The sequence below is a fragment of the Streptomyces sp. NPDC056224 genome (genome assembly GCF_042267665.1).
In the GTDB taxonomy this organism is placed as follows: domain Bacteria; phylum Actinomycetota; class Actinomycetes; order Streptomycetales; family Streptomycetaceae; genus Streptomyces.
The window spans coordinates 56,782-114,452 of sequence record NZ_JBHJTK010000012.1 but is presented as its reverse complement, the minus strand read 5'-3'; the positions used below and the strand labels follow the sequence as shown (position 1 = coordinate 114,452).

Below are 57,671 nucleotides of genomic sequence, written 5' to 3'. Positions count from 1 at the left end.
TCGGCATGGTCAACGCCGCGAAGCTGGTCAACATGCGGCGCGACCCCCGCCTCGCGGCGGCGGTCGCGGGCTGCGACCTGGTCCTGGCCGACGGCCAGGCGGTCGTCTGGGCCGGGCGCCTGCTCGGCGTGCGGCTGCCGGAACGCGTCGCGGGCATCGACCTGTTCATGCGCCTGCTCGCCGCGGCCGAGACCGCGGACATTCCCGTGTACCTGCTCGGCGCCGAACAGCGCGTCCTGGAGCTGATGCTCCGCCAGATCTCCGCACGCTTCCCGGAACTGCGGGTGGCGGGCAGCCGGAACGGCTACTTCGACGACTCCGACCAGGAGGCGGTCGCCGACGCCGTCGCGGCCAGCGGCGCCCGGCTGCTGTTCCTCGGCATGACCTCACCCAAGAAGGAGATCTTCACCGCCGGCTACGGCAAACAGACCGGCGCCCACGTCGTGCACGGCGTCGGCGGCTCCTTCGACATCCTCGCCGGCATCACCAAGCGGGCCCCGCTGGTCTGGCAGCGGATGGGACTCGAATGGTTCTACCGCACCCTCCAGGAGCCGCGCCGCCTCGGCAAGCGCTACCTCACCACCAATGCCGCCTTCCTCCTCATGACGGTCCGGGAACTCATCCGTCGCACACCGTCACCCGCCCTTTCCGCGAACAGGAGTCACTGATGCGCGTCGTCGTCGTGGGACAGGGATACGTCGGCCTGCCGCTGGCCATCAGGGCCGCCGAGGTCGGACACCAGGTGATCGGGTACGACGTGGACGCGCGGCGGGTCAAGAGCCTCGCCGCCGGCGAGTCGTACGTGGAGGACGTCTCCTCCGAGCGGCTGACCCGGGCACTGGCGCTCGGCACCTACCGGCCCAGTGAACTCGCCCGGGACTGCGGCGGTTTCGACGTCGCCGTCGTCACCGTCCCGACCCCGCTGCAGGACGGGGCGCCCGACCTGCGGTACATCGAGGAGTCGGCGCACACCCTGGCCCGCTTCCTGCGCCCGGGCGCGACCGTGGTCCTGGAGTCCACCACCTACCCGGGCACCACCGAGGAGCTGTTCGCGCCGATCCTGGAGGACGGCTCCGGGCTCACCGCGGGCGAGGACTTCCACCTCGGTTACAGCCCCGAGCGCATCGACCCCGGCAACACCGTCTGGGGCTTCCAGCAGACCCCCAAGGTGGTCTCCGGCGTCGACGCCCGCTCCCTGAAGGCCGTCGAGGCCTTCTACGGGCAACTCGTCGACACCACCGTGCCGGTGCGCTCGCCCAAGGAGGCCGAGCTGGCCAAGCTGCTGGAGAACACCTTCCGGCACGTGAACATCGCGCTCGTCAACGAGATCGCCATGTTCGCCCGCCACCTCGACATCGACGTCTGGCAGTCCATCGAGGCCGCCTCCAGCAAGCCCTTCGGCTTCATGAAGTTCACCCCGGGCCCGGGCGTCGGCGGCCACTGCCTGCCGATCGACCCCTCGTACCTGAACTGGCGGGTGCAGCGCGAACTCGGCCAGAACTTCCGCTTCGTCGAACTCGCCAACGACATCAACAACCACATGCCCGAGTACGTGACGCGCCGCGTGATCGACGCGCTCAACGCCAAACGCCGCTCGGTCAACGGCTCCAAGGTCCTGCTCCTCGGGCTGGCGTACAAGAAGAACACCGGCGACGCCCGGGAGTCGCCCGCCGTGCGCGTCTCCCAGCTGCTCCTCGACATGGGGGCCAAGGTGCGCGCGGCCGACCCCCACGTGGTGGAGAGCGTCAAGGTCGACGCCCGCCTCGTGCGGGTCGAGCCGACCCGCAAGGAACTCGCGGCGGCCGACGTGGTCGTCCTGCTCACCGACCACGACTCCTTCGACTACGGGATGATCACCGAGCACGCCTCCTTCGTCCTCGACTGCCGCAACCGGGTGTCCGGACCGACCGTGGAGGTGCTCTGAACCATGACCGTGGCGAAGATCGTGTGCGTCGCCGGAGCGCGGCCCAACTACATGAAGATCAAACCGGTGATGGACGCACTGGAGCGCCGCGGCGCCGAGGTGGTCCTCGTCCACACCGGCCAGCACTACGACGAGTCCATGAACGACGTGTTCTTCCGCGATCTGGGCATCCGCACCCCCGACCGCTACCTGGGCGCCGGTTCCGGCACCCACGCCCAGCAGACCGGGCGGGTGATGGCCGCCTTCGAGCCGCTGCTCGACGAGGTGGCCCCGGACGCGGTGGTGGTGGTCGGCGACATCAACTCCACGCTCGCCTGCGCCCTGGTGACCGCGAAGGCCGGCCCGCTGCTGGCCCACGTGGAGGCGGGCCTGCGCAGCCGTGACTGGAGCATGCCCGAGGAGGTCAACCGCGTCGCCACCGACCGGGTCAGCGACTACCTGCTGGCCCCTTCGTCCGACGCCGCCGCGAACCTGCGGGCGGAGGGCTACCGGGACGACCAGATCCACGTCGTCGGCAACGTCATGATCGACACCCTCCTCGCCAACCTGGACCGGGCCCGGCAGTCCGACGTCCTGGACCGGTACGGGCTGACCCGGGGCGGATACGGCCTGGTCACCCTGCACCGCCCGGCCAACGTGGACGACCCCGCGGCCCTCGGCGGCCTGCTGAAGGCGCTGGGCGAGATCGCGGCCCGCTGCCCGTTGCTGCTGCCCGTGCACCCGCGGGCCGCCGGGCGACTGGCCGAACTCGGCGTGCCGGGCGGCATCCAGCTGGTTCCGGCCGCCGGATACCTCGACTTCATCGCCCTGCAGGACTCCGCCCGCCTGGTGCTCACCGACTCGGGCGGGATCCAGGAGGAGACCACCGCGCTGGGCGTGCCCTGCGTGACGCTGCGGGAGAACACCGAGCGGCCCGTCACCGTGTCGCAGGGCACGAACGTACTGGCGGGCACTGATCCGGAGCGCATCGTGGCCACGGTGAACCGGGTGCTCGACGATCCGCCCGCCGCCCGCTGCCCCGAGCTCTGGGACGGCCGGGCGAGCGAGCGCATCGCCGCGGTCCTGCTGGACGGCGGGACCGCGCGGACCCGGCCCAGACCCACCGACCTCGTCCCGCAGTAACCGTAGTGACAAGAGGGGGAAGACCATGGACCTCGCCGAGATCTGGCGGGTCATGCGCAGGCGCTGGTACGTGCTGCTGCCCGGACTGCTGCTCACGGCGGCACTCAACGCCGCCGTGTACCTGCTGGTCCCGGTGGAGTACGTGTCGCAGAGCACCGTGACGCTGCTGAACTCGAAGAAGGCCACGGTGGCCTTCGACGGCAACCCCTTCCTGAGCACCCAGGCCTCGCTCACCGGAATGGCCGACGGCCTGGCCCGCAACCTCAACTCCGACGATTCCGTCGCCGACCTCAAGTCCCTGGGCATCACCGGCAAGCACGAGGCCAAGATCGCCGACAACGCCCAGGGGCCCTTCATGTGGCTGAGCGTGACCGGGACCGACCCGGCCGCCGTACTGAAGTCGGACGAGATCTTCACCGCCTACGCGGAGAAGCGGCTGACCGAGTTCCAGACCCAGCAGTCGGTGACACCGGAGGCCATGATCCGGATGGCGACGATCGTGCCGCCGCAGAAGCCGGAGGCGCAGACCAAGACCAGGCTCCAGTACCTCGTCATGGCAGGCGTCCTGGGCTTCGTCCTCAGCCTGGTGGCCGCCTTCTTCGTGGAGGCCCGGCGCCGGACGCCCGGCAGGCACCGGCCCGCGGGCGAGGCCGCCGAACCGGCTGCTCAACCGGCTGCCGAACCGGCTGCCCACCCGGAGGCCCACCCGGCCGGCGAGCCGGCCGCGGCGGCCGTCGCAGGGTCACCGTGAGCGGCTCCGCGGCCGCCGGCCCGCAGACCGCCCAGGCACCGTCGTCGCTGGGCCGCAAGGTCGGTTCCGCCGCCCGGTGGAGTCTGGTCAACACGGTCGTGATGCGCCTCGGCAACTTCGCGACCGGCATCGTCCTGGCCCGCTTCTTCCTCGGACCCGAGGCCTGGGGCGTGTACGGGATCGCCCAGACGGTGCTCCTGGTGCTGCTCTCCGCGAACGAACTCGGCGTCTCGCTGGCGATCGTCCGCTGGGAGGGCGACCCTCGCCGCTTCGCCCCGACCGTCCTCACCCTCAGCGCGGCCTCCAGCTGCCTGCTCTACGCGGCCCTGTTCGCGGCGGCCCCCACGGTGGCCGAGGTGCTCGGCTCGCCCGAGGCCTCCGGCGTACTGCGCGTGATGTGCCTGTGCGTGGTCCTCGACGGCCTGTCCCAAGTGCCCGCCGGCTTCCTCACCCGGGAGTTCGCACAGGGCCGGCGGATGGCCGTCGACGCGCTCAATTTCGTCCTCAGCACCGCGGTGACCCTGCTGCTGGCCGTTCAGGGCTGGGGCGCGATGAGCTTCGCCTGGGGCTCCGTGGCGGGCAACGTGGCCGCGCTCATCGGCTGCTGCCTCGCGGCGCCCGGCACCCTGAGGTTCGGCTGGGACCGGGAGCAGGCCCGGGCACTGCTCCGGTTCGGGCTGCCCCTCGCCGGGGCCAGCATGCTCGCCCTCGGCGTCGTCAACGTGGACACCATGGTGGTCGGCTCGGCCCTGGACCCGCTGGCCCTGGGCTTCTACGTGCTCGCCTTCAACATCTCCGGCTGGCCCGTACGGATCATCTCCGAGGCGGCCCGCCGCGTCTCCTTCGCCGGGTTCTCCCGGCTGGCCGGGACACCGGGGGCGCTGGCCGCCGGATTCGGCCGTGCCCTCGGGGTCGTGATGACGGCCACCGTCCCGCTCTGCGTCCTGCTGGCCGCCCTCGCCGGACCGGTCGTGGCACTGGTCTACGGCGAGCGCTGGCTGCCCGCGGCCAGCGCGCTGCCCTGGCTGATGGCCCTCGGCCTCGTCCGCATCGGCTGCGAACTCGCCTACGACTGCCTGGTGGCCGTCGGACGGCGCCGCTCGCTCATCGGGGTCCAGGGACTCTGGCTCCTCGTCCTGATCCCGGCCCTGGTCGTCGGCGCCCGCACCGGCGGGATCGTGGGGGTGGCCCAGGGCCACGTCCTGGTCGCCGGAGCCGTGGTGGTGCCGGTGTTCCTCCTCGCACTGCACCGGGGCGGCATCGGCCTGGGCACGGTTGCACGGGCCTGCGCCTGGCCCCTGCTCGGCGGCGCGGTGATGACCGTGGTGGTCCTCGGCCTGGAGCGGTACCTCGGCGACGGGGTACTCGCGCTCCTGGCGACCGGAGCCGCCGGCACCCTGTGCTACGCCGTGTGCGTCCTGCCCAGCCGCGCGTCACTCCGAGGGTAGGCATCCGTGACACACCGCCGAAGGCGCCTGCGGGCGTGGCTGCTCGCCGGAGTGGTACTGGCCGTCGCACTGGCCCTGTACCGGGCCGACCGCACCGGCGTGAGCGAACCCCCGGCCGCGCCGCCGCTCCCGCCGTCCGCCGCACCGTCCGCCGCTCCGTCCGCCACGCCCTCCGGGACGCCCTCCGCCACGGGCACGCCCGGTCCGCCGACCGCCTCGGGCACCGCCGATCCTCCGGCCACCACCGGCGCACCTTCCCCGGCGGCATGCGCCTCGCCGGGCGCCTGCGGGTACCCCGACGCACGGACCACCGGCCCGCGGATCGCGCTCAAGCGGCACGACACGGGGAACATGTCGGTCAAGACCGACGGCATGGTCATCAGCGGCTGGGACATCAACGGTTCGCTCGACGTCTACGCCAACGACGTCACCGTCGTCGACAGCAGGATCACCTCGACCAACTGGTGGGGGATCAACCTGCGCCCCGGTTTCAGCGGACTGAAGGTCCTGCACACCACGATCACCGCCGTACCGGGCAAGGGCCCCGACAACGGCGGCGTGAACTACGCGGTCTCGAACATGGGCGGCAGCTCCATCGAGGTCGGCTGGTGCGACATCTCGGTCTTCGGCAACGCCCTCTCCATGGGCCAGGGGAACCTGCACGACAACTACGTCCACGACCTCGTCGCCTTCCGCAACCAGGGCGGCGAATGGCAGCACACCGACGCCGTCATCAGCGGAGGCGGCAACAAGGGCCGGCTGACCGTCCGCCACAACACCCTGCTGAACGCCACCCCGGTGGACAAGGGGGCCACCGCGGCCGTCGGCCTGTTCGCCGACACCGGGGTCGTCTCCTCGGTCGTGGTCGACGGCAACTGGCTGGCCGGGGGAGCGTACGCCCTCTACGGCGGCGGGCCGGGCGCCACCGGCATCCAGGTCACGGACAACGTCTTCTCCACCGAGTACCACCCGGGCAGCGGCGCCTACGGCCCGGTCACCGCCTGGAACGAGGGCGGCGCCGGGAACGTGTGGCGGGGCAACCGCATGACCGACGGCAGACCCGTCACCCCTGGCCCCGCTTCCTGACGACAGCGACGACCGGGACGACCGGGACGACGAGAGGACGAGAGGACACGATGCGACGCCGTATCGCGCGCGCCCCCTGGGAACTGCTCAAGCGGACCTTCGGCTGGCTGGTGCTCTTCGAGGCCCGGAACAAGTTCCTCCGCGCCCCCTCCGCCGTACGGCTGCGCCGCTTCGAGGACGCCGAGACCACCCGGCTCGCGGCCCTCCTCGGCCCGCCGCCCACCGCCCTCGTCGCCACCGTGATCGCCACCCACCGGCGCCCCGAGGCGCTGCGCGCGGCGGTCCGCTCCGCGCTGGACCAGACCGTGACCGACCAGGTGGTCGTCGTCGTCGACGACGGCGCCGGTCTGCCCGAACTCCCCGACGACCCCCGCCTCTTCGCCGTGTCCCTGGCCCGCAACACGGCCACCGCCGGAGTCGTGCGCAACGTGGGGATCCGGCTGACCCGGTCGCGGTACGTGGCCTTCCTGGACGACGACAACCTCTGGGAGCCCGACCACCTGCAACAGGCCCTGGCGGCCCTGGAGCCGTCCGGCGGACCCGACGCCGTGTACACCGCACTGCGCAGGGTGCTGCCCGACGGCACCGAACGGGACGTCCTGTCGGTGCCCTTCGACCGCCGCCGCGCCGCCCACGAGGCCTTCCTGGACACCAACGCCTTCGTCGCGCGCCGCAACCGGTCCCTGTACTTCAGCCGGCTGCGGCGCACTCCCGAGGTGCTGCCCCGCGAGGACTGGGAACTGGTCCGCCGCTACAGCCGCCACCACGAGGTCCGCCACCTGCCCCGCCCGACCGTCCGCTACCTGGTCAACCCGGACAGCTTCTGGACCCGTTGGGACAGCCCTTAGGGCGCCGTTTCCTCGTACGAGATGCCGTGCCGCCCGGCGATCCGGTTCAGCCGGGCCGGATCCAGCCGGCCGTCGAGGGTGAGCCTCGGCCCGGCCTCGATCATGTCCTCGACGAAGCACTCCCAGCCACCCGGCGAGGAGATCTGCAGCACCCGCGGCGGCCGCCCGGCGCCGGGACGCAGCGCGTGCGGTACACCGCGGGGGAGCAGCACGAACTGTCCGGCGGTCAGCGCGTGGGAGTGGTCCCCGGCGTCGACGAGGAGCTCGCCGTCGAGCACGTACACGCTCTCGTCCGCGACATGGTGGGTGTGGCGCGGGATCTCCCGCGCCAGCACCACTTCGAGGAGGGAGAAGCGCCCTTCGGTGTCCCCCGTGGTCGCCTTCACCGAGAAGGCGGGCGGCAGCGGGATTCGGCCCGGCCGGGCCTCTCCCTGATCGAGGAGGACGAAGCGGTCGTGGGGCATGGGTGTGGTCCTTTCCCGGAACGGTGAGCGAAGGTGGCGGCCGGGGGCCCGGGCTCAGCGGGTCTGCCGGACCCCGCGCCGCCAGACGGCGGCGATCGCGCCGAGGGCCGAGAGCTCGTGCGTGGGGTCGCCCTCCACGAGCAGCAGGTCCGCGCGCAGGCCCGGGGCGATCCGGCCCCGGTCGGCCAAGCCGAAGTGGCGGGCCGGCAGGGCGGTCGCGGCGGTCAGTGCCTCCTGAGGGCGCAGGCCGCCGTCCTGCGTGAGCAGCGCCAGTTCACGGTGGAGACCCGCGCCGTGGGCGGGCGTGAACGGGGTGGCGTCGGTTCCGGCGAGGAGCGGGACGCCGGCCTCGCGCAGCGCGCGGAGCGCGCCGACGGCGGCCGGGTACCGGCCGGGGGGCAGGCAGGCCGCCGTGCCGGCCCCCTGGGCATCGACCGCCTCGAAGTACGCGAGCGTGGACACGACGAACACGCCCTGTTCGCGGACGCGCCGGGCGAGGCGCCCGGAAGCCGGGTCCTCCGGGGCGAGGTCGGCCCACACATGGGCGAGCCCGTCCACCCCCGCGTCGAGGGCGGTGACCACGTCGGCGGCGGTGACCGCGTGTGCGACGACCCGCACGCCCGGGTCACCGAGCGCTTCGCCGTGGCCGCGCTCGGCGGGGACCTGCGGACGCTCCTCGAACTCCTCGCACCCGACGTGACGCTCTGGACCGACGGAGGCGGCAAGGGGCCCGCGGTCAGTCTCCACCCCGTCCACGGCCGCGACAGCGTCGCTGCCGTGTTCATGGCCGTTGCGCGCGCCCTGCCGGCGGCGGGCGTCGACCTCCGCTACCGCCGGGTGGCCGGCGACCCCGGGGTGCTCGTCTTCGCCGACGGCAGTCCGCTCGCCATCGTCGTGGTGGGCCTGTCCCCCGAAGGGGACCGGATCAGCGGCGTCTTCTCGGTCACCAACCCCGACAAACTCACCGGAATCCGTCCGCCCACCCCTTGAGGCGCCCAGGGGGTGTCACGGCCCCGGCGTGGCGCGGAGCGCTGAAGGGGTGGCCAGGGCGCGGGCGGCCGCGCGGTTCGCCGGGCGGCCGAGGGCCGCCCGCGAGGTCTCGCGCAGCAGGACGGCCGCGCGGAAGGCGGCGGTGGCGGCGGGTCCGTGGCGGCGCCCGTAGAGCCGGACCCGGTTGAGCGTCAGCAGGGTCCACAGGTGCGGCGACACCTGCGAGTCCCCGCCGAGATGGGTGGCCGACGCCGCGGGCTCCAGGCGGGTGACGAAGCCGTGGTCGCGGGCCCGCAGGCAGTACTCGGTCTCCTCCGAGTACAAGAAGAACGATTCGTCCCAGGCCCCGCAAGCGTCCAGGCAGTCGCGGGAGAGGGCCATCAGTGCGCCGGTCGCCCAGTCCGCGACCGTCGCCCGCTCGTACGCGGAAGGGTCGGTGACCAGCTCGCTCCAGCGCGGGAAGCGCCCGGCCCGGCGATTGCCCAGCACCGCCTCGCCGAGCGCGCGCGTGACCTGCGACTCGCGGCGCAGCGAGTGCAGGAGCGTTCGGCCGTCTTCCTCGTACAGCAGCGGGACGCTGATCCCGACCCGGCCGTCCCGGCCGTCCCCGCCCTCCGGCGCGGCGCCGAGCCCGTCCACGAGTACCTTGGCGCAGCCCCGGCGCATCCGGACGTCCGGATTGCACACCAGGGCCGCCCGGAAGCCGCCCTCCCACGCGGCCGCGGCCGCGAGGGCGGCGTTCACCCCGGCCGCGTAGCCGGCGTTGCGGCCGGTCTGGACGAGCGTCGTGTCCGGGGCCAGGGAGCGGACCAGGTCCACGGTGCCGTCCGACGAGTCGTTGTCGGCGACGACCAGACGCCAGTCGAGCCCGGCCATCCCGTCGGGCAGCGAGGCCAGGAACTCCGGGAGCACCCCGGCGCTGTTCCAGGTGACGACGAGGACGGCTACGGGACCGGAATCCGGGCGGTCTGGGTTTGGGGAGGGCATGGGGACTCCACGGTTGGGGGCTGCGGCGCCGCGCGCCGGATGAAGCCGAGGTAACTGCCTCCGGCGGCGATCGTCAGGAAGAACATCCCGGCGAACATCGGGAAGCTGAGGGCGTCGAAGGTGGCGCTGATGACCAGGGAGACGAGCGCCGACGCGAAGAACGCCTGCCCGAGCTCCCGGTCGGACTCGCTGCGGGCCAGCCTGCGGATGGCGCCGCCCTGGTGGATCCCGGTGAGGAAGAGGAGCAGGAGCGCGAGCAGCCCCAGGAGCCCCATCTCCGCCAGCGTCAGCATGTACTGGTTGTCGGTGAAGAAGTAGAGCTCGGGGATGAAGGTCCCGAAACCCCTTCCGGCCAGGGGGCGTTCACCGAGGTAGGGCAGGATCGCGCTGTATTTGACGGTACGGGCCTGGGTGCTGCTGTCGGAGTTCGTCAGGAACGAGCCGAACAGGGTGGTGATGGTGCCGATCAGGCCCGGTACCACCACCTTGAAACAGGCCACCGAGCCCAGCAGCAGGCCGATCGCCGTCCACCGCCGCTGCGGCTTCCAGCGCGGCACCATCACCAGGATGACGATGAGCGCCCCGATGATGGACGTCCGCGACACCGTCAGCGGCAGGGCGCCGCCCATCAGAGCGACGGGTCCCCAGCGGCGCCACCGGCTCAGGTGCCGCCGTACCGGATCGAAGGCCTGCTGCACGGCGAAGGGCAGCAGGATGGCGAGCATCCCGCCGAACTCCAGGGGCTGCGCCGTGGTGGACCGGGGCCGGGTGAAGGACCCGCGGTCCAGGGTGGTGATCTGCGCGACGCTCGACTTGAGTCCCGGAACGCTGATGTGGTCGGCGATGTTCGTCGCGGTGAAGAAGTCGTAGTAGCCGATGGCGGCCACCACCGATCCCATCACGACGGCCCGGCGCAGCAGCACGTCGAGGCGGCCACGGTCATGGATCCCCGCGGAGACCAGCACCACCAGGGACACCCAGACGAGCAGCCCGATCAGACCCCGGTCCGCCCCCAGGAGCTCCTTGTGCGAGCTGGCGCGGGTCGCGTTCGCGAGGTACGAGGCCAGCACCGCGAGGGCCAGCAGGCACATCACCACCCTGGGCAGCCGGGTGCCGGCGGCCGGCCGGATCCGCCCGGTGAGCCAGGCCGCGAGGTACCAGAACAGGCCCAGCAGCGCGAACACGTTGGCCGGGGTGCCCACACCGCCCATGCCCGGCAGGGTCAGGTTCGAGGGGATGAAGAAGGCCAGGGCCAGGTATCCCGTGAGCAGCCGGCTGCTGTCCAGATTCAGTGCCCGCAGCCCCCGGTGGATGCGCCGCTTCGGCGCCGCGGCGGGCGCGGCGGGCTCGGTGGCGGCCGCCGCCCGCCTGCGCCGCCGGGCCACCATCACGCTCTCCGTCACGAAGGACAGCGTGAATCCGGCGGCAGTGCCGAGGATGACGACGCCCAGCACTTGCTGGTAGCGGCTCTTGAGCTGCGGCACCGGAGTCTGCGGCAGTACCACCGGGGCGGTCTGCACGAAGTACGCGGGCTGTACCTTCGCCGCCGCCTGGAGCGCGTGCAGCTGTTCCCCGGCGAAGGCGGTGAGCTTGCTGGTCTCGCTCAGCACCTTCGCACGGTCGGTCCCCGTGACCGTCAGCGTGATCAGCGGGCCCGAGGTGTTCGCGGCGAACCCGACCGTATAGGGGTCCGTCACACCGAGGCCGTGCAGGTCCCGCGCCGCGTCCGCCCCCGACAGCGTCCTGATCAGCACGTCCGCGGTCACGACCAGGGAACCCCCGGCGTTCGAGATGGGATTGCCGAAGGAGGGCGGCAGCTGGGAGGCCGCCGTGGAGTCGAGCAGCGCCACCGAACTCTGCGACTGGTAGGCGACCGGCACCGACCGGTAGAGGTGCAGACCGGCCAGCAGACTGAGCAGCGTCAGGGGCAGCATCACGTACCAGCGGCGGCGCAGCACCGCGCCTATCTCCCGAATGCTCACGAACACCCCCACGAGGTACGGGATTCGATGGCGGCCCCCTGCGCGTCCTGCGAGGATCGATCACGACGGAAGGAATCCCTGTGTCGCCTGGTGAGTTGGTCCGCGCGCTGCGCCGGCGCTGGTACGTCCTGCTGGTGGCGGTGGTGCTCGCGGCCGCCGGAGCCCAGCAGCTGCTGCACCCTGCCCGGACGTATCTGAGCACCGCGATCGTCGTGCTCAAGCCGCCGGTGACCGGCAGCCAGCCGAACCAGCTCGCCAACCTGCAGCCGCCGCTCGCCGCGGTCTCCTACGCGGCGGTGCGCCAGCTGGACTCCCCCGCCGGAGCGGCCGAGCTCAGGGCCGCGGGAGTCGGCGGCACGTACCGGCTCATCCCGCGGAACAGCGGCACCAGCGTCACCCCGCGCTACCTGATCCCCTCGCTGCAGGTCCAGGCGGAGCAGTCCGACCCCGCCGCGGCCGACACGGCCGTACGGAAGATCATCGAGGTCTACACGAAGCACCTGTCCGACATGCAGACGCAGCAGGGGATCCCGGCCGCCTCGCTGATGAGCGTGCACCTCCTCGTGCCGCCGACGGCGGTCGCCCAGACCGGCACCAAGAGCCGCGCCCTGGCCGGGGTCGCGCTGCTGGCCGGGGTCGGCGGAACGGCGGCGGCCCTGTGGACCGACCAGGCCCTGCTGCGCCGGGACCGGCGCCGGCGCCGGCGCGAGAGCGCCGACGCCGGTCCCGGGAACCAGGCCCGGGAGGCCGCGCCGATGGCCGCGGCCTCCCGCTGAAGACGACTGGTGGCCCATCAGATCCCTCGGCGCTTCCAGGACCGCCACCACAGCCACTCGCGCCCCCGGTCGGCGACGGCCGAGAGGACCAGCGGCTGGAGGTACGGCATGACGCGCGCCCCGATGCGACGACGCCGCACCAGCGCCCGGTACTCGCCGAGCGAGGTGTAGCCGCCCGGCAGGCACTCGGCGGCGAACTCGACGAGCTCGTCGACCGGCACCACGGCGGTCCGGCCCCGGTCGTAGGCGCGGTAGGCGCGCCGCAGCGCGTAGCGGGCGAGCCGGGTGCGCGCCGCCACCGAAAGCCGGTCGGCCTCCGGGAGCAGTCCGGCGCACTTCTCCAGCACGGAGTCGAAGGCGACGAGGCGCTGGCGCAGGTCGTCGAGCTGCCCACCGAAGTCCGTGGTGGACATGTTGTCGCCGTGGACGCGGTAGAAGGCCTGATCGGCCCCGCGGATGTACCCCACGTCGGCGTGCGCCGCGAGCCGCATCCACATCTCGATGTCGCCGGCGTGCGGGAGCTGCGGATCGTAGCCCCCGACCTTGCGCTGGAGACTCGTGCGGACCACCACCTCGGGTGAGGTGATGCATCCGGTGCCCTCCCGGAAGCGCCGCTCCAGCCACCACCGTCCGGGGTAGACGACCGACCCGGTGCTCCGCGTACGGGCCGCGGGCAGTGGTCCGCCGTGCTGGAAGCGCAGCGGCCGGCCGTAGCAGAAGCCCGCCTCCGGGTGCGCGTCGAGCAGGGCGGCGGCGCGCACCAGGGCGCCGGGGACCAGTCGGTCGTCCGCCGAGAGCAGGGCGACGTAGTCGCCGTCGGCCCATTCCAGGAGGCCCTCGTTGTAGGTGGCGATGTGGCCCTGGTTGCGCTCGTGGACCCGTACCTCGATCCGCGGGTCGGCGGCCGCCAGGGCGCGCGCGACGGTCGCGGAGTCGTCGGGCGAGGCGTCGTCGATGATCAGGACGCGGACGTCGACGCCCTCCTGCTCGTCCAGGACGCTCTTGACGCAGTCGGCCAGGAAGTGGCCGTACTTGTAGCAGGGGATCACCACGCTGACCGTGCTCACTGGCCGGCCACCTCCGTCCCGCCCGCCGCCTGCACGGCCGGGGCGGTGGTGGTGAAGACCGGTCCGACCCAGTAGTTCACCGAGCCGAAGGTGTTCGAGGGGAACGCCGTGGCGGAGCCGTACTTGTAGAGGCCGTTGCCGGCACCGGCGCCGCCGTCGGCCGGGGCGACCAGCGGATAGGAGCGGTGCGCCGCCGTGAAGTAGCCGCCGTCCACCGAGTACTTGCCGTTCGGCGCGTGGTAGGACGCCACGTACGAGGTGCCCGCGGTGATCGGCACGGGGGTGGCGAATTGGAGCTGCTGCCAGCCGGACAGGGTCTCGCTGCCGAAGGTGCCGGTGGCCAGCAGCGTGCCGGTGGCGGACCACAGGCTGCCGGTGTGCGTGCCGGTGTTGCCCGGGCCCTTGTAGAACGTGACGCCGGTGATGTAGCCGTCGACCGCGGACTGGAACCGGGACCCCAGTTCCACGGAGTTGGTGTCGTCACCCACGTTGGCGGTGCTGGGTGTCGCTCCGGCGGTCCACAGGGTGCACGGGCAGTTCACCGTGGGCGGGCTCGCGCTGGTGGTGAAGTTCCAGGCGAACGGCGCGGCCATGGTGTTGCCCCACAGGTCGGCGGCCTGGACGGACGCCGTGTAGGTGGTGCTCAGCGCCAGCTCGGACGACGGGGTGAAGGTGGCGCTGTTCGCCGCGTCGAGGACCTTGGTGCCCGGGACGGCGGCGCCGCCCGGGTCCTTCAGGGTGAACACCAGCGAGTCCGCGTCGATGCCTTCGCTGAAGGTGGCCTTCAGCACCGCCGTGATCGGGGTGGCGGTCGCCGCGGACTGCGGCGAGGTCGAGCTCACCGCGGGCGGGGTCGTACTCGCGGTGGAGGTGTCCAGCACCGCGTCCACCCAGTAGTTGCTGCCGGACGAGGCCGTGGACGGGAATCCGCCGGTGGCGCTGTAGCGGTAGACGCCGTTGCCGCCGTCGGTGCCGCTGCGCAGCGCCGTGAGCGGGGCCAGCCCCGCGTCACCCGCGGCGAAGGTGGTGTCGAAGGAGTAGCCGCCGTGAGGGGCGAAGTAGGAGGCGATGTAGGTGGTGTTCGGTTTGACCGGCACGGGGGAGGAGAAGTTCAGCTGCTGCCAGCCGGAGGCCGTCTCGTTGGTGAAGGTGCCCGTGGCCAGGCGCTGCCCGGAGCTGCTCCACAGGCTGCCCGTGTGGGTGCCGGTGTTGGCGGGGGACTTGTAGAACCGGACACCGGTGATCGAGCCGGCCGCCGAGGAGCGGATCTTCACACCGAGTTCGACGGCGCTGCCGTCACCGGCGTTGACGGTGCCGGGTACGGCCGCGGCGGGCCAGACGGTGCAGGGGCACTGCTGGGGGCCGACGGTCAGCGGCACGGTGGTGGTGGCGCCGATGTTGACGCTGTCGTCCACCGCGCGCACCTTGATCTGCACGGAGCCCGGGGCCGTCGGGGTCCACTTGTAGCTCCAGGACCCGATGCCCGTAGCCGCCTTCCAGGTGGTCCCGCCGTCGGTGGAGACCTCCACCCGGGCCACCACGCCGCCGCCGCCGTCGGCCGCCGTGCCGGTGATGGTCACGGGCCGCAGCGCCGGCACGGTGGCGTTCGCCGCCGGGCTCGTCACCGTGATGACCGGGCCGGCCGTGTCCGTGGAGGCGGTCGCCGCGACCAGGCCGCTCTGCAGGGACCCGGGCTGGACGCCCATGTCGGCGAAGACGTTCACGGTGGCCTGCTGCATGCGCTTGTCCTCGGTGACCACCGCGTCGTCGGGGTTGCCGGTGGGCATGTTGGTCAGGCCCCAGGACCACTGCACGGTGCCCGCGCCGAACACGAGCGCGTGCGAGACCGGGTCACGGAAGGCGACCAGGCTGTGCGTCGCCGTGCCGTTCCCGTACGTGTTGCCGTAGTCGAGCCGGAGCTTCCCGTCGTCGATGTCCACCGTGGTGGACGACATCTGGATCTGCCCGGCCGGCCGGTAGCCGTCCTCCACGTCGCTGTCCCACTCGTAGCCGAGCGTGCCGGACGGGAAGGTGGCCGTCTGGGACGGGGTCAGGCTCGCGACCGTGGTGTTCCGCCACAGCCGCATCTTCGCGAAGGAGCCCGGCACGGTGATCGCGTCGCTGCGGTAGCCGTTGACGCTGAACAGGCTGCCGGTCAGCTGGTTCTGCGGCTGGTAGGTCCGCCCGTTGGTGCCGCTGGCCGGGTCCATGAAGGTGCCCGTCCAGGTCCCGCTCGGGTCGGGGACGCCGTTCGGCTGGGGGAAGGACAGCTTGGTCTCCTTGTAGCAGACCAGCGTCCGGTCGGCGGTGGAGGTGCCGTCGATGCTCGGCGCGAGGCGGGTCTTCCAGAAGACCTCGTTGCCGCTGAAGTACGTCTGGTGCACCCCGGCCCGGCGCGCGGTCAGCGCGTTCGTGAACTGCTCCTGGGTCCAGTACTCGTCGTGCCCCGACGACATGAAGACCTTGTGATTCTGCAGCTGCGTGGCGCCGCGCGTCGACATGTCGATGCCGGACATGTAGCTCACGTCGTAGCCGTTGCGTTCCAGCCACGAGATCATCTGGTACTCGGACCCGTAGATTCCGTTCTCGCCGCCGATGTCCATCGGGCGGTTGTAGCTGACCTCGTACGCCCGGCCGTCGGGGGCGGGGCCCCCGCCGTCGTACAGGTCCTGGCCGCCGTAGTTGTTGTACGCCTGCCAGGTCTGGTCGCTGGTCTGCACCACGATGTCGGAGTGGCTGGAGTCGTTGCGGACGACGAAGGGGTAGGGCATCACCCCGTTGCCGTCCGCCTGGTCGAAGTTGGCCACGTACAGACCGGAGACGGCGTCGGCCGGCACGGTCCACGTCGCGGTGACGGGCCAGTTCCCGCAGTCGACCAGGCCGGTCGACGGCTTGGTGGTGCAACTGCGCGGGTTCCCGCCGGGCGCGAAGTTCGCCGGGTACGTCTGGGCCGCCTGGGCCGCGGTCGACAGCAGGCGGGCCCCGTTGCCCCCGTAGTGGCCCAGCCGGTAGACCGAGACACGGTAGGGGGTCGACGACTGGATCTTGAATTGCACGGTTTCGCCGGCCTGGACGCTCATCTGGGCGCTGAAGCCCTTGATGTCGCCGTACGCGCTGGGTGCGAACCAGTCGGACATCGGCGTGCCCGGCTTGGAGTTCTCGCACACGATCGCGTTCGTACCGGGACCGCACGGGTCGGCCGCACCGGCCACCGTGGACGGCGGCAGGACCGTTGCCATCAGGGCCGCGATCACGGTGAAGAGACCGTAACGGAGCAACCTTGTCCGTTTGTTCATCTGGACCTCATTTTTTGCGTCAGCGCAGGGCGTCGGTGAGCGCGTCCACGACCCGCTGCTGCTGAGCAGCGGTGATCTGCGGGAAGAGCGGGAGGGAGAGCATCCGGTCCGCGGCGAGTTCGGCGTGCGGGAAGTCGCCGCGGACGTGACCGAGGTGGGCGAAGGCCGGGGTGAGGTGGACCGGGACGGGATAGTGCACGCCCGCGCCGATGCCCTCCGCGCCCAGCTTGCCGACGACGGCGTCGCGGTCCGCCCCGGCGGCGAGCCGGACGACGTACAGGTGCCACACGTGGACGTTGCCCTCCGCGGTCACCGGCAGGGTGACGCGTCCGGCGGCCGCCAGGTCGCCCAGCAGCCCGTCGTAGCGGGCCGCGGCGGCCCGCCGGGCGGCGTTCCCGTCGGCCAGCCGGGCCAGCTTCGCCCGCAGGACCACGGCCTGCAGGCCGTCCAGCCGACTGTTGAACCCGGCGACGTCGTGGCGGTGCTTGGCGGTGCCGCCGTGGTTGGCCAGCGCCCGCACCAGGGCGGCCGTCTCCTCGTCGTCGGTCACCACCGCGCCCGCGTCGCCGTACGCGCCCAGGTTCTTGCCCGGGTAGAAACTGGTCGCGGCGATCCCGCCGCTGCCGGGGGAGCGGCCGTCCCGGGTCGCGCCCTGGCTCTGCGCGGCGTCCTCGACGACCTTCACGTGGCCCGGCAGCTGAGCCACCAGCTCCGCGGCGGCGGCGCACTGCCCGTACAGGTGGACCGGGACCACGGCGCGCGTGGCCTTCCCGACGGCGTCCAGCGCGGCCTGCGGATCCATCAGGAGACTGTCGGGGAGGCAGTCGACCAGGACCGGCCGGGCCCCGATCCGGGCGGTCGCGCCCGCGGTGGCGATGAAGGTGTTGGCGGGCAGCACCACCTCGTCGCCGACCCCGACCCCGCTCGCACGCAGGGCCAGTTCGAGCGCGTCGGTGCCGTTGGCCACGCCCACGCAGTGCCCGACCCCGGCGAATTCGGCGTACTCGCGCTCGAACGCGCGGACCTCCTCACCGCCGATGAAGGCCGTGTCGGCCAGCACGCGGTCGAATCCTGCACGTAATTCCCCGGCGACCTCGGCGTGCGCCGCCTTCAGGTCGACGAGCGGTATCTGGTTCATCCGACGGTGCTCCCCATCCGTGTCTCCGGCCACCGGCCGGTGTCGTTGCCGTCCGCCCGCAGTTCGTCGAGCGCCGGGCCGTCCGCCCCGCGCAGCCGGCGGGCCGGGCTGCCGGCCCAGACCTCGCCGGGCGGCACATCGGCCAGGACCGTGCTTCCCATACCGGTCAGCGACCAGGCGCCGACCTCTGTGTACTCGCGGACCAGTGAGCCCGCGCCCACGTACGCCCCCCGCCCCAGCCGCACCCCGCCGCCGAGGCGGACCCCCGAGGCGAGCGTGGCGAAGTCCCCGACCCGGTCGTCGTGGGTGAGGACCACCTGCGGCATCACCGCCACGTGGGACCCGACCCGGACGGCGGCGGTCAGCACGCAGTGCGCGAGCACCACCGAGCCCGCGCCGAGGACCGAGGACCCCGACACCACGGCCGTGGGGTGGACCACCGTCGCGTACCGGCTCGTGGGCAGCCCCAGCCGCCGCACCAGGCGGGCCCGTACCGCGTAGTCGCGCGGACTGCCCACGCAGACCACCACCCGGGCGGCCGGCAGTTCGTGCACCCGGTCGCAGCCGCCCAGCACCGGCACACCGTCGACCTCCCGGCCGTGCAGCGCCGGATCGTCGTCGAGGTGCCCGGCGAGCCGCCACCGCGGGACGCGGCCCTCTGCCGCGTCCGCGGCGCACGCGTCCCGGACCGCCTGGGCGGTCTCCCGCGCGAACCCGCCCGCGCCGACGATCAGCAGATCGTCGGCCCGGGGCCCCGGCCCGCTCATCCGCCCGCCCGTTCGCGGAGCACCGCCACCACCCGGTCCTGCTGGGCGTCCGTCATGGTGTGGAACAGCGGCAGGATCAGCGAGTCGCGGCTGATCCGCTCGGTCACCGGCAGCGGCGCCGCGCCGTGCCCCGCGTACGCAGGCTCCAGGTGCGAGGCCATGATCCCGCGCCGGGCCGAGATCCCGGCCGCGGCGAGCACGGCGAGCAGCTCGTCGCGGCCGACCGGGAAGTCCTCGGCCAGCAGCACCCAGTACGACTGGAAGTTCCCCTCACCGTGGCCGGGGTCCGTGACCGGGGTGAGGCCCGGTACGGGGCGCAGCAGCTCGGCGTACCGGGCGGCCAGCGCCCGCCGCCGGGCCACGATCGCGTCCAGCTTGCCCAGCTGCACCAGGCCGACCGCGGCCTGGATGTCGGTCATCCGGTAGTTGTAGCCGACCTCCAGATAGCTCTCGACGATCGGCTGGGTGCTCGCGTGCCGCTGCGCGGCGGACACGTTCATGCCGTGCTCGCGCAACCGCCGCAGCCGCTCCGCCCACTGCGCGTCGTCCGTGGTCAGCATGCCGCCCTCACCCGTGGTGATCACCTTGCGGGGGTGGAACGACCAGGCGGCGAGCAGCGCGCCGTGGCCGACGGACTTGCCGCCCACCGTCGCGCCGATGCCGCAGGCGGCGTCCTCCACCAGGGCGACGTCCCATTCCGCGCACGCCGCGCGCAGCGCGTGCACGTCCGCGGGCACCCCGGCCTGGTGGACGGCGAGCACCGCCTTCGTCCGGGGCGTGCGGACCGCGTCCACGGTGGCCGGGGTCAGATTGCCGGTGGCCTCCTCGACGTCCGCGAACACCGGCCGCGCGCCCACGTAGCGCACCGCGTTGGCCGTGGCGATGAACGACAGGGAGGGAACGACCACCTCGTCGCCCGGACCCAGGTCCAGCGCGACGAGGGCCAGGTGCAGGGCGGTGGTGCACGAACTCACCGCGATGCCGTGCCCGGCGCCCACCCGCTCCGCGAAGGCCCGCTCGAACTCGGCGACCCGCGGGCCCTGGGCGACCCAGCCGGAGAGCACCGCGTCGGCGGCGGCCTTCGCCTCCTCCTCGCCCAGCCACGGCACCATGACGGGGACGCGGGCCGCAGCGGCGTCCGCGGCGCTCATCGGCCGGCCTTCCCCGAGGCGTCGGCCGCGGCGGAGCAGGCGTCGGCGGCGCGCTCGGCCCGCCACCAGTCCACCAGGTCGCGCAGCCCCCTGCGCATGTCGATCTCCGCGGTGAAGCCGAGCCGGCTCGTGGCCAGCGAGGTGTCGGCGAGCCTGCGGGTCACCCCGTTCACGGCGCGGGCCGGGCCGTGCACCGGCACCAGGCCGTCCGCGCCCATCGCCTCCAGCAGCCCGAGCGCGAGGTCGAGCAGGCTGGTCTCGGTCGAGCTGGCGATGTTGAACACCTCGTCGGTCAGATCCGATTCGGCCGCCAGCAGGTTGGCCCTCGCGATGTCCCTGACGTCGACGAAGTCCATGGTCTGGGTGCCGTCACCGAGGATCAGCGGCGGCTCACCCGCGGAGATCCGCTCCATCCAGCGGATCAGCACCTCGGTGTACAGGCCGTGGATGTCCATCCGGGGCCCGTACACGTTGAAGTAGCGCAGCGCGACGTAGTCCAGCCCGTACATGGCGTGGAAGCTGCGCAGCACGCCCTCGTTGAAGGCCTTCGCCGCGCCGTAGAAGGTGTCGTTGTTGTACGGGTGGTGGCGCTCGGTGGTCGGGAACGTCTCGGCGAGCCCGTAGACCGACGCCGAGGACGAGGCGATCACCTTGCCGACCCCCGCGGCGGCCGCCGACTCCAGCACGTTGAACGTGCCGTCCACCAGCACCTCGTTCGCCAGCCGGGGCTCCTCCGCGCACTGGGTGATGCGGATGGCGGCGAGGTGGAACACCAGGTCGGCGCCCTCCGTCGCCTTGCGCACCGCGGCCACGTCGCGGATGTCGCCCTCGACGACCTCCACCACGCCGCTCGGCAGGGCGCGGGCCAGGTTGGCCGCCCGCCCCCGCACGAAGTTGTCGAGCACCACGATCTCGCGTGCCCCGTTGTCCACCAGGAGATCCACCACGTGCGAGCCGATGGTGCCCGCCCCGCCGGTGACCAGAATCTTCTTGCCGCGTACGCTGCTCAACGCCCTGCCCCCACTGAGTCGGTCATGGTCTTGCGTGCGACCGGCCTGCGATCGCCTTGCCTGCGGGCCGCGCCCGGCCCGTGAACGGTCAGCGCCCGGTGCGCAGTCCGACGACCGCCCCGCGGAACTCCAGGCTCCGGGAGGCCGCTTCGAGGATGTCCAGCACCTGCAGTCCGGCCCGGCCGTCGGTCAGCGCCGGCCGTCCCGTCCTGATCGCGGCGGCGAACTCCTCGACCATGCTGCGCAGGGCCTCCTTCTCGCCGAGCGCGGGCGCCACCATGTCGCCGGTCCGGTAGGAGACGAGCATGTCGCGGCGCTCGTCGGCGCCGATCTCCTGAGGGGCGGTCAGGTCCACCCCGCGGTCGAACACCGCCACGCGCTGGGTCGGGTTGAGGTCGTCCCACACCAGGGTGCGCTTGGACCCGCCGACCATGGTGGTCCGCACCTTCGTCGGGGACAGCCAGTTGACGTGCACGTGCGCGATGGCGCCGGTGTTGAGCTGGAGCGTCAGGTAGGCGACGCAGGACTGCCCGGCTCCGATCGGGTCGGCGCCGTGCGCGGCCACCGCGACCGGCCGGACGTTGTCCGGGAGGATGAAGTCGAGGACCGACAGGTCGTGCGGGGCCAGGTCCCACAGGACGTCGATGTCCTTCTGGACGAGCCCGAGGTTGATCCGGACCGAGTCGAAGAACTGGATGTCGCCGAGCTCGCCGGAGCGGACCATCTCCCGGATGCGGCCCACGGCCGGGGTGTAGCAGTACGTGTGGTCGCACATCAGCGTGAGACCGCGCTCCTCGGCCTCGGCCACCAGCCGCAGCCCGTCCTCGTACGTGGCGGCGAGGGGCTTCTCCACGAGGACGTGCTTTCCGGCGCGCAGGGCGGCCAGCGCCACGTCCAGATGCGTTCCGGCGGGGGTGGCCACGGCGACCGCGTCGACGTCCGGGTCGGCGAGGACCTCGGCGTAGTCGGAGGTCGCCCGGACCGTCGAGTAGTCGCCGAGCACCTGCCGGGCCCGGTCCTCGTTCAGGTCGCAGAGCCAGCGGAGCCGGAACTCCGGTGTGGACTGGAAGTTGCGGACGAGATTGGGGCCCCAGTAGCCCGCGCCGACCACGGCGACGCCTAATGCCTCGGTGGCCCCCCGGCCGGCGGCGTCCTTCGCAGTGTCCTTCACAGCGTTCCCCTTCGCTCCGCGAGACACGCCGGCTGGCGCGTCGACAACTCATGGGCGGGGCACGTGTGATGGAGGGAACGCCGTCGGCGGCGGGCCGGACGCCCCCGCGTCCCTGCGTGACCCGCCCAACGGTGATGGCCCCCCACAACCGATGCTCTGCGTAATGCGCGTACTTCCGCCCCCCGGCCGGCCGCGTGTTCCCCCAAGCAGCCGAACCCGTAACGACGGTCAATCTAGACCACCGGGCGTACCCCCGTGGAGAGTTGACGGAATCGCCCGGCGCGGGTGTTCGAGCGTGCATACTGCCCGGGTGACCAGCATCGTGATACCGGCCCACAACGAGGGCCGGGTCATCGGCCGGCTCCTCGACGCGCTCCTGGCCGACACCTCCGCGTCCGGCCCCGACATCGTCGTCGTGTGCAACGGCTGTACGGACGACACCGCCGAGGTGGCGGCCGCCCGAGGCCCCCGGGTACGGGTGGTCGAGATCCCGGCCCCCTCCAAGCACACGGCGCTCCGGGTCGGCGACGAGCACGCGCGGGGCTTCCCCCGCCTCTACGTGGACGCCGACGTCGTCGTCGGGGCCGCCGACGTACGGGCCCTGGCCGACGCGCTCGCCGGGAGTCAGGACCTGCTCGCGGCCGCTCCCGGCCGGGACATCCCGCTGGCGGGCTGCGCGTGGCCGGTGCGTGCCTACTACCGGGTGTGGCAGCGGCTGCCGGCCGTCCGCGAGGGCCTGTTCGGCCGGGGGGTCATCGCCGTGTCCGAGCCGGGGCACGCGCGGCTCGCAGCGCTGCCCCCGCTGATGGCCGACGACCTGGCCGCGTCGCTCGCCTTCGGGCCGGGGGAGCGCCGCGTGGTCGAGGCCGCCCGCGTCGTCGTCCATCCGCCGCGCACCTGGTCCGACCTCGTCAGGCGGCGGATCCGCGCGGCGACCTCCTCCGCCGAGTACGAGCACTTCCAGGCCTCACGGCGGGCCGGCGCCCCGGCCGCGCCGGACGCCCCGCAGGCGCAGGCGCAGGCGCAGTCCGCCCGCACCGGAACGGCCGATCTGCGCGCCCTGCTGCGCGCCCAGCCGGGTCTGCTCCCCGGGGTGGTGGTCTTCGTCGTGGCGGCACTCGCCGCCCGCAGGGGCTCCCGCGAGGCCATCCGGAAGCAGGACTTCTCCACTTGGCTGCGGGACGAGAGCAGCAGGCGGAACTGAGCCGGTCACGCGGCCGGATCGCCGCGAACCCACCACCGGTGGCCCGTACAACCACTATGTTTCCACTCGCACGTTCGAGTGTCCGAGCCGTCGCCACCGGGAGCGCCTGAGCATGTACCTCGCGGACCGCTCCGCCCCCGCCGGGCCGAAGACCGCGCCCGACCCCGACGGCGTCCCCACGTCCGGACGGACCCCCGCGGTCGCCTCCGCCGTCCTCGCGCTGGGCGCGGTCAGCCTGATCACCGACATCTCCTCGGAGATGGTCACCGCCGTGCTGCCCCTGTACCTGGTCGCGGGCCTGGGCCTGAGCCCCCTCGGCTTCGGCGCGCTCGACGGCGTCTACAACGGGGTCAGCGCCCTGGTGCAGCTGACCGGCGGGCACCTCGCCGACCGGGTCCGCAACCACAAGCTGATCGCCGGCATCGGCTACGGCCTGTCCGCCCTGTGCAAGCCGCTGCTGCTGCTCGCCCACAGCCTGGGCCCGGTGGGCGTGGTCCTCGCCCTGGAACGCACCGGCAAGGGACTGCGCACCGCGCCGCGCGACGCGCTGATCTCCCTGTCCACCCCGGCCGGGTTACAGGGGCGCGCCTTCGGAGTGCACCGGGCCATGGACACCACCGGCGCGCTGCTCGGCCCGCTCGCCGCCTTCCTCATCCTGAGCGTGGCGGTCGACGGCTACGACGCGGTCTTCGGCGTCAGCGCGTGCGTCGCCGTCCTCGGGGTCGTGGTGCTCGTGCTGTTCGTACCGTCCGGCGGCGGTGATGCGCCCCGGTCTCTACCCCGGCCCCGGCCTCGGCCGAAGGGCGGCGCCGGCCCGGAACCGGCCCCCGCCGGCCCGCGCGAGGCACTGGCCCTGCTGCGCCTGCCCCGGCTGCGCGCCCTGGCGGTCTGCGCCGTCCTGCTGGGCCTCACCACCGTCAGCGACGCCTTCGTCTACCTGCTGCTCCAGGACCGCGCCGGCATCGGCGAGCGGTGGTTCCCGCTGCTGCCGCTGGGCACCGCCGCCGTCTTCCTGCTGCTGGCCGTCCCGGCGGGCGCCCTCGCCGACCGGATCGGACGGCGCACGGTGTTCCTCACCGGGCACGCCCTCCTGCTGGCCGGGTACGGACTGCTGCTCTGGGCCCCCGACCGGGCGGCCCTGCCCTGGCTCGTCCTCGCGCTGCACGGCATGTTCTACGCCGCCACCGACGGGGTGCTGCCCGCGGCCGTCGCCGCCACCGTGCCCCGGCAGCTGCGGGCCACCGGCCTCGCCCTGGTCGGTACCGGCCAGGCGCTGGCCCGCTTCGGGTGCTCACTGGCCTTCGGCGGCGCGTGGACGCTCTGGGGCGCCGGCCCGGCGCTCTCCCTCGCCGCGGCGGGCCTGCTCTGCTGCGCGGCCGTCGCCGGCTTCGTACTGCGCCCGACGGCCCCGGACGGTGCCGCCCCGGCTGGCGCGACCCCGGACGGTGCCGCCCCGGCTGGCGCGACCCCGGACGGTGCCACCCCGGCTGGCGCGGCCGCCCCGGCTGGCGCGACCCCGGACGCGAGTGGCCTGACCGATCCCGCCGGCCTCACCGATCCCGCGGACCTGACCGATCCGACCGATCCGACCGACCCGCTCCCACGCCCCCGAGGAACCCGATGACGCCGTCGCGCCGCCTGCTCGTACTCACCGCGGCCGTGCTGCTCCTCGGGGGCCTCGCCGCCGCAGTCGTGCTGCGCGCCGTCGCCCGCGGCGAGGGGCCGCAGGCGGGCGGCCCGGCCGTCGCCGCGGGCAGCGTCACCCTCGGCCCGCAGGACCGGCTGACCTTCCTCAACAGCACCCCGGGCCCGCACCGCGGCGCCCTCGCCTCGGTCCCGGCCGGGACCCCGCAGGCCGCGCGCACCGTCTCCGACCTCACCTGCCAGCGCTTCCACGCCGCCGCGGGCACCGGGGTGTGCCTGCGCTCCACGCCGGGCGCCCTCGCCCAGGACAACCGGGCCCTGATCGTCGACGCCGACCTGCGCACGCTGCGCAGCTTCCCCCTCGCGGGCACACCCAGCCGGGCCCGGGTCTCGCCCAGCGGCCGGTTCGCCGCCTGGACCGTCTTCGTCGCCGGCGAGTCGTACGGAGCCGCGTTCTTCTCCACCCGGACGGCGATCGTGGACACCCGCAGCGGGGCCCTCGAACCCGACCTGGAGAAGTTCACCATCTCCATGGACGGCCGGGAGTACCGCTCCGGGGACGTGAACTTCTGGGGCGTCACCTTCTCCAGGGACGACGACACCTTCTACGCCACCCTGGGCACCGCGGGCCAGACCCACCTGGTCAAGGGCTCGATCTCCCGGCGTACGGTCACCACCCTCGCGCAGAACGTCGAGTGCCCCTCCCTGTCCCCGGACGAGACCCGCGTCGCGTACAAGAAGCGCGTGCAGCGCGGCGCGTCGCTGTGGCGCGAACACGTCCTGGACCTGGCCACGCTCCGCGAGCACCCGCTGGCGGAGAAGCACAGCGTGGACGACCAGGCGGTCTGGCTGGACGACCGGACCCTCGCCTACGGCCTCCCGGCCGAAGGCGCCCCCGACAGCACGGACCTGTGGACCGTGCCCGCCGACGGCACCGGCACGCCCCGCCTGCTGGCTGCGGGCGCGTCGTCCCCGACCCGTCTCGGCTGATCTTGGTCCGTTTCGTGACAAGAGTTACATCCACCCCCGAATGACCCGTTTTCCATGAATCATTATTTCCCGGAATCGTCGTATACCGGCCGGGAGAGACATGGGACGCGCAGGCAACTGGACGAGTGACTGGCGGATCGCTCTGCCGGTGGCAGGCGGAGCCGTCGTGCTCGGGCTGGGCGGCCTCTACGTCACCGGGCTCGTGACCGGCGGCGACATCGAGGCCGGCACCCGGGTCCGCGGGGTCGACATCGGCGGGATGAGCCGGGCGCAGGCCCGTCAGGCGCTGGACCGGGAGCTCGGGCCCACCGCCGCGGCGCCGGTCGCGATGCAGATCGGCGACCGCGTCGAGAAGGCCGATCCCGCAGCGCTCGGGCTGTCCCTCGACACCGCCGCGACCGTCGACCGCGCCGTACGCAAGGGCTACGGCCCGGTCACCGTCATCGGTGGTCTGTTCGCCTCCGGCAGCCGGGACGTGGAGCCGGTGATCCGCGTGGACGAGCGGACCGGCCGCGCCGCGGTCGACCGGATCGGCCGTGACGCCGGACAGCAGGTCCGCGACGGAGCGATCGCGTTCGAGAAGGGCGCGGCGAAGGCCGTCGCCCCGCTGCCGGGCGTCGCCCTGGTCGGGGACCGCGCCGTCGACACCCTCCGCGACGCGTACCTGGCCGCGGGCACCGGCCCCGTCGTGATGCCGGTCGAGCGCACCCAGCCGCGCGTGGGAGCCGAGGAGACCGGACGGGCGCTGCGGCAGTTCGCGGAGCCGGCGATGTCGGCGCCCGTCACGCTCACCGTGGCCGACCGGCGCATATCCATCAGCCCCGCCGTCCTCGGCAAGCACCTGGCGATGAAGTCCGACGACCAGGGCCGCCTCGTGCCGTCCCTCGACTCCAAGGGCCTGCTCGCGGAGCCCGCGGTGGCCCGCCCGGTCGAGGAGGCCACCCAGGCGCCGCGCGACGCCGCGCTCGGCCTCGCCGCGGACGGCCGCGTGGTCCTCGGGGACAACGGCCGCGCGGGACGGAAGGTCACGGAGGCGGCGCTCGGCCGGGCGGTGCTGCCGCTGCTGACCCGCTCGGGCGCGGCCCGCAGCGGCGAGGTCGCCACCGTGGCGGTCCAGCCGGACCTCACGAGCGCCGAGGCGCGGCGCCTCGGGATCAAGGAGAAGGTCTCCTCCTTCACGGTCGCCTTCCCGGCCGCCCCGTACCGCACCACCAACATCGGCCGCGCCGTGGAGCTCATCAACGGCTCCGTGGTCCTCCCGGGGGAGGAGTGGAGCTTCAACCGGACGGTCGGCGAGCGCACCCCGGAGAACGGCTTCGTCGACGGCATCATGATCAACGACGGCCAGTACGTGAAATCGCCCGGCGGAGGCGTCTCGGCCGTCGCGACCACCATGTACAACGCCATGTTCTTCGCCGGTCTGAAGCCCGTCGAGCACGGAGCCCACTCCTTCTACATCGAGCGCTACCCCGAAGGCCGTGAGGCCACCGTCGCGTGGGGCACCCTCGACCTGCGCTGGATCAACGACTCCGGGCACCCCCTCTACATCCAGGCCGAGTCCAACGACACGTCGCTGACCATCACCCTCCTCGGTACGAAGAAGTACGACGAGGTCAAGGCGACCAAGGGGCCGCGCACCAACATCACGCCGCCCGCCAAGCGGACGGGCAGCGGACCGACGTGCGAGGTCCAGACCCCGCTCGAGGGCTTCGACGTGTCCGTCGGCCGCGTCTTCGTCCAGGGCGGCCGCGAGGTCAAGCGCGAGGAGTTCAAGACCCACTACACGCCGCGCGACGAGGTCATCTGCACCCCGGAGGCCACGGACGCCCCGACGCCCGGGCAGACCCCCGAGCCCGCGGCGACCGCGAAGACTCCGCAGACGGCGAAGGCCGCCGGGACCCCGCAGACCGGCCGCACGGACCTGACGGCGTGAGCCGACGGGTGACCGTCCGGGTGCGAAGTGTGCCGATCGGGAGCTTTGGGCGCCCGGAAGTGCTACAAATGGGTTCGTGACCATTCCTCGCCACCCGTGCCGGGCACGTCGGTGCGGTCACTCCTAGGCAGCAAGTTCAGGAGCGTCGCCGGACAGGTCTTCGTCCTCCAGGTGGCGATCGTGGTGTTGCTCGCCGCCAGCGCCCTCCTGGCCCTCGTACTCCAGTCGCGGCACGACATCGACCGGGAGGCACGCAACCGGTCGGTCTCCGTCGCCCAGACCTTCGCCCACTCCCTCGGTCTGCAGGACACGCTGAAGTCGGCGGACCCGTCCGCCGTGCTGCAGCCCCTCGCCGAGAAGACGCGCAAGGCCGCCGGAGTGGACTTCATCGTGGTGATGGACACCAAGGGCATCCGGTACAGCCATCCCCAGCCCGAACGCATCGGACAGCGGTTCGTCGGCACCATCGAGCCCTCGCTCGCCGGACAGACCTACACCGAGAGCGTGGACGGCCCGCTCGGCAAGGAGATCCAGGCCGTCGTGCCGGTCACCGCGCCGGACGGCCGGGTCGTCGGGCTGGTCTCGGCGGGCCTGACGGTGAAGAGCGTGACCGGTGTCGTCGACCGCCAGCTCCCCGTCATCCTCCTGGCCATCGCGACCGGCCTGGCCCTGGCCACCGCCGGTACGGCGCTGATCAGCCGACGGCTGCGCCGCCAGACCCACGGGCTGGGCACGCAGGAGATGACCCGCATGTACGAGCACCACGACGCGGTGCTCCACGCCGTCCGCGAGGGGGTGCTGATCACCGACGGCGAAGGGCGGTTGCTGCTGGCCAACGACGAGGCCAAACGGCTGCTCGGACTGCCGGAGGACGCCGAGGGACGCCGCATCGGGGACGTACCGGGCCTGGACCGCCCGATGGCCGACCTGCTGCTGTCCGGCAGGGAGACCACCGACGAGGTGCTGGAGAGCGGAGACCGGCTGCTCGTGGTCAACCAGCGGTCCACCCACCCCGGCGGCCGGCCGGAGGGCTGCGCGGTCACCATCCGAGACTCCACCGAGATGCAGGTCCTCACCAGCCGGGCCGAGACGGCCCGCAGACGCCTCAAGCTGCTGTACGACGCCGGAGGCGACATCGGCACCAGCCTCGACGTGGTGCGGACGGCCGAGGAACTCGCCTCCGTCGCCGTCCCCCGCTTCGCCGACTTCTGCACGGTCGACCTGGCCGACCCGGTGCTCGGCGGCGACGAGCCCGGCCCGGGCGCCGACATGCGGCGCACGGCGGTCAGCGGCATCCGCCCCGACCACCCGCTCTACCCCCTCGGCCGGCTGATCGACTTCCTGCCGTCCACCCCACAGGCACGCGGTTACGGCACCGGAGAGGCGGAACTGGTCCCCGACCTGTCCGACGCGCCGGGCTGGGTCGCCCAGGACCCGCCGCGTGCCCGGGCCATCCTCGACTACGGGATCCACTCGCTCATCGCGGCCCCGCTCAGGGCCCGGGGCGTCGTGCTCGGCGTGGTCAACTTCTGGCGGTCGGAGAAGCCGGAGCCCTTCGACGAGGACGAGCTGTCGCTGGCCGAGGAACTCGTCGCTCGCGCGGCGGTCAGCATGGACAACGCCCGCCGCTACACCCGCGAACACGCCCTCGCCGAGACGCTCCAGCGCAGCCTGCTGCCGCGGGCCCTGCCCGAGCAGAGCGCCGTGGACGTCGCGCACTTCTACCTGCCCGCGCAGTCCGGGGTGGGCGGCGACTGGTTCGACGTGATCCCGCTGCCGGGCAGCCGGGTCGCGCTGGTCGTCGGAGACGTCGTCGGGCACGGCCTGCACGCCGCGGCCACCATGGGCCGGCTCCGTACGGCGGTGCACAACTTCTCCTCGCTCGACCTGCCGCCCGACGAGATCCTCGCCCGTCTCGACGACCTCGTACAGCGCATCGACCACGACGCGGTCAGCGACGGCGTGACCGGCGGCGTACTGGGAGCGACTTGCCTGTACGCCATCTACGACCCGGTGTCGCAGGGCTGCACCGTGGCCCGCGCGGGCCACCTGCCACCCCTGCTGGTCGCTCCCGACGGCACGACGGAGATCATGGAGCTGCCGGCCGGACCCCCGCTGGGTCTGGGCGGCATGCCGTTCGAAACCGCGGAGATCCACCTGGCCGAGGGAAGCCAGCTCGTCCTCTACACCGACGGGCTGGTCGAGGAGCGGACCCGGGACATCGGGGAGGGGCTGGAGCTGCTGCGCGGCGCGCTGAGCCATCCCGACCGGGACCCGCAGGAAAGCTGCCAGGCCGTGCTCGACCTGATGCTGCCGGTCCGGCCGGCCGACGACGTGGCGCTGCTCATCGCGCGGACGCGCACCCTCGGTGCGGACCGCGTCGCGCAGTGGGACGTGCCGTACGAGCCGAGCGCGGTCGGCGCGGTACGGAAGGCGGCGGCGGAGAAGCTCGAGGAGTGGGGCCTGACGGAACTCGTCTTCGCCACCGAACTGATCCTCAGCGAACTGGTCACCAACGCCGTGCGGCACGGCAGCGCGCCGGTGCGGGTGCGGATGCTGCACGACCACGCCCTGACCTGCGAAGTGTGGGACGGCACCAGCACCGCCCCGCACCTGCGGTACGCCGCCACCACGGACGAGGGAGGGCGCGGACTGTTCCTGGTGGCCCAGCTCAGCGAGCACTGGGGCGTCAGGTACACGCCCGAGGGCAAGGTCATCTGGGCGGAACAGGCACTGCCCGGTTCCTCCGACGGCGCGGAACCCGGCCTCGCGGCCTTCCTGGACGTGGACCCCCTCTGACGGCGGGGGCGGCGGGGGCGGCGGGTGCGGCGGGTGCGTCGGCGGGCGTGGCCGCAGCGGCGGGCGCGGCGGGGTGACCGGGGGAGCCGGCCCGCGCGGACGTCCCATGTGTCCGCGATGGCCCGGGCGCGGCGCCCGACCGTGCGGCGTCACCGCGGCTCGCGGCCGTCCCTGCGAAACCCAGTTCGTCAGCACCGGGCGGTCCGCGACCCACGTCCGGGTGGTTGTTGCCCGGCCGACCGCCTTTTGACCGTCCGGGCGCGGGCGGGCGGCAAGAGTTGCCCCATGATCACTGATCCCCTTGGCACCCCTGAATCCTCGGACGAGCCCGCACCGGACCCTTCCCGCAGGCCTTCCCGCCGCACCGTCATCGCCGGCGCGGCCGCGGTCGCGGGAGCCGGCGCGCTGACGGTCGCCGCCGCCTCCGCCGAGACCCCGCAGTCCGCCCCCGGCGCCGCCGGCCCCGACTGGGACACCTGTCTCACCGTCGCCCGGGCCATCCTCGTACGGGACGACGAGGACCAGCCCCTGGTGCCGCGCTACGCCGACATCCTCCTGAAGAACGGCCTGCCCCGGTCCCGCGCCCGCAGGAAGGTGCTGATCGTCGGCGCCGGGCCCGCCGGGCTCACCGCGGCGCACCTGCTGCGCGAGGCCGGGCACCAGGTCACCGTCATCGAGGCCAACGCGAACCGGGTCGGCGGCCGGATCAAGACCTTCCGCGCCGGCGGCCACGAGAAGTCCGCCGCACCCTTCGCCGACCCGAAGCAGTACGCCGAGGCCGGTGCCATGCGCATCCCCGACAGCCACCCGCTGGTCACCGGGCTGATGGACGGCCTCGGCCTGCGGCGCCGGCGCTTCCACCTGGTCGACGTCGACGCGGCCGGCCGCCCCGCGTACCGGACGTGGATCCACGTCAACGGCATCCGCGCACGCCGCGCCGACTACGCGCGCAGCCCGCAGGCGGTCAACCGCTCCTTCGGAGTGCCGCAGGCCTACGAATCCGTGCCCGCCGCGCAGATCGTCCGGGGCGCCTTCGCTCCCGTGCGCAAGGAGATCGAGGGCAAGAAGGACAAGGACCTCGTCGAGGGCTGGGCCCGCGTCATCCAGCGCTACGGCCACATGTCGATGTACCGGTACCTGACGGAGGTGGCGAAGCTCGACGAGCGCACCATCGACCTGATCGGAACGGTCGAGAACCTCACCTCCCGGCTGCACCTCGCCTTCGTGCACAGCTTCATCGGGGCTTCGCTGATCAGCCCCGACACCGCCTTCTTCGAACTGCCCGGCGGCACCGCCACCCTGGCGGACGCGCTCTACGCCCGGGTCAAGGACCTGGTACGGCTCGACCGCCGGGCCACCCGGATCACCCATGGCGAGGGCAAGGTCACCATCGACACCGTGTCCGAGGGCCGCGGCGCCAACCCCGTGCAGCGCGAGACCTTCACCGCCGACTCCGCGATCATCACCGTCCCCTTCTCCGGACTGCGCCACATCCCGGTCACCCCCGCGCTCTCGTACGGCAAGCGGCGCGCGGTCACCGAACTGCACTACGACGCCGCCACCAAGGTGCTGCTCGAATTCAGCCGCCGCTGGTGGGAGTTCGACGAAGCCGACTGGAAGCGCGAGCTGGAGGCCGTGAAGCCCGGCCTGTACCGGAAGTACCAGCTCGCGCAGACCCCGGAGGCAGGGGGGCTGCTCGGCGCCCACCCCTCGGTGCCCAAGGGCCACATCTCCGATGCCCAGCGCGCCCACTACGCCGCCTGCCGCCCGGTCACCCGCGACCAGCCCGAGGCGGCGGGCGTCATCGGCGGCGGCTCGGCGACCGACAACCCCAACCGTTTTATGTTCCAGCCGTCCTACCCCGTCGAAGGCAGCGCCGGTGGCGTGGTGCTCGCCTCCTACAGCTGGTCGGACGACGCCCTGAAATGGGATTCGCTGGACGACGACGAGCGGTACCCGCGCGCCCTGGCCGGTGTCCAGGAGGTGTTCGGGCAGCGGATCGAGGTGTTCTACACCGGAGTCGGCCGCACCCAGTCCTGGATGCGCGATCCGTACGCCTACGGTGAGGCCTCCGTGCTGCTGCCCGGCCAGCACACCGAGCTCTTCCCCCACGTCCGCACGGCGGAAGGCGATCTGCACTTCGCCGGGTGCCACACGTCCATCAAGCCCGCCTGGATCGAAGGAGCCCTGGAATCCGCGGTACGGGCCGCGCTGGAGGTCCACTCGGCGTCGTGAACGGCGGGGGCCGCGCCGGCCCGCCGCCCGACGTCAGGGCGGCCGTCGGCGCGGCTGCGGCGGCGCCGTCAGCTCTCGGCGAGCACGATCAGCCAGTCGCCCTCGGCGAACCGGACCCGCTGCCGCTTGTCGGGGTTGATCCGCACGCCGAAGGCGGGGCCCGTGGAGGTCTGCCCGCGCAGCCGGTAGCCGACCGCGCACTCGCGGCGGCGGCGTGCGGACTCGACGACCGTGGCGAAGGAGACCTCGCGACCGGCCCGGACGTAGTCGGCGGCCGGTTTCAGGTGGAACTCGTGCCCCTCCGCGCGGAACAGCTCCTCGAACACGCCGGCGAGGTAGCGGCTCTCCGAGATCTGGGTCATCAGGAGACTGATGAGCCGGCCGCTCACGATGAAGTCGGCTCCCTCGCGGGCGGGTGCGAGGAGCCGGTTGCCGTCGTCGGACATCTCGGTGGTCAGCGCGAGTTCCCGGCGTGCGGCCTTCCCGATGGCCCGCAGGTGCAGCAGCGTGACCAGCGTCCGGTCGTCGGCCTGCGCCTCCGTGTCCGTCGCCGTCTGAGGTGTGGGGGACGGCGCGGCCGCGGCCACCGGGTCCGTCTCGCCGATCACGATCACGCCGTCGTACGCCGGTACGTCCAGCTTGGCCAGGACGAGCGGGTCGGTGATGTCCCCGCTGTGGAAGGCCACTTCGAGATGGCGCAGGTCCGCCGCGGTGGCGCCGGGCGCCGCCCCGCGATCGCCGAGCGCCACCACGTCCAGGGTGGTTCCGGGGCTCACGTACTGGTCGAGCTGGTCCACGATGAGCGGGGCCCGGCGGTTCCAGCCGAGCAGGAGCAGACGTTCGGCCACGGGCACCCCGGGCTCGGCCGTGACGATCGCCTCCTCCTCGACACAGGAGGTCACGTCCACCTGTACGGCCGTGTCGTCGTCCTGTGAGATGACGATGATCCGGTCGTCCGCGCCGATCGCCGTGGCGGGGTCCGGATTGAGGGCGACGGCGCCGTCGGCCCGCAACAGGCCGACCACGGCGGACGTGGCGAACGACAGCAGCGCCTCCCCGAAGGTGCGTCCGGCGAGTCCCGCGACGGCCGCGGTGTAGAACTCGTCGCCCTCGAAGTCCAGCAGTTCCTGGTAGACGAGCGAGAGGCCGGGCTGGCGCGCGGTCTGCACGAGGAGCCGGGCGACGATGTCGTCGACGCACAGGACGTGTCCCGCCGGGCCGGCGGCCAGCCTGGCGGTCAGGTGGTTGCGGCCGTCACGGACCGCCGCGACCACCACCGCGTCACCCGTCCCGGGGACGGCCGCGTCGAGGGCGAGCAGGGTCTTCACGACGTGGGCGTCACCGCCCTCCCCCGCAGGAGGCAGGACGAGAACCGCCTTCGCGGTCTGCGGACTCACCCGCCTCAGTTCGGTGGGGTCGGTGGTGCTGCCGTTGCGACAGATGATCCGCGTTCTGCCACGGTCGGTGACGCGGGCGGAGATGTCGTCCTCCATTTCCACCTTGTCCTTCGGGGCGAGCACGGCGATGGCCGACCGGCGCTGGTTGGCATGGGCGGCGACCAGCTCCCCGATCACCGGGAACACCTGGTCGGACCAGCCCAGGAGGACGGTGTGCCGTGCCTCCAGCACCGTCGAGTGGCCCAGGCGCAGCGACATGATGCGCCGGTTGATGCCCGTGGTGATCAGACTGACCAGGGTCGACACGAACAGCAGGGCGACCAGCGCGAGGGACACGGACGCCAGGACGTGGAGCGGGGAACCGACCGCACCCCCGATCTTCAGTGTCTGGCCGACGCTGACCCACACCGCGGTGAGCCGGCCGGAGAGGGTGCTCGGGGCCGCTCGGTCGGACCAGACGAGGACCGTGCTCGCCGGGATGACGACGGCGAGGCAGGCCAGGGCGAGCCAGCCGATGAGCGCGGTGGTCCCGCCCGCGACCAGATGGTCGAACCGGTACCGAAGCCGCAGTCGGAGGGACGTCGTGTGATCCTGCGTCACGAAAGCTCCCGAGCATGAGACGACGTGCCAGTCGGGCGGCTGCCGGCCACCTCGCCACTCACAGTAGGGAACTGCGCGGGGCGGGCCCACGCGAAGGCGGCCGACCTCACTCAGAGGTATGAACGGTCCACGGGGCAGGGCGCGAGGGCCGGCTCGCGGCGGGGCCCCGGAGCGCACCCGGTGTGACGGGCCGGTCACCCCCAGGGCCTTCGGAAAACCTGCACATCGTGTGTGTGACCGCTCCCGCACGCTTTCACAGTTCACCCGCGAGCCGGACGGCCGGCCGGTGAATGACGGGTGTTCGCCCCGTTTGATCCCGTGCGGATAGCGGGCCGCGCATATCTGTTACTCGATCTCGCGGAGAAGTTGTCGCCATTCCGTGAATGAAGCTGCACGCCGGCAGCCGGAAGTGGGCATCCGCTGCATGAGGGGGCGTCAACAGGATTGGCCTGCTCGCCCGTTCGCATGCTTTTATCTTGCGCACCGCGGCAGTCGAGGAATGGCGGCCGCGTATTTCCCCCCAATGAAAGGTGCGCATAATGCGTCACGACCTTGAGACCCGTGAGATGGCCGACTCCGAGCTCGACGCCGTCTCCGGCGGCGTCGTCAGCATCCACGGTGGCCTGGCCGGCGCCGTGACCAGCGACGTCAGCAGCATCGTCGGTGTCGCGGGCTCCCTCGACACCGTCCAGGCGGCAACCGGTCTCGTCTCCCACGTCCCCGGCCTGGTCTCGGGCATCACCGGCGTTTCGGTGAGCACCGGTCGCGCCGGTCTCTGAGCCGAATATCCATGAACCCCGGAGCGTCCCCCACGGCTCCGGGGTTCATGCCTGCCCGCGCACCCGGCCTATACGAATGCAGTTGAAGGAATGGTCCGTGCAGTTTCGTCAAAAGGCTCTTTCCAAGCTGCAATCGCCTGAAGAACTCGATGTGCCCGTGCGTTTCGCGCGCCCGCAGGGGCGGCTCGTACTGGCCGTCACGGTCGTCGTCATGGCGGCCGCCACCTTCTGGGCCCTCACCGGCACCGTGTCCGCCAAGCTGGGCGCACCCGGCGTCCTCACCCACGCCGAGGGCGCCTACGTACTGCAGAGTCCGGTCGCCGGACAGGTGACGGCAGTCCTCGCCGAGGAGGGCCGGTTCCTGCCCCCCGGCGCACCCCTGCTCAACGTCCGTACGGAGCAGGGCGACCGGCCGGTGCGCGCGGTGACCGGGGGCCGGCTCACGACACTGCTCGCCACGGTGGGTTCGGTGGTCGCGACCGGCGCGGACGTGGCGACCGTCGAACACGTGAAGAACGCGGACGACCCGCTGATGGCCGTGCTGTACGTGCCGGGCGGCAGCGGCGCGGCGATCGCCGTGGGCGCCGCCGTCGACCTCGACGTCCAGTCGGCCCCCCGGAACCGGTTCGGCGCACTGCGCGGCCGGGTCAAGAGCGTCGGCCGCGCGCCCCAGACGGCGGCGCAGATCAGCGGCTTCCTCGGCGACAGGGCACTCGCCGAGCAGTTCGCCGGGCAGTTCGCCGGGCAGGGCAACCCGGTCGCCGTCCTCGTACAGCTGGAGCGCTCCGCCACCACCAGGTCCGGCTACGCGTGGTCCTCCGCGGACGGACCCCCGTACGCCCTCGACTCCACGACCCCGGTCACCGGTACCGTCCACCTCGCCGCGCAGCGCCCCGCCGACTGGCTGCTGCCATGACCGCGCCGCGGACCGGGTCACCTTCCCGGGCACCCCAGCTCCCTCCCGCCGGACACAGGCGCCGCGGAGCCGAGCCCAAGGGCGGCACCCGCCGCAAGTCCGCGCCCGCCCCCACGGGCAGGACGCCCCGCCCCGTACGCACGCCCACCGTCCTGCAGATGGAAGCCGTGGAGTGCGGAGCCGCCGCCCTGGCCATGGTGCTGGCCCACTACGGCCGCTTCGTTCCCCTGGAGGAGCTGCGCATCGGATGCGGCGTCTCGCGCGACGGCTCCCGTGCCGGCAACCTGCTCAAGGCCGCCCGCGGTTACGGGCTGAAGGCCAAGGGCATGCAGATGGACCTGGCCGCGCTCGCCGGGGTGAGCGCCCCGGCCGTCCTGTTCTGGGAGTTCAACCATTACGTCGTCTACGACGGCACGGGCCGGCGCCTCGGCCGCCGGGGCGTGTACGTCAACGATCCCGGCAAGGGCCGCAGGTTCGTCCCCATGGAGGAGTTCGACACCAGCTTCACCGGTGTCGTGCTCACCTTCGAACCCGGCGACGGCTTCCGCCGAGGCGGCCGCAGGCCGAGCGTGCTGGGCGCCGTGCCGGCCCGCCTGCGCGGCACTTCGGGCACCATGGCCGCCGCCGTCGTCTCCAGCCTCCTGCTGGTGGCCGTCGGCGCGGCGGGGCCCGCCCTGAGCCGCACCTACATCGACATGTTCCTCATCGGGGAGCAGACGTCCCTGCTGGGCGTGCTGTTCGCGTCGATGGCCGTCACCCTGGTGCTCACCGGGACGCTCACGGCGCTGCAGCAGGCCAATCTGCTGCGCGGCCGCATCATCTCCTCCACCCTGGGCAGTGCCCGCTTCCTGCGCCACCTGCTGAGACTTCCGGTCGCCTTCTACACCCAGCGCAACCCGGCCGACCTGGTCCAGCGCCTGCAGTCCAACGACGCGGTCGCCGAAACCCTCGCGCGGGACCTGGCCGCCGCGGCCGTGGACACCGTCGTGGTCGTGCTCTACGCCGTGCTGCTGTGGACGTACGATCCGCAACTCACCGTCGTCGGGGTGATGATCGCGCTGCTCAACGTGGCGGCCATCCGGACCGTGGTGCACCTCCGGGCGACCGGCACCCAGAAGCTGCGCGCCGAGAGCGCCCGGCTGACGAACACGTCCTACAGCGGTCTCCAGCTCATCGAGACGATGAAGTCCACGGGCGGTGAGAACGGCTTCTTCCGCCGCTGGGCGGGTCAGCACGCGGTCACCCTCGACGTGCAGCAGCGGCTCGGCGTGCCCAGCGCGTGGCTCGCGATCGTCGCGCCCACCCTGGCGGCGCTCAACAGCGCGCTGATCCTCATGATCGGTGGCCTGCGGGCGGTGGAGGGGCACCTGACCGTCGGTCTGCTCGTCGCCTTCCAGGCCCTGGTGACCAGCTTCACCGCGCCGATCTCCCGGTTGGGCGGCGTCGCCGGGCGCATCCAGGACTTCGCGGCCGACGTGGCCCGCCTCAGGGACGTGGAGAACTTCCCCGTCGACCCGGTCTTCTCGCGCGGCGAGCCCGCCGCCCACCCCCGGCGCCTCATCGGCCATGTCGAGCTGGACAACGTCACCTTCGGCTACAGCCCGCTGGACGCCCCGCTGCTCAAGGACTTCTCGCTGTCGGTCGGCCCCGGGCAGCAGGTCGCGCTCGTCGGCGGCTCCGGCAGCGGCAAGTCCACCGTCTCGCGGCTGCTGTCGGGCCTCCACACGCCGTGGCAGGGGGCGGTCCGCATCGACGGGATGCGGCTGGAGGACATCCCCCGCAGCGCGCTGGCCGCCTCCGTCTCCTTCGTCGACCAGGACGTCTTCCTCTTCGAGGGCACCGTCCGCGACAACGTCACGCTCTGGGACCCCTCGATCCCGGAAGAGGCCGTCGTCGCCGCGCTCCAGGACGCCGCCGTCCACGACGTGGTCGCCCGCCGCCCCGGCGGCATCCACAGCCGGGTCGAGCAGGACGGCCGGAACTTCTCCGGCGGCCAGCGCCAGCGTCTGGAGATCGCCCGGGCGCTGGTCCGGCGTCCCAGCGTCATGGTCCTCGACGAAGTGACCAGTGCCCTGGACGCGGTGACCGAGCAGACCGTCATCGACAACCTGCGGCGCCGCGGCTGTGCCTGCGTGGTCATCGCCCACCGGCTGAGCACGGTGCGCGACAGCGACGAGATCGTCGTGCTCGACCGGGGCACGGTCGTGGAACGCGGGCGGCACGAGCATCTGGTCGCCGCGCGGGGCCCGTACGCCGAACTGGTCAAGGAGCACTGAGGTGACGTACCCGTACCCGGACCCGTCGCAGGCCCCGTACCAGGGCCCGTACCAGGACCCGTCCCTGGCCCTGCACCTCGACCCGTCCCAGACCCCGTCCCAGGACCCGTACGGCTGGGCCCCGGGCCAGGACCCCGACCCGGTCGTCGCCGCCCTGGGCGCCCTCGGCACACCGGTCGACTGCACGGGCCTGCGCAGCCTGTCGCTGGAGGGCCCGCACGTCCTGTGGCTCGTCCTGCGGGGCGAGATGGACCTCTTCGCCGTCGACGCCGGGCAGGCCGGGCACTGGCACTTCCTGGGCCGGCTGGGGGCGGGCACCCTGCTGCTGGGCCCGGCCGACGGCCCTGAGCACACCCTGGTCGGCCGGCCCTCGCAGGGCTGCCGGCTGCGCCGCATCGAACTGCGGGAGCTGCCCGCCCCCGAGTACGGCGCACCCTTCCAGCAGCAGTGGGCCGCTCACACGGGGTACGGCGGCCCCCCGGACCGGCCGAGCCCGCTGGAGGACGCGTTCGCGCGCGGCCTCGGACGAGGACTGCGGGTGCTGTACCAGGCACCGCTCGACGGCCGCGCCACCACCGAGCGGGGCCCGGCCGACGACGACATCCTGTGGATGCGGATCGCCCCCGGCAGCGTGCGGTACGGCGCCGTGTACGAGGGGGGCGCGACCGGCAGCCTCCTCGTCGACGCGGCGCTGTGGCAGGGCATGGTCGATCAGCAGTACCGGCTGCTGTACGCCCTGGACCGCTCGATCGAGCAGCTCGGACGCGCCCACGAGGACCGTATGGCGGCCGGGATCGAGGCCGGGCAGGCCGCCCGTACCCAGGCTGACCGGACGCTGCTGGCCTCCATCGACCGCTCCGCCGGCCGTTCGCGCCACTGGGGCGCGAGCGTCGACGCGACGTACGCCGTGTGCAGCCTCGTGGCCGGCGAGGCCCGCATCACGCTGACCGAACCGGGCGGGGGCGATGCCGCCGCCGAGCGGATCGACCCCGTCGAAGCGATCGCGCTCGCCTCGCGGATACGCACCCGCGACGTCGGACTCCGCGGGCAGTGGTGGCGGGAGAACAGCGGTCCGCTGGTGGGCCGGCGCGCGAAGGACGGAACCCCCGTCGCCCTGCTGTGGCGGCGTGGCCGGTACGAGGCGGTCGACCCCGCCGCCGGCCCGCGGCGGCGCGTCGGCAAGGGCTGGGACACCGGTGAGCACGCCCTGGAACCGCGCGCCGTCATGTTCTACCGCCCGCTGCCCGACGGGCGGGTGGGCCTGCCGGCGCTGCTGCGCTTCAGTCTTCGCGGCACCCTGCCGGAGCTGCGCAGCCTCGCCCTGGGCGGGCTGGCCGCGGTGCTCCTGGGCGCACTGGTACCGATCGCCACCGGCCAGGTGCTCGGCCGGTACGTGCCGAACGCCGAGAACGGCCTCATCGTGCAGACCGCGCTGGCCCTCATCGCCACCGGCGTCGTCTCGGCCGCCTTCATGCTGCTGCAGAACGTCTCCATCCTGCGCATGGAGGGCCGCATCGAGGCCACCTTGCAACCGGCGGTGTGGGACCGGCTGCTGAGGCTGCCGACGACGTTCTTCGCCGGCCGCTCGACCGGCGAACTGGCCGGCGCGGCCATGGGCATCAGCGCGATCCGCAGCGCGCTGTCCGGAGTCGGACCGGTCTGCCTCCAGGCGGGCACGGTCGGCGCGGTGAACCTCGGGCTGCTGCTCGTCCACAGCGTGCCGCTGGCGCTGGCGGCGATCGGCATGCTGGTCGTCGTCGCGGCGGTCTTCCTGGGCCTGGGACTGTGGCAGCTGCGCTACCAGCGCCGCCTGATCACGCTCAACAACAAGCTCAACAACCAGGCCTTCCAGACCTTGCGCGGGCTGCCCAAGCTACGGGTCGCCGCGGCCGAGAGCTTCGCCTATGCCGCCTGGGCGGGGGAGTTCGCCCGTACCCGCGAGCTTCAGCAGCGCATCGGCCGGATCCAGAACGTCCTCACGGTGCTGGGCGCGGTGTACCTGCCGCTGTGCACGCTGGTCATGTTCGTCCTGCTGGCCGGGCCGGCCCGCGGGGTCATGTCCGCCGGCGAGTTCCTCACCTTCAGCACCGCCCTGACGATGCTGATGTCGTCGGTCACGCAGGTGACCGGCGCGCTCATCTCGGCGGCTGCGGTGCTGCCGATGTTCGAGCAGGTCAAGCCGGTCCTGAGGGAGCTCCCCGAGGCGGGCCGCGCCAGTGTCCGGCCGGGCGAGCTGGCGGGCGCCGTCGAGGCCAAGTCCGTGTCCTTCCGCTACACCGACGACGGCCCTCTGGTACTCGACGACATCGACGTCGCCATCGCGCCGGGGGAGTTCGTCGCGATCGTCGGGGCCAGCGGGTGCGGCAAATCCACCCTGTTGCGCCTGCTGATCGGCTTCGACAAGCCGGCTTCCGGCAGCGTCCTGTACGACGGCCAGGACCTGGCGGCGCTGGACCAGGCGGCCGTGCGCCGCCAGTGCGGCGTGGTCCTGCAGAACGCCCAGCCCTTCACCGGCCCGATCCTCGACTGCATCCGCGGCGCCGGGACGTTCTCGCTGGAAGAGGCCTGGGAAGCCGCCGCGATGGCGGGTCTGGCCGAGGACATCAAGGCCATGCCGATGGGCATGCACACCATGCTGTCCGACGGCGGCGGCACCGTCTCGGGCGGCCAGCGCCAGCGCCTGATGATCGCCCAGGCCCTCATCCGCAAGCCGCGCGTCCTCTTCTTCGACGAGGCCACCAGCGCGCTGGACAACGAGGCCCAGCGCGTGGTCATCGAATCGACCCGCGCCCTGAAGGCCACCCGCGTCGTGATCGCCCACCGACTCTCCACGATCATGGACGCGGACCGGGTGATCGCCATGTCGGACGGCCGCGTCGTCCAGCAGGGCACCCCGGCCGAGCTCCTCGCCGACACGACCGGCCTGTTCCACGAACTGGTCAGCCGCCAGCTGACCTCCTGATCCGGCGCGCGCCGACGGACGACCGCGAGGAGGATCGGAAGCCGGTCAGCCGGCGAAGCCCGGGACCACCAGGCCGGACTCGTACGCGATCACGACCGCATGGGTCCGGTTCTGCGCGCCGAGCTTGGTCAGCACGTTTCCGACGTGGGTCTTGACCGTCTCCAGGCTCACCGTGAGGGACTCCGCGATCTCCGGATTGGAGAGCCCGGTGGCCATCAGGCGCAGCACCTCCTCCTCCCGGACGGTGAGGGCGGCCCGCGGCAGGGCTTCGGCGGAGTCCAGCGGGCGGGGGGCGACCATGCGGCCGAGCGCGGCCGGGAAGAGGACCGCTTCGCCCGCCGCCACGACCCGGATCGCCTCGGCGATCCGGCGGACCGGGAGGCGCTTGAGGACGAAGCCGCTGGCGCCCGCGCTGAGGGCGGCGGTGACGTAGCCGTCGTTCTCGAAGGTGGTGATCACCACGACCTTCGGCGGGTCGGCCGCTTCGGCCAGCAACTGGCGGGTGGCCTCGATCCCGTTGCGACGCGGCATCCGGACGTCCATCAGGACCACGTCCGGCCGCAGGCTCAGCGCCCGTTCGACCGCCTCGACGCCGTCGGCGGCCTCGCCGGCCACCGTGATCCCCGGCTGTGCGGCGAGCAGCATGCGCAGGCCGCTGCGGGTCACCTCGTCGTCGTCCGCGATCAGCAGGGTGACGGCGGGGCCGGCGGCGGCGGGGCCGGTGACGGCGGGGTCGGTAAAGGCTGGTGGGGCCGTGCCCTCGCCCGAGTCGGATCCACTCACGCCGACCCCCGTACCGGCAGCCGGACGGTCAGCCGCCAGTGCCGCGTTCCGTCCGGGCCGGCCTGGAACTCACCGTGCAGCAGCCGCACGCGCTCGGCCAGTCCGGGCAGACCGTGGCCGGAGGTCGGGAAGGCACCCGGGCCCGGGCCCGGGCCCGTCCGTGCCCCGGTCCTGTTGACGACGGTGAGGTCCAGTCCGCCGGGCCCGGCCGCCACCCGGACCTCGATCGGGCCGCCCGTCCCGTGGCGCAGCGCGTTCGTCAGACCCTCCTGGAGGATGCGGTACGCCGCCCGGGAGAGCGTCCCCTGGACCTGCGCCAGCTCGCCCGACAGCTCGGGCTCCACCACCGCGCCCGCGTGCCGCAGGCGGTCCAGCAGCTCGGGGAGGTCGGCGAGGGTCCGGGTCGGCGCCGTCCCGGACTGCTCCTCGCGCAGCACTCCGAGTACGTAGTCCAGGTCTTCCAGCGCGGCCCGCGTGGACTCCTCGATGCTGCGCATGGCGGCCCGCGCCGCTGCCGGGTCGGCGGAGAGCATCTCGCCCGCCACCGCCGCCTGGATGGTGGCCGCCGTCAGTGTGTGTCCGATCGAGTCGTGCAACTCGTGGGCGATCCGGTTGCGTTCGGCCAGCAGCAGTTCCCGTTCGGCGGCCAGCGCGAGCCGTTCGGCCGCCGAAGGCCCCAGCAGCCGTGGCGCCGACCACCGCAGGGCCTTCGTCACCAGTCCGCAGACGGCCACCGCGAGCAGGATGCACACGGTCGCCACCACCCAGCTCCAGCCGCCCGACACCCGTACCGACGTGCCGAACAGACTCGCCCGCGCCTCGCCGCCGAGCCAGTTCCCCGGCAGGGAGAGGCCCATGATGAACAGCACCCCGCTCGCCAGCGCCCCCGTCCACCCGACGGCCACGTGCAGCACCAGCCAGAGCGGGGTCCGCCAGCGGTCGAGGCCGGGGGAACCGGCGGTCCGGCGACCGGCCGCCGGACTCGGCAGCGGCACCCGCAGCAGCCGGCGGGCGGACACGACCAGCGCCCGCCGTACGGGGCGCGCCAGTCCGACCGCGCCCACCAGTACCGACCAGACCAGCAGGACCAGGACGATCTGCACGCTCTCGGGCGCGGTACGCCACGAGAGCGCCGGCACCAGGGCGAGAGGCAGCAGCGGGAGGCTCGCCAGCGCGCCGCAGTAGGCGAACAGCACACCCGCGTACGTGGAGCCGCGCAGCAGCGGCCGAATTCCCCTGATCATGGTCGCCAGTATCGCCGTGCAGCCCACCGGCAGCCTCCCCCGATCGGGGGAGCGATTTCTCCCGCCTTTCCGCGATGCGGTCAGCGGGCCCTGGAAACCAGGATCGTGCCCCGACCGGACGATTCCCCAGGAGTTGACTCATGCATGCTCAGATACGGCAGGGCCTTGGTTCCTCGAACCGGTGGCGGGGTGGCAGGCGGGGACGAGCCGTGTCGGCCGCGGCCGCGGTGGCCATCGCCGTGATGACGCCGGGCGCCCTCGCCCCGCCCGCCGCTTCCGCCACCTCAGCCGTCTCGGACTCCACCGCCTCCGCTGCTGCTGCCGCCAGGCCGGACGCCGTCCAGCAGGCCCTGAACTCGCTGGTGCGCGAGGACGGGCTGCCCGCCGCGCTCGCGAGCGTCCAGGACCGCAGCGGCCGCACCCGCACCTATACCGCCGGAGTCGCGGACCTGGCCACCGGCTCGAAGGTGCCCAGGGACGGCCAGGTGCGGATGGGCAGCAACACCAAGACGTTCACGGCGGTCGTGGTCCTGCAGTTGGTCGCCGAAGGGAAGGTCGGCCTCGAAGACCACGTCGACACCCACCTGCCCGGCCTCGTCCGCGGGGAAGGGATCGACGGGCGCAACATCACCGTCCGTCAGCTCCTCCAGCACACCAGCGGACTCCCCGACTACGGCTCGCACATCGACGACGACGAGATCAGGTACCGGTACGCCGAGCCCCGCGACCTGCTCGACATCGCCCTCAAGTACCCGGCCGACGCGGCCCCCGGGAAGACCTGGGGGTACAGCAACACGAACTACATCCTCGCCGGACTGATCATCCAGAAGGTCACCGGCCGCCCCCTCGCCGAGGAGATCGACCGGCGCATCGTCAAGCCGGCCGGGCTGCGCGACACCTACTTCCCCGCTCCCGGTGACATGACCATCCGGGAGCCGCACCCCAAGGGCTACCACCGCAGCCCGGCGGACGGACCGCTGCGCGAATTCACGGAGATGGACCCCTCGTGGGGGTGGGCCGCAGGCCAGTTGATCTCCACCAACTCCGACCTCAACCGGTTCTTCGGCGCGCTGCTCGCAGGCCGCCTCCTCCCGGCTGCCCAGCTCGCCGAGATGCGCACCACCGTCGCCGTCGGCGGGCCCTCCGGACTCCGTTACGGACTAGGGCTCACCAGCAGGACGCTGTCGTGCGGCGGCGTCTACTGGGGCCACGGCGGCGACATCGCGGGGTTCGAGACCCGGGGCGGCGTCACCGACGACGGCCGCGCCGCCAACGTCGCGGTGACCAGCATCCCGTCGACCGCTGCGGCCGCGAAGCACGTCTCGGACGCCGTGGACGGGGCCTTGTGCGGCTGAGGCGCGCCACCCCACCCCGCCCCGCCCCGGCCCAGCTCGCCGGGCCGGGCCGGGCCGAACGAAAATTCTTCGATTCCAAAGGAGTTGACTCATGCATGGACGGACACGGCGAGGACCTCGGCGGCGACGGGCCCTGTCGGCCGCAGCCGCGCTGACCATCGGCATCATGACGCCGGGCGTCGCGGCGCCCCAGGCCTCCGCCGCCAGGCCGGACGCCGTCCAACAGAGCCTGAACGCGCTGGTGCGCGACGACGGGACGCCCGCCGCACTGGCGAGCGTCAAGGACCGTGACGGCCGCACCCGGACCTACACCGCAGGACTCGGCGACCTGGCCACCGGCGCACCGGTACCCCTCGACGGGCAGGTGCGGATCGGCAGCAACACCAAGACCTTCGTCGCGGTCGTCGTCCTCCAGCTCGTCGCGGAGCGGAGGATGGACCTGGACGCCTCCGTCGACACCTACCTGCCCGGCCTCGTCCGCGGGGAGGGGATCGACGGACGGCGCATCACCGTCCGCCGGCTCCTCCAGCACACCAGCGGACTCCCCGACTACAGCAACCACCTCGGGGACGACGTCCGGTACTACGCCCCCCGCGACCTGCTCGACATCGCCCTCCGCCACCCGGCCGACTTCGCCCCCGGGGCGCGCTGGAAGTACAGCAACACCAACTACGTGCTCGCCGGCCTGATCGTCCAGAAGGTCACCGGCCGCCCCCTGGCCGAGCAGATCGACCGGCGCATCGTCAAGCGCATCGGGCTGCGGCACACCTACTTCCCCGACCCCGGTGACACGAGCATCCGGGAGCCCCATCCCCAGGGCTACCACCGGGAATCGGCGGACGCGCCCCTGCGGGACATCACGGAGATCGAGCCCTCCTGGGGCTGGGCGGCGGGCCAGATGGTCTCCACGGGCTCCGACCTGAACCGCTTCTTCGGCGCACTCCTGGCCGGCCGCCTCCTGCCCCCGGCCCAGCTCGCCCAGATGCGCTCCACCGTCCCCGCCGAAGCGACCTTCGGCCGCGGGGCCCGCTACGGACTCGGACTCGTCAGCAGGCCGCTGCCGTGCGGCGGCCTGGCCTGGGGCCACGGCGGCAGCTTCCCGGGGTACGAGACCCGGGGCGGCGCCACCGACGACGGCCGCGCCGCCAACGTCGCGGTCACCGTGCAGCTCACCGACGAGGCGGGCCGAAGGAACCTCGAACGCGCCGCGGACACCGCCCTCTGCCGCTGAACCCGCGCGGCCAGGGCGCCGATCGTGAAGAAGCCCGGCTGGATCGCAGTACCGCTCTCCACCCGCGCGAGGGTTCTCGGCTGGATTCCGGCTTCCTTCGCCGGCCGCTCACGGTTCCGGCCCCTGGCCTCCCGGAGGGTTCGTAACTGCCGCCAACAAGTGGACGGCCGGCTTCGCGGACAACCTCGCACTCGGCACGGGGCGGCGAGGGCGGATTCAACTGAGCCGCGCACGACGGGCGTCGCGGACTTTGGCCCGGGCGCGGCCGATTCGGAGGCCGGGAGCTCCGGGGACGGGGATATGCGTGAATCGCTTGTGAAGGAGCGCCATCTGACTACGCTTAGTTCTCACACAGAGGCGGGGGCGCACCTCGATACGCGGGGCGATGTGAGAGTACGGGGGAGCGCGGATGCGAATGAGAACGTGTGGACGGCGGGACTTCCCCCTCTGTGGACCGGTCGACCGCTGGTGACGGCGCCCAGCCTGCGCCAGGGTCTGCCCGCCCAGCGGAACGCGGAGCGCGCCATGCGGCCCGGAAGTCGCGGAATGGTCTTCCTCAGCCACACCTCGCGGCGGCGCACCGTGGAGGAACTGGGGCCCGCCGGGTTCAAGGCCCAGACAATTCGCAAGGACTATCTGACCCGGATCCTCGAACAACTCGAAGAATTACTGCGCGAGGCGGGCTTCTCGGCGTGGTGGGATCGCAGAGACCTCCATCCCGGCGACTCCATTGATCCCACGATCTACCGGGCGCTCAACGACTGCCGGGCGGCTGTGGTCCTGATCGACGCCGATGCCCTGGACGCGACGTACATGCGACGCGAGGTCAACATCCTGACCTTTCGTCACTTCGAGCACGACCTGCACGTGGTGCCCGTGCTCCTGCAGGTCGAAGCCGAGCAGGTGCGGGACAGTCGACTGGGCCGGGAGACGGGGATCGACCTCCAACTGGCCCTTCACGCCTCGAAGAAGCAGAACCAGCTGGCCGCGCGGGAGACCGCCGAGCGGATAGCGCAGCACCTGGTGGCGGAGTCCGCCGCATGGCAGCGGGACATCCACTCGCCCGAGAACCGGTGGATCGACGATGTGACCCTGTGCCTCGAACGGGCGACACCCAACGCCCTCCGGCGGGCAGCCGAGACCCTGGACCTGGACCTGGTGACGTGGGAACGGTCTACGGAGAAACGGTGGGAGATCGCCGCCGCCCTCTGGTCCGCGGACCGCGAGGTGGTCTACGAAGTGATCGAGGACATTGCGTACCAGCTCCCCGCCGAGCTCCGGCAGCGCATCGTCGAACACGCGCTCCCGCTGTGGGCGGATCTGCGGGCGGCGCGCACGGTCCGAGCCGTCTCGGTCGAAGTACCGGGCACAGGCAGAGCCGTGAGCCTGGCCACCCGCTTTCTCCGGCTCGGGGAACTCCTCGCCCGCCGGGCCTCGGCGGGGAACCGCAAAGCGCGCGTCGTGCGGCTGATCGACGTGCACGGCGAGAGCACCATCCAGGATCTGGTCGGCCAGTCCGAGGCCACCCTGCGCAGGGAGCTGAACTTCCCTGTCGAGACGCCGACGGAGGAAGTCACCGCCGCGTTGCGTCGGCGTCCCGGCCGGCATCTGTACGCAGTGCTGCGCTCCGACACCGTCAATCCCGCGACCACGGCGGCGGTCACCCGGGAGTTGCAGAACAGATTTCCGGGAATCGTCATGATCGTTTTGAATCAAGCCGGACCAGTGGCGTGGACGACACCGTCGATCGTACCGGTGTTCGATGACTTCCCCCCGGAACGCGAGCGGGCGGCAAGGAAATTCGTGAGTGATATGTCAGAGCTCTCAGGCGGCAAGAAGATCGAGGTGGACAGTGATGAATGAGGTGTCACCCGCACTTGCTGCACTTCTGAGCGCCGTCGCGAATATGGCGGACGTCCCCCAGCATCCTCAGCCGCGCAAGGGCGACCGACGCGACGGCTCCGTCTACTCACCCACGCCCGAGATCATCACGGCGGTTCAGGTGGCCCTCATCACCGGCCGCCCGCTTCTGCTGGCCGGCCCCCCCGGGTGCGGCAAGTCAAGCCTCGCCGGATTCGTCGCCCGCACACTCGACTTCGCCTACCACGAGTTCGTCGTCACGGACGAGTCCTCGCCCCAGGACCTCCTGTGGAACGTGGACGTGATCGCCCGACTGCGGGACGCCCAACTCGCCCCCAGCGACGAGCGGGTTCCACCGCTGAACGACTACGTCGACCCGGGTCCCCTCTGGTGGGCGCTGGACCCCGCCTCGGCCGCCAGACGGGGGGCCGACGAGAACGCGAAGGTGGCCCGCCCCTGCAGCATGCCCGTCCACCTGAAGGACCACGAGCCCCAGGGAGCCGGAGCCGTCCTCCTGATCGACGAGATCGACAAGGCGGAGAGCTCCTTCTGCAACGGTCTGCTCGTTCCGCTGGGTAGCCGTCAGTTCCACGTGACCGACATCGACGAGTCCGTCGAGAACGGTGTCGACCGGGCTCCGGAGAGCCCTCTGGTCGTCATCACCACCAATGGTGAGCGCGATCTGCCGGACGCGTTCGTCCGCCGCTGCGTGGTCCTGGCGGTCGAGGGGCCGGACGCCGAGCGGCTCGAAGAGATCGCGGGGCTCCACTTCCCCGCAGTCACGGCCGACGCCGACCTGCTCGAACAAGTGCGGCTGCTGGCCCAGCGATTCGAAACCGGCGCCAAGCAGCACGCGAGCACCGCCGAATTCCTCGACCTTGTGAGCGTACTGCTGACGCTGGGCGGCGTCGACGGGGACACCGAGCAGTGGAGGCTCATCGAGAGGCTCGTGGTGGAGAAGCCCAGCGTTCGCAGGAACTTGTTCACGTCATGGTGAACACCGGTCGGTGGAGGACGGGATGAGTTACGCCGACGCGGTGCGCTTACTCGCGGCCCGCGGGCACCTGACCGATCTGGACGCCGCTCTGAGAGTCATCGGCTACCGCCTCGAACAAGGTGTGCTCCACGAGCGCTCCGGCAGCCAGGACGCTGAGCTGCGCGTGGATGCACGCCCGACCGGGCAGGAACCGGAGCCCGTCGACGACCCGGCCGAGTCGTTGTTGGTGCCGCTCGATCACGAGTGGGAGGACTCCTTCGCCGACGACCTCGCCGAGGAGGGGATCAGCTGGGACTGGGGAGGACGTGGGCGACAGGCCGGTGCCGCGTCGGGCGGAGGCCGTAACGGCGGCCTCGTGCCGTACGTCCTGCCCAGCGTGGAGATCCCGCAGACGCCGCGCGAGGTGGGTGCCGACAGCATCGATCGACCGCGGAGCCCGGAGGAGCACGCATCACTGCTCCAGGCCAGGGTCGCGGAGTACGCCGCGTCCTGGGACGGGCGTCGGATCCGTGAACTGCTGCTGCGCAAGGTGCCGGGGCGGCGCATCGACGTGTCGGCGGTCGTCAGGCTGCTCGCCGAGCGGAAGCCGATTCGCACGCTGCCGCTCCTGCCGAGGACCAAAGTGGCCCTGCCGATCCAGATCGTCCACGACATCGGGCTGTTCACCGGGCCGCTCGGTTTCGACCTCCAGGCTCTTCTCGACGTCATGGTGGTCTCCGGTAACTCCGGTCTCGACCGGATCTCCTTCCGGCACAGCCTCGCCGAAGGCTGCGGGACCGGTCCGGTGTGGGAGTGGGAGGACTACCGCATCCCTCGTCGTGCCACCGCCGTCGTCCTCGTCTCCGGGCTCTACGGTCCTGATCCGGCCGGACGCGTCCATGAGTTCGAGCACCTCATCGCCACCTTGAACCGGCACGGTCACCACGCCCGTGCCGTCTGGTTCGGGGCCCTGCCCGACCGGACGGTGCTGCGTCGTCCGGAGCAGTGGGTGGTGTGCGAGCAGTGAATCCCTCCCTGACCGACGCACTGGCTCGGCGCCTGCCGGAGGCCATGCGGGTCGACCCCGATGTCGGCTGCCTGGCCGCGCTCGTCAGCGCCGCGCCCTTCATCCCTTTCGTGCTGCTGCGCGACGTCCGCCGTGCGGCCGTGCCCGCCGGCGGCCTCGCACTCGAAGCACGGTTGTGTGAGTCCCACCTGGTCGAGAGCGTGGCCGCCGACGGATTCGTACTGCACGGCACGGTCCGTACCGCGCTGCGCCGGGCACTGCGCGAGGCGGTCGTGGAGGACGGGGTCGACCTCGACACCGCCTGGCTGCGACCGAAGATGCATGACGGTCTGGAGTTGCTGTCCCCGCTGCTGCGCATCGAGGAACGCGTGGTGTGGACGTACGTCACGCAGGAGGACTACCTCGACACCTGTGACCGGGAACTGGCCTCCGTGGTCCGGGGAGTGGCCCAGGAACGACGTCTCAGGATGCTCGAATGGGCCTCTGGAGCGATGACGCGCCTTCCCGAGGACCTGCTGAACACCCCTTCGGTATGGCTGCTGGCTCAGCTCTGCCGCGCCCAGGACCTGCCCCATCCCCAGCTCGGCTGGCCGGACGGCCAGGTGGACGACGGCCTGTTCCTCGACGTCATGCACTTCATCCCGCAGACAGTGGTGGGTCTCTCCCGCGACGGCGCCCGCCTGACCCTCGGCCCGGTCTCCGCCCAGCGCCCCATCGGTATCCGCGTCCCCGCCACCCAGCCGGTGAGTGTACGTGTGCAATGGGCCGGCGACCCCGACGGCCAGTTGGTCTCTGGAGTCGACCGCGCGGTCAGTTCGGTGCCCACCGGGACAGCAGCGGTCACCATCGTCGGGCTCGACGGACGTGCCGTGCAGTTGAGCGCGATGGCCCCCGGCGGCCCCGCACCGGAGGTATGGGACCAGCAGAGAGTGTTCGACCGCCTTGAGGACGCCCATGTGCGTCGGCGCGTGATGACTGCCAGTCCAGTACGTCTTGACGTCGGTCCGCACGGATACCTGGTGAGGCTGAGGGAAGAGCCTGCCGTCACGGCGTACATGCCGCTCAGGGCCGCCCGGATGCCCTGGCTGGAAGGGGATCCGGGCAAGCGCGTCCCCGAGGGTCTCCAGATGGTCCGCATCACTCGGGTCGACCGCGAGAAGCAGCGGGTCTCGGTGAGCCGGATCCGGGGGATCGTCAGCAGGGGTGCCCTGCACCCGGGACAGCTCGTCCGGGCCACGATCACCGCCAAGACGATGGAGGGAGTCCTGTTCGACCTGACCGAGGCGGCCGGGCTCGCCGTCCCGAAATTCGAGCGTGTCTTCGGCTTGATGCGGTCCCAACACCTGCCCGCGAGCGTGGGCTGGGAGCCCAGGATCCGCAGTTCACGGAGCTACGCCATGGAGGAGAACGCGGAACTCGACGTCGTCGTCACTGATATCCAAGGGGGCGGCAACCGGAGTCTGCGGATCCTGGTCCGGCCCGCCGACCGGAGCGACGTCCCGGGAGGCAGGCTCCCCGAGGGCCTCGCGGCGGGGGACCGGCTGTGGGGGACGGTCACGGAGAAGGTCTACCACGGCATTCGATTCGCACTCGACCCCGGACCGGCAGGTGATGGGACGGCCATGGCCGCAGGACTGCACGGACTCGTCCTGAACACCGAACTGTCCTGGGAAGGCAGATGGTTCTACGGTGGTGGCGACGCCCGGGAGTACCCGCTCGTCACCGGAGACCGCTGCGAGCTCGTGGTAGTCGGGGTTCACGAGGTCACCGGGGAGCCGAGCCTGTCACTGAAGCGACTGGTGGAGGACCCTGGCCTGGTGACCCTGCGGACCCTGAGGCCCGGCTCCGAGGTCGATGGTGTCGTGGTGCGGCGGCGCAACAACCGCTGGCGCGTACGCCTGGAGCCGTGGAGTGCCATAGCCACCGTGGCGGGGGGCAGCTTCGACGGACGGCTGCGGGCCGGTGCCCGTATCAGAATGCGGGTGCGGCATTCCGATCAGTCCACCCACACTCTGGGCGTGGAGCTGATCAGGGTATATCCGGACCCGATCGCCGCGGCGAACCCAAGGCCCGCCCCGGATCCGGACTGACGGCGCCTCACCGGGGCGTGAAAGAACGCCGGACAGGGACGTCTGACGGCGATTCCTTATGGGTTCGAGGATGGGAGGGTACTCGTGGGAGCCAAGACAGGCCTCTGGCGTCCGCGGATGGGGACATCCCGGCCATGGACCGGAAGATTCTTACCGAACTCCAGCTCGACGGCCGCCTGACCACCACCGACCTGGCAGCGTTCCAGCAGTTGTACGACCAGCAGCTCGCACGCCTGACTGGGGTTCAGCGCCTGACCTCCACACTCGTCATGAAGAACGTTGTCGACGACCGGCCCCTGCCCGAAAGGTAGTCACCACCGAGCTGCTGCGCTGAACGTTCCAGCGATGGCGCCCCACCCGGCGCTTCGCTGAGCATTTATCTGTCCAGACTGGCCAACTACAGGTCTGACCGCGTTTCAAAGCCAGCCTGGTGTCGCAGCGCTGTTGGCCGGTGTTGAGACGTTGCCGGGGCCCTGGTGCGCGGGTGGCGGCCGGGCAGGCTAGTTTGCTTGGATGAGTCTTCTTGATGATGTGGCCGAGCGCGACGGCTGGCGGTGCTGGGTGTGTGACGAACCGGTCGACCCCGACGAGTCGGTGAACGACCCGCGGGGGCCCAGTGTCGACAGCCGGACCGCCGACCGGAAGGCCAAGGTCGCCGAGCGGCTCGCGCACCGCGGGTGCAATAGCCGCAAGGGTGCCGTCAAGGTGGTCATCGCCTGGCCGGAGCGCCTGTACGTAGTCGAACCCGCGCCGCTGATCGCCGTTGCCGACAGGCTGGAGCGCAAGGGGGGCCGCGAGATGGTGGGCCGTTGTCCGAGCAGGAAGGACGCCCAAGAGGCGGCGGATTGGCTGGTGGACCGGTTCTCCCGACTGGTACCGGGGCTGCCGGTGACCGCCGACATCGAGGCGGGCGGCGGCCAGTTCCTCGTCATCCTGGCCACCGGCCGCCGCTGATCCGGGATCACCCTCAGCCAAAGACGGCCGACGCCGGGACGCAGTAGCCGGAGAAGGCGAACGGGCCTGCGATGCCCCGCCAACAGCAGTAGCGCAGCAGTGCGGGCCGCCGCCCTCGCCGGGTGGCGGCCCGCACTGCTGTGTTCACTCCTCGGAGGGATCGGGGCTCCAGACGGCTGGCCCGCCGCCGCGCCATCGATGAGCAGCGGGTCGTCCAGGCGGACGTTTTCCGGGTCCAGTCCTGCCCGCCGCAGGAACCCCATGAGGTCGCGGGGGCCCAGGGCGCGGCCGAGGATGGGGGTGCCGGCTCGGGCTGTGCTCGCGGCCAGGGGCGAGGGACTGGCGGGCGGTGTTTACGGCCCGTCCGGGACGCCGAGTGGCACGGTGAACCGCGGCTGCCAGCCTTCCTCCGTCAGCACCACCAGCTGGACCGCCGCCGCCCGGGTACGCAACGGCAGCAGGCTGCCGATCGCAGCGCGTACGTGGGCGGCAGCCGTCGGGTTGTCCGCGCCCATGGCGACCGTGACGTGGGCGGCGGGCCGCGCCCCGAAGCGGCCCCTGTACGGGCGCAACCCGGGCCACCGGGCGCGGAACGCATCGACGATCGGTTGGAGTCCCGGAACGGTGACGGCGATGAAGCCGGGCGCCGTCACGACCTCCTCCAAGAGCAGATCAGCTGCCGGAAAACTCGCCGCCAGGGAACGCACGCCCTTCTCGTCCTGAACCGTCAGCGCCGATTCCGGCACGAACGGGTAGAGGAGCGAGACGTGCGCCGGCACCCCACGACGCACCAGAGCCGGGTCGATACGCCACGCCGCATCGAGGAGCGGGGCGGCATCGGGCAAGACAATGACGACGGCAGTGGTCCCTGGCTCTGGCACACCGTCATCATCGCAGGCCAGTCCGCTACTGCGCCCGTTGCACCGGGAGGTGGGCGGAGGGCAACGAGTTGGGCGTGGTCGAGGCGGTCGCGGCCGACGTGTTGGCCGGTGATTCACGCCCCGTACGGTGCCCGCTTCCGTTCGGGACGCGCTCGCCGCGGGCTCGTCCGGCGATGCCGCCCTCGCGTGTGGCTCCGGGTTTGGGTTCTGACTCACTTGCCGGATGCTGTTGGTGATCTTCAGTCGTCGGCGCGGTTGCGTTCCAAGAGGCCCGGTTCGCCTGCCGCAGCCTGGCAATCCAGGGTGCCGGCCCGGCGCTATCCGTGTGCCAGAACCTGGAACTCACCTACAAAGCCGGCCCTCCCCCCGATCCGCTGACCGTGCTGTCGGCGCCTCACTCCGGCTGGTGTTCTTGGCCCGCGAAGTCGGGGCTGGTGTGGCCAGGGCGGGGGCCCGAAGCGGGGCTGGACCTGGAGCCAGGGGAGGTGAAGTCCGGACTGATGTAGCTGAGGTTCGGTATGCGGCCGGGGGCACGGGAAGAGGCGTCCGAGCTCGGAGGGGTCGGGTCGGCGAGGGCATCCCTCAGGAAGGGCATGATGCCCCGTTCCAACAGGGCATTCCGCCAGGCTTCCCTGGCCCGGGCCACCTCCTCGCTCAGTTCGTGGTCGCGCGCGGCTTCCGGCGCGGGTTGGTCGCGGCTGCTGCGCAGAGCAGTAACCAGCAGGCCGGCCGCACAGACGGCGATCGCGCCCACGGCCACGGCTACGAACAGCCATCCAGCGGCGAACATGGTCCGGCCGGACCCCGACTCGGCGCTGAACTCCTCAAGGACGAGGCCGATGAGGAAGAACAACGCGGCGGCGGTTCCTGAGAGGACGGGGGCGAGGACGGCGAAGACGGTGAACAGCCCGGCTCCGGCCGCCTCGGTCGTTTCCAGGGCTTGTGTTTCGCTGCTGGTCGGGTGCGTGGGGGCGGCCGCCGGCGGGCCGGGCGTACGCGGTGACCGCGCCCCAGCCGCCGACACTGCTGGGCGTACGTGCAGGCCCAGCAGTGCTGCCAGCAGACGGCGGCTGTAGGACATCCTGGCCCACCGTGGCGCAGCGACTCCGTCGCTGATCCGGCGGCCGCCCGGTCGTCCGGCACCGAGGACGGCCGCGCCGAACCGTCGGCCCAGACCTGCCCGTGCACGGTGGTCGGTGGCCGCCGGGCCGGTGCCGGAGCGGGGACGGCCGGCCGGGGCTGGGGCGGACGCCGGACGCGAGGACGAGTACACCGTGTCCGAGGACTTGTGCGGGGACAACACCGAATCACGGCGTCCTTCGCGGACCTTCACATAGTGGTCGTACTCGGCCGCTGCGGCCGCCGTGAGGAGTGCGGTGGCGTTGAGCACCATGGTGCGCAGTTGCTCCGCCGTGAGCCGTTCGCCCATGGCAGCCAGTTCCGGGCGGTCGGGGGCTGTACGCAATGCCTCGTCGAGGATCCGCTCGTACTCCGGGCGGTCCTCGGTCAGCAGGTGTGGAGCGCTTGTCACTGCCCCTCCTCCCCGATCGCCGGTCCCTGCCGCAATCGTGGCGCGCCTCGACGATCGAAGCCAGATCCCGTTCCATCGGCAGGGTCCGCGGGAACGGGCATGTCCCCGGAGCGCGTGGGATCCGGAGGTTGCGTCCGGCCCGCGGGGATCTCGCCGGGTGTGGGACTCGGCGGCGTGCGAGCTTCCGCGGCCGCGGAAGCCGGCCTGGGGGAAGGTATCGGTCGCACGCGGAGCGGCGGGGCTTCGGTGGAGGGGGGAGGCTGGGCCGCGGCGGCGCCGGACGCGGAGGGCGGGGGCGGGGGCTCGGTTCGGGGCGGAGCAGCGGACGGCGCTGCGGCACCGGGGGCTTCTGCGGTGCCGGGGCCGCCCGCAACGCCCACGTTCACGGCACCGGCACCGGCACCGGCAGCCGAAGGTGCCCCGGCCTCCGTGGCTGCTTCCGCCGTCCCGGCCGGCTGTTGGGCGCCCGTCAGTGCCTCGTTCACCGTCTGGATACGACTGAGTTGGGTGAGCAGTATGGGCGCCGACATTCCGACGACGAGGGCGGCGTACTCACCGCTGATCTGTCCCGTGGTGCCGAACAGCACCGCGGCCCCGGCACCCATCACGCTGTGCAGGACAGCCGCGACGATGTCGACGGCGGGGTCGAAGTACGTTCGGAACTGCGGTGGTACCCCTTGTACCGTCCCTTCGGCGGTCAACTGCCGATGGACGCGGCGATCGGCCTGCCAGGACACGAACCGGGTGTACAGGTCCAAGAGACCACGCAGGAGGCCACCCGCCGCCCCCAAGAGAATCAACGTCGGGACGTCCACGCTCTCCCCTGGTAACGGCGCTACAGCCTGACTGTGAACCTCCGGACACCGGACGAGCGTAGAGCCGTGTGCAAGCCGCAGCAAAGGGACTGACCCGATTCGGCCAGAGCCCATCCACCTGAAGACCACCAACAGCATCCGGAAAGTGAGTCAGAACCGGGTTCAGCAGTCGTAACGGTGGGTGTACGGGGTGTCCGGGCAGGTGCGGCAGACGAAGAAGTACATGCCGCCGAGGTCGCCCAGGCCCATGTGGTGTCCGAATGTGTCGAGGGCGGCGGGGTCCGCCTCGGCTCGCCAGGACGGGGTCGCGGCCTGGTCCTGGCTGGGGTTCCGCTCGTCCAGGGGGAGCCAACGGCCCATGCCCGCCTCGGTCGCGGTGACGCTGAGCAGGTGCTCCATGCGCGTGCCGCAGCCCGCGCAGTCGGGCCAGTTCGGCGGCTGGGTCCAGCTCGGATAGCCGCCGACTTTGCTCTGCTGGGTGGTGGCCACCTCGAAGTAGTCGAAGCCGCGTTCCTCCTGCAGGGCCTCGAAGCGCTCGCCGATCTGCTCGCTGAGTTCGTCCGGCAGGTCCCAGTTCGGGTACTCCACGGCTGGCGTGGGGGACACCGTGCACGGCCGGGGCAGGTAGTCCTCCTCCGCGGTGTGCGGGCGGGGCGGTTTGCCGGCAGAGGCGTCAGCGGCTGTCAGCGCCGTGTTGCGCCAGTGGAGGCGGGGGTTGGCCGCGTACTGGTCGTCCTCGTGCACGAGCGGGCACCACAGGATCTGCAGCAGGTCGGTGCCGGTGGGGAAGGCGAGGTCGGGCACATCCCGTGCGTACAGCTGGACCACCGGGACCATCGCGACCGGCTCGGGCCCGACGGGCGCGTCGAGCGGCTTGTAATGGTCCGGTTCGGCGCACATCGGCCAGGGCTCGCCGGCCGGCCACAGCAGGGGCCCGCCGATGGAGCTGTCGCCGGGGCCCGGTTGCCCGGCCCGGGGGTAGAGGAGGGTGACCTCGCGAGCCGTACCGGCCAGCTCCGGAAAGACCGACTCGACCTCGAAGGGGATCGGCGCCAGCGGCCGCGGCCCGGTCGGCCGAGCTTGCTCGGTGTCCTGCTGTATGTGCCCTGACGGCATGGAGTCTCCCGCTGCTGGTGGTCGTAGCCGCCGACCCTAGCCCCGGCCCCCGAAAGCGGTCCCGCCCGTCTCTCCCGTCCTGCATCCGGCCGGTG

The 57,671-nt window shown here is 72.3% G+C and carries 43 protein-coding genes and 1 pseudogene (1 of these 44 running past the window's edge); 27 read left to right on the top strand and 17 right to left on the bottom strand.

From position 1 onward, the window contains the following. The 7 genes in view from ACFCZ1_RS17530 to ACFCZ1_RS17500 are tightly spaced (at most 50 nt apart) and all read left to right on the top strand, a layout consistent with a single transcriptional unit that may run on beyond the window. Nucleotides 1-668, top strand: the 3' portion of a protein-coding gene (locus tag ACFCZ1_RS17530) for a WecB/TagA/CpsF family glycosyltransferase (RefSeq protein ID WP_376679153.1). 112 nt of this gene lie to the left of the window's left edge; 668 of the gene's 780 nt are visible here — the last part of the coding sequence; its start codon lies beyond the left edge, outside the window; its stop codon occupies nucleotides 666-668. After that, nucleotides 668-1,924, top strand: a complete 1,257-nt coding sequence (locus ACFCZ1_RS17525) for a nucleotide sugar dehydrogenase (protein ID WP_376679152.1) — start codon at nucleotides 668-670, stop codon at nucleotides 1,922-1,924. Before ACFCZ1_RS17530 ends, ACFCZ1_RS17525 begins: the two co-directional genes overlap by 1 nt. Before the next feature lie 3 nt (nucleotides 1,925-1,927). Beyond that, on the top strand, nucleotides 1,928-3,046 hold the full coding sequence (gene wecB, locus ACFCZ1_RS17520; RefSeq protein ID WP_376679151.1) for a non-hydrolyzing UDP-N-acetylglucosamine 2-epimerase: 1,119 nt from the start codon (nucleotides 1,928-1,930) through the stop codon (nucleotides 3,044-3,046). Nucleotides 3,047-3,071: 25 nt separating this feature from the next. Continuing rightward, the gene (locus tag ACFCZ1_RS17515; RefSeq protein WP_376679150.1) at nucleotides 3,072-3,797 is read left to right on the top strand and encodes a chain length determinant protein; all 726 of its coding nucleotides are present in this window, start codon (nucleotides 3,072-3,074) and stop codon (nucleotides 3,795-3,797) included. Then, a complete protein-coding gene (locus ACFCZ1_RS17510) occupies nucleotides 3,794-5,245 on the top strand; it encodes an oligosaccharide flippase family protein (protein WP_376679149.1) in 1,452 nt (483 codons plus the stop codon). The genes ACFCZ1_RS17515 and ACFCZ1_RS17510 overlap by 4 nt, the downstream gene beginning before the upstream one ends. Nucleotides 5,246-5,251: 6 nt before the next feature. Next, nucleotides 5,252-6,331 carry a hypothetical protein gene (locus ACFCZ1_RS17505; protein WP_376679148.1) on the top strand — a complete coding sequence of 360 codons (1,080 nt, stop codon included), beginning with the start codon at nucleotides 5,252-5,254 and terminating at the stop codon, nucleotides 6,329-6,331. A gap of 50 nt (nucleotides 6,332-6,381) precedes the next feature. Continuing rightward, nucleotides 6,382-7,179, top strand: a complete 798-nt coding sequence (locus ACFCZ1_RS17500; RefSeq protein ID WP_376679147.1) for a glycosyltransferase family 2 protein — start codon at nucleotides 6,382-6,384, stop codon at nucleotides 7,177-7,179. Here the strand turns inward: ACFCZ1_RS17500 and ACFCZ1_RS17495 are convergent. Both ACFCZ1_RS17495 and ACFCZ1_RS17490 read right to left on the bottom strand, forming a co-directional pair. Then, nucleotides 7,176-7,643, bottom strand: a complete 468-nt coding sequence (locus tag ACFCZ1_RS17495; RefSeq protein WP_376679146.1) for a cupin domain-containing protein — start codon at nucleotides 7,641-7,643, stop codon at nucleotides 7,176-7,178. The two genes, ACFCZ1_RS17500 and ACFCZ1_RS17495, sit on opposite strands and share 4 nt — an antisense overlap. A gap of 54 nt (nucleotides 7,644-7,697) precedes the next feature. Then, nucleotides 7,698-8,261, bottom strand: a complete 564-nt coding sequence (locus ACFCZ1_RS17490; protein ID WP_376679145.1) for an amidohydrolase family protein — start codon at nucleotides 8,259-8,261, stop codon at nucleotides 7,698-7,700. On the opposite strand from ACFCZ1_RS17490, the gene ACFCZ1_RS17485 reads away from it, so the two are divergent. Then, nucleotides 8,244-8,633: a nuclear transport factor 2 family protein gene (locus tag ACFCZ1_RS17485; protein WP_376679144.1), complete on the top strand. Its 390-nt coding sequence runs from the start codon at nucleotides 8,244-8,246 to the stop codon at nucleotides 8,631-8,633. The genes ACFCZ1_RS17490 and ACFCZ1_RS17485 overlap by 18 nt on opposite strands. A gap of 15 nt (nucleotides 8,634-8,648) precedes the next feature. On the opposite strand, the gene ACFCZ1_RS17480 is transcribed toward ACFCZ1_RS17485, so the two are convergent. Both ACFCZ1_RS17480 and ACFCZ1_RS17475 read right to left on the bottom strand, forming a co-directional pair. Then, the gene (locus ACFCZ1_RS17480; RefSeq protein WP_376679143.1) at nucleotides 8,649-9,620 is read right to left on the bottom strand and encodes a glycosyltransferase; all 972 of its coding nucleotides are present in this window, start codon (nucleotides 9,618-9,620) and stop codon (nucleotides 8,649-8,651) included. Continuing rightward, a complete protein-coding gene (locus tag ACFCZ1_RS17475) occupies nucleotides 9,578-11,602 on the bottom strand; it encodes an O-antigen ligase family protein (protein WP_376679142.1) in 2,025 nt (674 codons plus the stop codon). Before ACFCZ1_RS17475 ends, ACFCZ1_RS17480 begins: the two co-directional genes overlap by 43 nt. Before the next feature lie 80 nt (nucleotides 11,603-11,682). Between ACFCZ1_RS17475 and ACFCZ1_RS17470 the strand changes: the two genes are divergently transcribed. Next, nucleotides 11,683-12,378, top strand: coding sequence for a hypothetical protein (locus ACFCZ1_RS17470; RefSeq protein ID WP_376679141.1), 696 nt, complete (start codon nucleotides 11,683-11,685; stop codon nucleotides 12,376-12,378). A 17-nt stretch (nucleotides 12,379-12,395) separates the two neighbouring features. On the opposite strand, the gene ACFCZ1_RS17465 is transcribed toward ACFCZ1_RS17470, so the two are convergent. The 7 genes from ACFCZ1_RS17465 to ACFCZ1_RS17435 form a co-directional block, all read right to left on the bottom strand. Further along, complete coding sequence (locus tag ACFCZ1_RS17465; RefSeq protein WP_376679140.1) at nucleotides 12,396-13,445, bottom strand: glycosyltransferase; 1,050 nt, start codon at nucleotides 13,443-13,445, stop codon at nucleotides 12,396-12,398. Further along, the gene (locus ACFCZ1_RS17460; protein ID WP_376679139.1) at nucleotides 13,442-16,741 is read right to left on the bottom strand and encodes a DUF4082 domain-containing protein; all 3,300 of its coding nucleotides are present in this window, start codon (nucleotides 16,739-16,741) and stop codon (nucleotides 13,442-13,444) included. The genes ACFCZ1_RS17465 and ACFCZ1_RS17460 overlap by 4 nt, the downstream gene beginning before the upstream one ends. Nucleotides 16,742-16,760: 19 nt before the next feature. Then, entirely contained in the window at nucleotides 16,761-17,879 is a 1,119-nt protein-coding gene (locus tag ACFCZ1_RS17455; RefSeq protein WP_376679138.1) for a DegT/DnrJ/EryC1/StrS family aminotransferase, read from the bottom strand. Further along, nucleotides 17,876-18,646 carry a NeuD/PglB/VioB family sugar acetyltransferase gene (locus ACFCZ1_RS17450; RefSeq protein ID WP_376679137.1) on the bottom strand — a complete coding sequence of 257 codons (771 nt, stop codon included), beginning with the start codon at nucleotides 18,644-18,646 and terminating at the stop codon, nucleotides 17,876-17,878. Before ACFCZ1_RS17450 ends, ACFCZ1_RS17455 begins: the two co-directional genes overlap by 4 nt. Next, entirely contained in the window at nucleotides 18,643-19,797 is a 1,155-nt protein-coding gene (locus ACFCZ1_RS17445; RefSeq protein ID WP_376679136.1) for a DegT/DnrJ/EryC1/StrS family aminotransferase, read from the bottom strand. The genes ACFCZ1_RS17450 and ACFCZ1_RS17445 overlap by 4 nt, the downstream gene beginning before the upstream one ends. Continuing rightward, nucleotides 19,794-20,807 (bottom strand): NAD-dependent epimerase/dehydratase family protein, encoded by a 1,014-nt coding sequence (locus ACFCZ1_RS17440; RefSeq protein WP_376679135.1) that lies wholly within the window; start codon nucleotides 20,805-20,807, stop codon nucleotides 19,794-19,796. Before ACFCZ1_RS17440 ends, ACFCZ1_RS17445 begins: the two co-directional genes overlap by 4 nt. Nucleotides 20,808-20,895: 88 nt before the next feature. After that, complete coding sequence (locus ACFCZ1_RS17435) at nucleotides 20,896-21,978, bottom strand: Gfo/Idh/MocA family protein (protein ID WP_376679134.1); 1,083 nt, start codon at nucleotides 21,976-21,978, stop codon at nucleotides 20,896-20,898. 310 nt (nucleotides 21,979-22,288) lie between these two features. On the opposite strand from ACFCZ1_RS17435, the gene ACFCZ1_RS17430 reads away from it, so the two are divergent. The 6 genes from ACFCZ1_RS17430 (at nucleotide 22,289) to ACFCZ1_RS17405 (ending at nucleotide 32,783) form a co-directional block, all read left to right on the top strand. Beyond that, nucleotides 22,289-23,182 carry a glycosyltransferase gene (locus ACFCZ1_RS17430; RefSeq protein WP_376679133.1) on the top strand — a complete coding sequence of 298 codons (894 nt, stop codon included), beginning with the start codon at nucleotides 22,289-22,291 and terminating at the stop codon, nucleotides 23,180-23,182. Nucleotides 23,183-23,294: 112 nt separating this feature from the next. Continuing rightward, nucleotides 23,295-24,806, top strand: a complete 1,512-nt coding sequence (locus ACFCZ1_RS17425) for an MFS transporter (RefSeq protein ID WP_376679132.1) — start codon at nucleotides 23,295-23,297, stop codon at nucleotides 24,804-24,806. Continuing rightward, on the top strand, nucleotides 24,803-25,816 hold the full coding sequence (locus tag ACFCZ1_RS17420) for a TolB-like translocation protein (protein ID WP_376679131.1): 1,014 nt from the start codon (nucleotides 24,803-24,805) through the stop codon (nucleotides 25,814-25,816). The genes ACFCZ1_RS17425 and ACFCZ1_RS17420 overlap by 4 nt, the downstream gene beginning before the upstream one ends. Nucleotides 25,817-25,916: 100 nt before the next feature. Then, nucleotides 25,917-27,749: a VanW family protein gene (locus ACFCZ1_RS17415; RefSeq protein ID WP_376679130.1), complete on the top strand. Its 1,833-nt coding sequence runs from the start codon at nucleotides 25,917-25,919 to the stop codon at nucleotides 27,747-27,749. Nucleotides 27,750-27,860: 111 nt separating this feature from the next. Beyond that, a complete protein-coding gene (locus ACFCZ1_RS17410; RefSeq protein ID WP_376679129.1) occupies nucleotides 27,861-30,548 on the top strand; it encodes a SpoIIE family protein phosphatase in 2,688 nt (895 codons plus the stop codon). A gap of 285 nt (nucleotides 30,549-30,833) precedes the next feature. Continuing rightward, nucleotides 30,834-32,783: a flavin monoamine oxidase family protein gene (locus ACFCZ1_RS17405; protein ID WP_376679128.1), complete on the top strand. Its 1,950-nt coding sequence runs from the start codon at nucleotides 30,834-30,836 to the stop codon at nucleotides 32,781-32,783. A gap of 68 nt (nucleotides 32,784-32,851) precedes the next feature. Here the strand turns inward: ACFCZ1_RS17405 and ACFCZ1_RS17400 are convergent, their stop codons facing one another. Further along, nucleotides 32,852-34,780, bottom strand: a complete 1,929-nt coding sequence (locus ACFCZ1_RS17400) for an NAD-binding lipoprotein (protein WP_376679127.1) — start codon at nucleotides 34,778-34,780, stop codon at nucleotides 32,852-32,854. A 539-nt stretch (nucleotides 34,781-35,319) separates the two neighbouring features. On the opposite strand from ACFCZ1_RS17400, the gene ACFCZ1_RS17395 reads away from it, so the two are divergent. The 4 genes from ACFCZ1_RS17395 (at nucleotide 35,320) to ACFCZ1_RS17380 (ending at nucleotide 41,713) form a co-directional block, all read left to right on the top strand. Further along, nucleotides 35,320-35,559 (top strand): hypothetical protein, encoded by a 240-nt coding sequence (locus ACFCZ1_RS17395; protein WP_376679126.1) that lies wholly within the window; start codon nucleotides 35,320-35,322, stop codon nucleotides 35,557-35,559. Nucleotides 35,560-35,656: 97 nt separating this feature from the next. After that, nucleotides 35,657-36,475: an HlyD family efflux transporter periplasmic adaptor subunit gene (locus ACFCZ1_RS17390; protein WP_376679125.1), complete on the top strand. Its 819-nt coding sequence runs from the start codon at nucleotides 35,657-35,659 to the stop codon at nucleotides 36,473-36,475. Further along, nucleotides 36,472-38,751, top strand: a complete 2,280-nt coding sequence (locus ACFCZ1_RS17385; protein WP_376679124.1) for an NHLP family bacteriocin export ABC transporter peptidase/permease/ATPase subunit — start codon at nucleotides 36,472-36,474, stop codon at nucleotides 38,749-38,751. The genes ACFCZ1_RS17390 and ACFCZ1_RS17385 overlap by 4 nt, the downstream gene beginning before the upstream one ends. 154 nt (nucleotides 38,752-38,905) lie before the next feature. Next, nucleotides 38,906-41,713, top strand: a complete 2,808-nt coding sequence (locus ACFCZ1_RS17380) for an NHLP bacteriocin export ABC transporter permease/ATPase subunit (RefSeq protein ID WP_376679187.1) — start codon at nucleotides 38,906-38,908, stop codon at nucleotides 41,711-41,713. Between the two features lie 45 nt (nucleotides 41,714-41,758). Here ACFCZ1_RS17380 and ACFCZ1_RS17375 read toward each other — a convergent pair whose 3' ends face one another. Continuing rightward, entirely contained in the window at nucleotides 41,759-42,403 is a 645-nt protein-coding gene (locus ACFCZ1_RS17375; RefSeq protein WP_376679186.1) for a response regulator, read from the bottom strand. Between the two features lie 89 nt (nucleotides 42,404-42,492). Next, nucleotides 42,493-43,740 carry a sensor histidine kinase gene (locus ACFCZ1_RS17370; RefSeq protein ID WP_376679123.1) on the bottom strand — a complete coding sequence of 416 codons (1,248 nt, stop codon included), beginning with the start codon at nucleotides 43,738-43,740 and terminating at the stop codon, nucleotides 42,493-42,495. A 209-nt stretch (nucleotides 43,741-43,949) separates the two neighbouring features. Between ACFCZ1_RS17370 and ACFCZ1_RS17365 the strand changes: the two genes are divergently transcribed. From ACFCZ1_RS17365 to ACFCZ1_RS17330, 8 genes and pseudogenes are all read left to right on the top strand, one after another. Beyond that, nucleotides 43,950-45,095, top strand: a complete 1,146-nt coding sequence (locus ACFCZ1_RS17365; protein ID WP_376679122.1) for a serine hydrolase domain-containing protein — start codon at nucleotides 43,950-43,952, stop codon at nucleotides 45,093-45,095. Between the two features lie 91 nt (nucleotides 45,096-45,186). Beyond that, nucleotides 45,187-46,326 (top strand): serine hydrolase domain-containing protein, encoded by a 1,140-nt coding sequence (locus ACFCZ1_RS17360; protein WP_376679121.1) that lies wholly within the window; start codon nucleotides 45,187-45,189, stop codon nucleotides 46,324-46,326. A 546-nt stretch (nucleotides 46,327-46,872) separates the two neighbouring features. Then, the gene (locus ACFCZ1_RS17355; protein ID WP_376679120.1) at nucleotides 46,873-48,189 is read left to right on the top strand and encodes a toll/interleukin-1 receptor domain-containing protein; all 1,317 of its coding nucleotides are present in this window, start codon (nucleotides 46,873-46,875) and stop codon (nucleotides 48,187-48,189) included. A gap of 43 nt (nucleotides 48,190-48,232) precedes the next feature. Further along, nucleotides 48,233-49,183, top strand: coding sequence for an AAA family ATPase (locus tag ACFCZ1_RS17350; protein ID WP_376679119.1), 951 nt, complete (start codon nucleotides 48,233-48,235; stop codon nucleotides 49,181-49,183). Nucleotides 49,184-49,205: 22 nt separating this feature from the next. Then, nucleotides 49,206-50,189 (top strand): hypothetical protein, encoded by a 984-nt coding sequence (locus ACFCZ1_RS17345; RefSeq protein WP_376679118.1) that lies wholly within the window; start codon nucleotides 49,206-49,208, stop codon nucleotides 50,187-50,189. Beyond that, entirely contained in the window at nucleotides 50,186-52,279 is a 2,094-nt protein-coding gene (locus ACFCZ1_RS17340; protein ID WP_376679117.1) for a hypothetical protein, read from the top strand. The genes ACFCZ1_RS17345 and ACFCZ1_RS17340 overlap by 4 nt, the downstream gene beginning before the upstream one ends. A 173-nt stretch (nucleotides 52,280-52,452) precedes the next feature. Continuing rightward, nucleotides 52,453-52,590, top strand: a pseudogene (locus ACFCZ1_RS17335) (Lrp/AsnC ligand binding domain-containing protein); the annotation flags it as partial. A gap of 202 nt (nucleotides 52,591-52,792) precedes the next feature. Further along, nucleotides 52,793-53,233 (top strand): hypothetical protein, encoded by a 441-nt coding sequence (locus tag ACFCZ1_RS17330; RefSeq protein ID WP_376679116.1) that lies wholly within the window; start codon nucleotides 52,793-52,795, stop codon nucleotides 53,231-53,233. A gap of 353 nt (nucleotides 53,234-53,586) precedes the next feature. Here ACFCZ1_RS17330 and ACFCZ1_RS17325 read toward each other — a convergent pair whose 3' ends face one another. The 3 genes from ACFCZ1_RS17325 to ACFCZ1_RS17315 form a co-directional block, all read right to left on the bottom strand. Further along, on the bottom strand, nucleotides 53,587-54,078 hold the full coding sequence (locus ACFCZ1_RS17325; RefSeq protein WP_376679115.1) for a 2'-5' RNA ligase family protein: 492 nt from the start codon (nucleotides 54,076-54,078) through the stop codon (nucleotides 53,587-53,589). A gap of 430 nt (nucleotides 54,079-54,508) precedes the next feature. After that, nucleotides 54,509-55,645, bottom strand: a complete 1,137-nt coding sequence (locus tag ACFCZ1_RS17320) for a hypothetical protein (protein ID WP_376679114.1) — start codon at nucleotides 55,643-55,645, stop codon at nucleotides 54,509-54,511. A gap of 977 nt (nucleotides 55,646-56,622) precedes the next feature. Further along, the gene (locus ACFCZ1_RS17315; RefSeq protein ID WP_376679113.1) at nucleotides 56,623-57,576 is read right to left on the bottom strand and encodes a hypothetical protein; all 954 of its coding nucleotides are present in this window, start codon (nucleotides 57,574-57,576) and stop codon (nucleotides 56,623-56,625) included. Nucleotides 57,577-57,671: the final 95 nt, after the last annotated feature.

Coding starts and splice junctions, on each gene's coding strand:
- ACFCZ1_RS17350 (WP_376679119.1), top strand. CDS start 48,233: ATGGCGGACGTCCCCCAGCATCCTCAGCCGCGCAAGGGCGACCGACGC.
- ACFCZ1_RS17495 (WP_376679146.1), bottom strand. CDS start 7,643: ATGCCCCACGACCGCTTCGTCCTCCTCGATCAGGGAGAGGCCCGGCCG.
- ACFCZ1_RS17415 (WP_376679130.1), top strand. CDS start 25,917: ATGGGACGCGCAGGCAACTGGACGAGTGACTGGCGGATCGCTCTGCCG.
- ACFCZ1_RS17330 (WP_376679116.1), top strand. CDS start 52,793: ATGAGTCTTCTTGATGATGTGGCCGAGCGCGACGGCTGGCGGTGCTGG.
- ACFCZ1_RS17370 (WP_376679123.1), bottom strand. CDS start 43,740: ATGATCAGGGGAATTCGGCCGCTGCTGCGCGGCTCCACGTACGCGGGT.
- ACFCZ1_RS17500 (WP_376679147.1), top strand. CDS start 6,382: ATGCGACGCCGTATCGCGCGCGCCCCCTGGGAACTGCTCAAGCGGACC.
- ACFCZ1_RS17455 (WP_376679138.1), bottom strand. CDS start 17,879: ATGAACCAGATACCGCTCGTCGACCTGAAGGCGGCGCACGCCGAGGTC.
- ACFCZ1_RS17515 (WP_376679150.1), top strand. CDS start 3,072: ATGGACCTCGCCGAGATCTGGCGGGTCATGCGCAGGCGCTGGTACGTG.
- ACFCZ1_RS17425 (WP_376679132.1), top strand. CDS start 23,295: ATGTACCTCGCGGACCGCTCCGCCCCCGCCGGGCCGAAGACCGCGCCC.
- ACFCZ1_RS17420 (WP_376679131.1), top strand. CDS start 24,803: ATGACGCCGTCGCGCCGCCTGCTCGTACTCACCGCGGCCGTGCTGCTC.
- ACFCZ1_RS17345 (WP_376679118.1), top strand. CDS start 49,206: ATGAGTTACGCCGACGCGGTGCGCTTACTCGCGGCCCGCGGGCACCTG.
- wecB (WP_376679151.1), top strand. CDS start 1,928: ATGACCGTGGCGAAGATCGTGTGCGTCGCCGGAGCGCGGCCCAACTAC.
- ACFCZ1_RS17460 (WP_376679139.1), bottom strand. CDS start 16,741: ATGAACAAACGGACAAGGTTGCTCCGTTACGGTCTCTTCACCGTGATC.
- ACFCZ1_RS17360 (WP_376679121.1), top strand. CDS start 45,187: ATGCATGGACGGACACGGCGAGGACCTCGGCGGCGACGGGCCCTGTCG.
- ACFCZ1_RS17450 (WP_376679137.1), bottom strand. CDS start 18,646: ATGAGCGGGCCGGGGCCCCGGGCCGACGATCTGCTGATCGTCGGCGCG.
- ACFCZ1_RS17315 (WP_376679113.1), bottom strand. CDS start 57,576: ATGCCGTCAGGGCACATACAGCAGGACACCGAGCAAGCTCGGCCGACC.
- ACFCZ1_RS17395 (WP_376679126.1), top strand. CDS start 35,320: ATGCGTCACGACCTTGAGACCCGTGAGATGGCCGACTCCGAGCTCGAC.
- ACFCZ1_RS17355 (WP_376679120.1), top strand. CDS start 46,873: ATGGTCTTCCTCAGCCACACCTCGCGGCGGCGCACCGTGGAGGAACTG.
- ACFCZ1_RS17480 (WP_376679143.1), bottom strand. CDS start 9,620: ATGCCCTCCCCAAACCCAGACCGCCCGGATTCCGGTCCCGTAGCCGTC.
- ACFCZ1_RS17525 (WP_376679152.1), top strand. CDS start 668: ATGCGCGTCGTCGTCGTGGGACAGGGATACGTCGGCCTGCCGCTGGCC.
- ACFCZ1_RS17385 (WP_376679124.1), top strand. CDS start 36,472: ATGACCGCGCCGCGGACCGGGTCACCTTCCCGGGCACCCCAGCTCCCT.
- ACFCZ1_RS17445 (WP_376679136.1), bottom strand. CDS start 19,797: ATGAGCGCCGCGGACGCCGCTGCGGCCCGCGTCCCCGTCATGGTGCCG.
- ACFCZ1_RS17405 (WP_376679128.1), top strand. CDS start 30,834: ATGATCACTGATCCCCTTGGCACCCCTGAATCCTCGGACGAGCCCGCA.